We start from the raw sequence: 56,750 nt of genomic DNA, 5'->3' as shown, positions 1-56,750 counted from the left end.
AGCGTTTATTCTCCTCCACCGGCTGACGGTTCACTTCGGTACGGAACAACGCCAGACGGCTCGGATCGTTAAGCGTGGTCTGCCATTCACACTGGTAGGTTTCCACCACGCGGGCCATCTCCTGTTCTAGCTCGTGCGCAATGCCCAGGCTGTCGTTAAGAATCACCTCGCGCAGGTAGTCGATCCCCCCTTCCAGATTGTCCATCCACGTACTGGTACGCTGCAGGCGATCCGCCGTGCGGATGTAGAACATCAGGAAACGGTCGACGGTGCGGATCAGCGTCTCGTCATCCAGATCGCTGGCAAAGAGATCCGCATGGCGCGGTTTCATGCCGCCGTTACCGCAGAGATAAAGGTTCCAGCCTTTGTCGGTCGCAATGACGCCCACGTCCTTGCTCTGAGCCTCCGCACATTCACGGGTACAACCGGACACGGCCATTTTAATTTTGTGCGGCGCGCGTAAGCCTTTATAGCGGTGCTCAAGCGTGACCGCGAGACGCGTGGAATCTTGCACGCCATAGCGGCACCAGGTCGACCCGACGCAGGATTTCACCGTGCGCAGGGATTTACCGTACGCGTGACCGGTCTCAAATCCGGCCTCCACCAGCGCCTGCCAGATCGCCGGCAGCTGGTCGAGCGTGGCGCCAAAGAGGTCGATACGCTGTCCGCCCGTGATTTTGCTGTACAGCTGGTAGCGTTTGGCAATCTGGCCGATAGCTATCAAGCCGTCGGCCGACACTTCCCCTGCAGGCATCCGGGGCACGATGGAGTACGTCCCGTCTTTCTGAATATTGGCAAAATAACGGTCGTTGGTGTCCTGCAGCGGCAGATGTGCCGGTTTCAGCAGGTACTCATTCCAGCAGGAGGCGAGCACTGATCCCACCAGCGGTTTACAGATTTCGCAACCGTGCCCCTGCCCGTAACGGCTGATAAGCTGGTCAAAGGTACGAATATGATTGACGCGCACCAGGTGATAGATTTCCTGACGCGACCACGGGAAGTGTTCGCAGATGTCCTTTTTCACCTCCACGCCCTGCTCTGCAAGCTGGTACTCCATCACCTGTTTCACCAGCGCGCTGCATCCTCCGCAACCGGTCGCGGCTTTGGTGCACTGTTTTATGGCTCCAATATCCGCGGCACCGGCACTTACCGCCTGACAGATATCACCTTTGCTGACGTTATGGCAGGAGCAGATCTGCGCACTGTCAGGCAGTGCCGCCACGCCGAGGGCTTTTGGCGCGCTCCCGGCGAAGGAAGGTAAAATCAGCGTTTCAGGCTCTTTGGGCAACGCTATGCCGTTGAGCATCATCTGCACCAGGGTCGCATATTCGCTGGCATCCCCCACCAGTACGCCGCCCAACAGGGTTTTATTGTCCTCACTGACCACGATCTTTTTATAGATTTGCTGCGGACCATGCGTCCATTGATAGCTTAGCGCGCCGGGCGTTCTTCCATGGGCATCGCCAAACGAGGCCACATCTACCCCCAGCAGCTTCAGTTTGGTGCTCATGTCAGCCCCGGTAAAGGCGCTCGCCTCTCCCGCCAGCGTGGCCGATGCCACCCGCGCCATCTGATAACCCGGGGCGACCAGGCCAAAAATTTTACCCTCCCACAGCGCACATTCGCCGATAGCGAACACGTCTTTATCGGAAGTCTGGCACTGGTTATCAATGCAAATCCCGCCGCGCTCTCCGGTCACCAGGCCACTGCTGCGCCCCAGTGCATCCTGCGGGCGAATACCTGCAGAGAAGACCACGATGTCAGTTTCCAGCTGTTCGCCGTCCGCAAAGCGCATCACCAGCCCGCCGTTCGCAGAGACGATGTCGGTGGTGGCTTTGCTGGTGTGAACGCCCACGCCAAGCGCTTCGATCTTTTTGCGCAGCATGGCCGCGCCGTCGTTGTCGAGTTGTACCGCCATCAGGTGTGGCGCAAACTCCACGACGTGCGTTTCCAGGCCCAGCTGTTTCAGGGCATTCGCGGCTTCCAGTCCCAGCAGGCCACCGCCAATGACCACCCCGCGACGGGATTGCTTTGCCTGCGCGGCGATGTTATCCAGGTCGTCCAGCGTACGGTAAACAAAGCAGCCCGGCAGCGTGCTGCCCGGTACCGGAGGCACAAACGGGTACGAGCCGGTCGCCAGCACCAGTTTGTCCCAGTGGGTTTCATGCCCACTGGCGGTACGCACGACGTGTGCGTCGCGATCGATACTCACAATTTGCTGCGAGAGGCGAAGCTCAATGCCGTGTTCAGCAAAGAAATCACCGTCCACCAGCGAGAGCGATTCTGCGCTTCGTCCGCCAAAATACTCTGACAAATGCACACGATCGTAGGCGGCATAGCGCTCTTCGCCAAAAACGATAATCTGGTACTGCCGGTGCAAATTGCGCTTCACACAGTCTTCGAGAAAATGATGGCCGACCATACCGTGTCCAACCACCACCAGCGTAGGTTTTGTCATAGCGTTTTGTCCTGCAACCTGCGGTTGCGTAGTGAATCGATTGAACAGCCAGTCCGCGTGGGCGGGCGCAGCCGTTGCCAGTAAATCGGTGAATGTTGCCGCGTTGCGGCAATCCCCCATCAGCAGCACGCCAGCAAGCGCACCGCGATGCAGTAACAAACGGCGATAGTGACGGGTCAGCGGATCCCAGGCGCTCCAGACCACATCGTCCGGCAGAACCTCTGCTCGCCCGGCGCTGAACAGCTCCACACCGGGTACTTTGAGGCGCATGCCGCTGTCGGTCAGGGCAAATGGCGTGCTAGCCTCCCCAGCCAGCCGGGCGGCGAGGATATCTGCCTGCGCCAGGCAAGGTGCGACCAGGCCGAACGTCTGGCCGTCGATTTCACAGCACTCACCAATGGCGCTGATCGCCGGGACTGAGGTCTGCATCTGGTGGTTAACCACAATGCCGCGGACACAGTGAATGCCGCTGGCTTTTGCCAGTGCGACATTGGGCTGCACGCCGGTCGCCAGCACCACGCGAGAGGCGTTAATCTTGCGTCCGTTGTGTAACGTCACGGCATCCGCCGCAATGGCGGTCATTCCCGATGACAGTTCGCAGCGAACGCCGCGCTCCGCCAGCGCCTCTTCAAGCAAAACGCCTGCCTGGCGATCGAGCTGCTGTTCCATCAGCCAGGCACCACGATGCACCAGCGTGACGTTGTCACAAGACCGGGCCAGTGCCGCAGCGACCTCGACGCCGAGCACCCCACCGCCCAGCACTACAGCTGGCCCCGGGTTCTCCTGAATCGCGCGGATATCGGCCAGCGTACGAAAGGTGAAGACATGCGGAGCGTCACCGCCAGGAATGGGGGGTACAAAAGGCGTCGACCCGGTGGCAAAGACCAGTTCGTCCCAGGCCAGCGTGGTTGCTGTGGTATGGACCTCGCGTTTCTCAACATCCACGGAGAGGACCTTTTCGCCCCGTCGTACCGTCACACCCCGTGCGTGATACCAGGCGTCATCCTGCAGGCGGATCTGCTGCGCCTGTTTTTCCCCGCCCAGTACCGGCGAGAGCATGATGCGGTTGTAAGCGTATTCCGACTCCTCGCCAAACACGGTGATCGTGAAGCGACCGGGCGCACGCTCGGTCAGCGAGGCAATCAGCCGTGTTGCGGCCATCCCATTACCGATAACGATCAGTCGCATCATCGCCTCCGTTACGCCGCTTTAGGCTGTTTTTCATAGAGGAAATGGAGGATCTGCTGACGCATATGGTGATAGCGGCTATCGTCCGCCAGCTGAACCCGATTGCGCGGGCGAGGCAGGTCAACGTGCAGCACCTCGCCGACGGTGGCCGCCGGGCCGTTAGTCATCATCAGCACCCGGTCAGAAAGCAGCACGGCCTCGTCCACATCGTGGGTGATAAGCACGATGGTGGTGTTCAGCGCCTGCTGGATTTGCATCACCGAGTCCTGCAGATGCGCGCGCGTGAGCGCATCCAGCGCGCCAAACGGTTCATCCATCAGCAGGACCTTAGGCTTCATCGCCAGCGCACGGGCAATGCCAACGCGCTGTTTCATGCCGCCGGAGATTTCCGAAGGCCGTTTATGCAGGGCATGCCCCATCTGGACGCGATCGAGGTTGTGTTCAATCCACTCCTTGCGCTCCGCCTTGCTCATGGTGCGGCGAAAGACCTGATCCACCGCCAGCGCAACGTTGTCGAAGCAGGTGAGCCACGGCAGCAGAGAATGGTTCTGAAACACCACCGCACGCTCTGGTCCTGGCCCGGCGATTTCGCGGTTATCGCAAATCAGCCCACCTTCGGTCGGCAGGGTGATCCCGGCAATCAGGTTGAGCAACGTCGATTTGCCGCACCCGGAGTGGCCAATCAGGCTGACGGTTTCGCCTTCGTGAATATCAAAAGAGACGTTCTGCAGCGCCAGAAACTCGCCGCTGGCGGTAGAAAAACGCTGGCTCACGGCCTGGACCTGAATTAATGGTTTCATCTTCGCTCCTTATTTTTCCTGCCAGCTAAAGCGACGGGCGATCAGCATCAGCCCCTGCTCCAGCAGCAACCCGACCACGCCAATGATGACGATGGCGATGAGAATGTTTTCGACGTTGAGGTTGTTCCACTCATTCCAGATCCAGAAGCCGATCCCCAGCCCACCGGTGAGCATCTCGGCGGCGACAATGACCAGCCAGGCGATGCCAATAGAGAGGCGAACCCCGGTCAGCACCGCGGGCAGCACGGCCGGGAAGAGGATCCGCCGCATGATGGTCCACTCGGAGAGCTGCAGCACGCGGGCAACGTTGAGGTAATCCTGCGGAATACGACGTACCCCTTCGGCGGTGTTAATCACCATTGGCCATATTGAACAGATAAAAATGGTCCAGCTGGAGGCGGGCTCCGCTTTCTGGAACAGCAGCAGGCCGATAGGCAGCCAGGCTAAAGGACTGACCGGGCGTAACAGTGCAATCAACGGGCTGAACATGCGCGAGCAAAAGGTGAAGCGACCGATCAGGAAACCGAGCGGGATCCCCGCGAGCGCCGCCAGACCAAAGCCCACCGCCACGCGCTGCAGCGAAGCGAGCACGTTCCAGCCGATACCCATATCGTTTGGCCCGTCGCGGTAAAACGGGTCAGCGAAGAGCGTTAATGCGGAATCCAGCGTGCTGAGCGGCGTCGGGAACCCTTTGCTGTTGATCGCGGCCAGCTGCCAGAGCAACACCAGTAACCCGAGCCCCAGCAGCGCCGGGATCACGCGCTGCAGAAGGTCATTCATCCGTCGCGTGAACGTCGGTGCGCGGCGGCGAACCTGTACCGGAGGGAGGGTAATCACTTCCCCGCTCGCCGGCGTCTCGTATTTCGATTTCGTGCTGTGCAGATGCTGCATAATCAGGCCCCTTTACGGTGAATAGCGAAGCGGTTGGCGTATCCGTCCGGATCGGTACCGTTCCAGACGGTACCGTCCATCAGGGTGCTGCTGCGATACGGTGATGACGGGGTGGATATGCCTCCCACCGCCGTGGCGGCATCCTGCCAGACCGAGGTCTGGTTAATGCGCTGCGCGATGGCGGCATAATCCGGCGCCGATTTGAGCAAGCCCCAGCGGCGGAACTGGGTTAAAAACCACATCCCGTCGGAGAGGTACGGATAGCTGACGGCACCCTCGTTGAAGAAACGGATCGGATGCGCATCCTGCCAGCGCTGGCCAAGCCCGTTGTCGTACTCTCCCAGCATCCGTCCGGTGAGATACTGCTCTTTGGTGTTCAGCCACGCCCGGCGAGAGAGGATTTGGGCGGTCTCACGTTTGTTGTCTGGTGATGCATCGATCCAGCGTGCGGCTTCCAGTACCGCACTCACCAGCGCCCGCGCGGTGTTCGGGTTTTTCTCCACCCAGTCGCGACGTGTGCCAAGAATTTTTTCCGGATGATCGGCCCAGATCGACTGGGACGTTGCGGCGGTAAACCCGATGCGGTCGTTAATGGCGCGCGCATTCCACGGCTCACCAACGCAAAAGCCGACCATGTTGCCAATCCGCATGTTCATCACCATTTGCGGCGGCGGCACAACCACGGTTCGGACGTCATCGAACGGATTAATGCCCGCGCTGGCCAGCCAGTAGTACAGCCACATCGCATGCGTACCGGTCGGGAAAGTGTGTGCGAAGGTATAAGTACCCGGTGCCTGCTGCCCAATCAGCGTTTTCAGCCCGTCAAGATCGCGAACACCCTTCTCTGCCAGATCGCTGGAGAGCGTGATGGCCTGACCGTTCTGGTTCAGGGTCATCAGGTTTGCCATCTGCTGTGGCTTACCGGCAAGACCCAGCTCCAGCCCGTACAGCAGGCCGTAAAGAATGTGGGCGGCGTCCAGTTCGCCGGCCACCAGCTTATCGCGCACGGCTGCCCAGCTTGCCTCTTTGGTTGGCACCATGGTGATGCCATATTTTTTATCAAACCCCTTCAGCGCCGCGATAACCACCGGCGCGCAGTCGGTTAACGGTATAAACCCGATGCGCACCGTCTCCTGCTCCGGTTTATCCGAGCCTGCCGCCCACGCGGCCTGCATGACACCCGGTAACAACATGGCGCCGCTCGCCAGCATGCTGGCCTGTAAAAACCGCCGTCTCGACAAATCCGCCATGACCACTCCTGAAAAAAAGACAAAAAAAAGCGCCCACCCGTGCCGAAGCACCGCTGGACGCCTTTATCCCGAAGACAGATGCACCGCCGTTGGCGCACCGTCAAAAATGGTTAATCAGATAATGCAAAGGGAATGCCAGGTTTTACTGCCCTGTTTTTCGGGCGTTTACCGGGAAATCTCCACGACCGCGCACCTCAATCAGGCACTAAATGCCCACTCATTGTGCAGCTACTCCTTAGGGGTTACCTGCCACAAGCTCTTCGCGGTGAGCAGCGCGCGGGCGATATCTACCATGCGCTGATTTTTGTCCATCGCCATTTTACGCAGCGCCGTCCATGCCTGTTCCTCACTCATCTTTTGATGGGTCATCAGTACGCTTTTCGCTTTATCGATGGTTTTGCGCTCTTCGAGCGTATCGCGCAGTGACGCGAGCTGACGGGAAAGCTGTTCTATCTCGCGCGCCTGCTGGCGAACCAGGGTTAACAAGGGCTTATCCGGATAAGAGGCCAGCGGATCGTCCTGCTCCTCAGCCGGTAGCGTGTAGTCCTCCTGTCGATGGATACGCTCGTCCACCGCGATCATCAGATCGGCGATAACCATCTCCTCCAGGGTACGCAGATGCTCAAGGCGTGCCGTTTGCAGAGCAAACCAGGCCAGTGCGGTATGGCCATTGTCAGCGGCTGGCTGGCGGGTACAGGCCACGCGCCTCAGTTGCTCCGTCTCACGGTCAGGCTGGCAATTCTGGGAAAAGGTGGTTTGCACATCCGCCGTGCTGTGGGTCATGAAAATCTCGAAGCAGGCCTGCTGTCCGTCAATCCGGTCCACCAGCCGCTGACGGATGCCATCGTCAAAATAGCCCTGCGTGAAGCCAATGGCGCCCAGCGCCCGCTCTTGTCCCGCCAGCTCTTTACCCTGCATCAGGCTATAAAGCGCGACAAAACGGCCTGCGATTTGCGGATCGTCAATGCTGTCATTAAGCTGCGGTACGATACTGAGCAGATGACGCAGGATGCGACAATAGTGATCCATCGCCTGCGGGGCCGTAATGGTTTGCTGAATAACGCCATCACGAAGGGCTGACAGGTTATCCAGACTGAGCAGCGCGGCGGCTATACGTTCGCATACGCCGCTGCCCTGGAACGGGGAGTGATTATCCAGAACGTCATAAAGCGCAGTGAGGTTTTCATTCACCAGCGCCCGGCTCGCTTTGCATTCGGCAGCGTACAGCTTACCCTGTGAGCAGAGCCAGACGTTAGAGGCTCCACGCTCGCACTGCAGCATATGCACCAGCAGGCTGATCGCGTTAACCAGCACGCCAAGCTGTGCCAGCCTGCTCAGTTGCTCCCGGCGCATCGACCTTGCACGCTGGAGCCATTCGGTCGCACCTGGCGAAATGCCAGCCATTAATGTCATGCTTACTCTCCCGGACAGCGAAACCCTGGATAGCTAAGCAATATTCGTGCCTTTAAAAGAACAGGAGTCAACATGCAAAAGATTGTTATCGTCGCCAACGGTGCGGCTTACGGCAGCGAATCCCTTTTTAACAGCCTGCGTCTGGCGATCGCGCTACGTGATAAAGAGAGTGAACTGGAGTTACGGCTCTTTTTAATGTCGGATGCGGTCACCGCCGGGCTGAAGGGACAAAAACCGGCAGAAGGTTACAACATCCAGCAGATGCTGGAGATCCTGACCGCGCAAAACGTTCCGGTCAAACTGTGCAAGACCTGCACCGACGGGCGCGGCATCACCGGATTACCGCTGATTGAAGGTGTGGAAATCGGCACGCTCGTTGAACTGGCCGAGTGGACTCTGCGCGCCGATAAAGTATTAACTTTTTAATAATAAACCCGTAAAAATATTATTTTCTTATGGACGCGGTTTCAGCATCAAGTTTACCTGCAGGGTTGCCGATAGGCATGGAAACAACACAGCAGGTATTTCACTTATGTTCAGATCCATTCGTGCACGCATCATTGCCGCGACGACAGGTTGTCTGGTCGTCGCCCTTCTTCTTAATACTGTCATCAATTTTCAGGTCACACGCCAGGATAACCAGCAGTCACAGCGCGACATCCTGACCAGCACCAGCGCCAGCCATAACATGGCGATTGCGGACTGGGTGAAGAGCAAAATGACGGTTATCGCCTCCGCACAAACCGTTGCGCTCAGCGACGATCCGGTTCCGGTCTTTAAACAGCTTGCCCAGGCGGGTGGGTTCACTAACGTATACGTTGGCTATGCCAGCAAAACGGCGAAATTCTCTGAACCAGCGGGCGTACCGGCGGATTATGACCCCACGATCCGTCCCTGGTATCAGCAGGTCGTAAGCCAGGATAGCCCGGTCGTGACCGCGCCATATGTTGACGCCGGTAGCGGAAAACTGGTGGTGACGTTTGCCGTGCCGGTGAAAGAAAACGGTACCCTGAAAGCCGTGGTGGCTGGCGATGTGGCGATGGACAGCGTGGTAGCTAACGTGCGCGGGATCCACCCAACCCCGGCAAGCAGCGGGCTGCTGCTGAATAACGATGGCACCGTCATTGCCGCCAGCGACCCTGCCCTGACGCTTAAACCGTTCGCCGAAACCCTCAAAGGCATCGACTTTGCGGCGCTGAAAAGCGGAAACCCGGTAAACGGGACCTTCAATGGCGCCGAAAAAACCTTCGTGGCAACCGCCGTGCCGGGTACGAACTGGATGCTGGTTGTTGCCCTGGACACAGGCGATGCCACCTCCGGAATGCGCTCGCTGCTGAAAGCCTCGGCCATCTCGCTGGTGATCCTGGCCTTACTCAGCGGCGCCATTGTTCACTTCCTGATTGCGCGTCTGCTGAAGCGCCTGTCTGACATTCGCGATGCGATGCATAACATTGCGAACGGCACTAACGATCTGTCGCAACGCCTGCCGGACAGCGGCGATGACGAAGTGGCGCAGATAGCGCAGGCGTTTAACGCCTTCAGCGACAAGCTCTCGGTGGTGATGGTACAACTGCGGGATGCCAGCGCATCGGTGAAAAACGCCGCGCGGGAAATTGCGGCAGGTAACCAGGACCTCTCAGGGCGTACCGAGCAGGCCGCCTCCAGCCTTCGCGAAACGGCCAGCGCCGTGGAAGAGATCACCGCGTCGGTAACCCAGTCGAACGAGTCTGCGGCTGAAGCCAATGACCAGGCGAGTAAGGCCTCTGCGGCGGCGGCTCGCGGCGGCGAGGTGGTATCTCAGGCCATCAGCACCATGCAGTCCATTGAAGTGGCTTCCGCGAAGATTGGCGACATCACCAGCGTGATTGACGGGATTGCCTTCCAGACCAATATCCTGGCGCTGAATGCCTCGGTGGAAGCCGCACGCGCCGGAGAGCAAGGCCGTGGGTTTGCCGTGGTGGCCGGCGAGGTGCGTAATCTGGCCAGCCGCAGCGCGCAGGCGGCGAAAGAGATTAAAACGCTTATCGATTCCACCACCAACAGCGTGGCCACCGGCTCCCGCTACGTTCATCTGGCCGGGGAAAGCATGAACGAAATCCGCTCCAGCATCGGTAGCGTGTCGGGCATCATGCGTGAAATCTCCATCGCCACCAGCGAGCAGATGAAAGGCATCCAGGAGATTAACCATGCGGTGACCCATCTGGACAGAATGGTTCAGCAGAACGCCGAACTGGTGGTGCAATCTGCGGCTGCAGCCGGCGCGCTGCAGAGCCAGGCGGGCGACCTTGCTGAAACTGCCGGACATTTCCGCATTTAATGTTAGGGTGGCGCGCGTTCACCGGGCAAAACGCGCGCCAGAGTAAATTTTCAGGAATTTTGTCATTTTTGTTTAATCGTTACGCCATTTTTTGATCAAAGTCAGCATCCTCACCCTCCCCCTTTGGTGTTATGCCATGAGTGAATTGTGAACAATATCACGCTCGGATATGGCAGCAGGGAGAGCGTTGTTTAAGACTACGGGGTAAAAAATGGCACTGGTAAAAACAAGTTTGAAATTGTTTGGCGGGGATACGGTCGTGGTGCGGTGTTCTGAGCGCTGCCGCATTCATTTGATGAGTTCGAAAGCACAACAACACTCGCAGGCGGATATCCTGACCGTGCAGGATGACAAGGCATGGCTTACCGTGCCGTACACCGGCACGTGGGATGTCCTGATTGACAGCCATAGCCAGTCACTGGAGCATTCCGTAAGCTACGTTGCTGCATAAGTCACAAACGCCCGGTCTGCTCACGCAGCCGGGCGCATTCTCAGGCAAAACCGGGACGCAGCGTATTATTCAGCGGGTTCCCTTCCAGCAGCGCTTTCACTTTCACCACCAGCTCATTCAGACAATCGTCCTTCATGCCGAGGCGCGTCAGCTCCTGGTCGAGCGAAAAGAGATACTGCGCGTTGGTGCCCAACGGTCCACTGGCGGCAGCGATCAACGGGGCAATGACCTGCGTGCGGGTATCCGCTTCATACAGCGGATGGCGCGGATCCATAATAAACACCAGCGCGTTAACGGTACGTCCGTCATCGAGTTCCAGCTTGCACCAGCTCGGCATATAGCAGCCGGTGATCATCTCGCGCTTCCACAGCAGCGTCAGTTCGTCTTCCAGCGTTGCATCCGGCAGGCGGTAGGCCACCCCCGTGGTGCGTCCGCCCTCTTTTAGTGCAAGCATGCGTCCAGGCTGACACGCGCTACCTCGACCGGCCGTGAGGCGCAAACAAAATGCGCGATGCCAGCCAGGAAGTGTACCTGTTGCCGATTCGACAAATTCGAGAGCCGGGTTCCACATCAGCGAACCGTAGCCAAAAATCCATACCGGGCCATCATCCGGGCGGCACGCCAGCGTGGCAGCGAGCGACGCCGCACGTTGTTCAGCTGACCAGAGAAGCGATTCCTCAATAGCACCAAATGCCGTCTTACAATCTGCCTTCATTAAGAAATCACGCGTTAACACTTTCCACCTCCGCCACTGCATGCTTCCTTGCGACATCTGTAATCCGCCTTCCCGGCATTGTGTGCTGGTCATTTTGCCAGCAGTTGAGTAACGATAAGCAATTCACGGGCCAGTTGCAATACAACGGAAGTTCAACCGCCTGAAAAGTCAAAACGAAGGCAGCGAATGATTTCACGGCTATTTCTTTTTATGCCATTTATCGTCGTCTCCTTTCTCATATTCATGTTTTACTGCGGCCCAGGCGACTTTGTGCGCGGTCTCTTCACGGCTGGCATCATCACGTCGATCTTCTTTATCTTTGTACTGATCCCAGGCGCTGTTAAAGGCCTCTTTGTAGATATCCTGCGCGTGCGCGGGCAATACGTGTTGCACGCTGTCTGGTAATTCGCGTTTCGTTTTATATGGCATCGCTAACCCCTCTTTTGGTTAAAGAGATAAGTGTGGACGACGATACGGCATGGTGCCAGTCAATTGAGAATTATGCGTAAATGATAATTTTAAAATTATGTTATTAAAGGATTAATTATAGAACACGTTCCATTATCGACACCCCAAAGCAAAAACATGACAAACAGTAAAATTGAGTAAAAAATCAAGAGTATTTAACAGAGATCTGTTAATTTAATGACCGAAAATTCTATCTATAATTACAAGCACCTGCATTGATGGAGAAGCACATGACAGCAGCACACGAGGCGGTAAAGACCCGCCACAAGGAGACATCACTCATTTTCCCGGTCCTGGCACTGGCTGTGCTGCTCTTCTGGGGAAGCAGTCAGTCACTGCCAGTGGTAGTTGGTATCAATATTCTTGCTCTGGTGGGTATCTTAACCAGCGCCTTTAGCGTCGTTCGCCATGCGGACGTATTAGCCCATCGCCTGGGTGAGCCTTACGGCTCGCTAATTCTCAGCCTTTCGGTGGTTATCCTCGAAGTCAGCCTGATTTCCGCGCTGATGGCGACCGGTGACGCCGCACCGACCCTGATGCGTGACACCCTCTACTCCATCATTATGATTGTGACAGGTGGTCTGGTGGGCTTTTCACTGTTACTGGGCGGCCGCAAATTTGCGACCCAGTACATGAATCTGTTCGGCATAAAACAGTATCTGATTGCCCTTTTCCCGCTGGCAATTATTGTGCTGGTCTTCCCGATGGCATTGCCGGGGGCCAACTTCTCAACCGGTCAGGCGCTGCTGGTTGCGCTGATTTCCGCAGCCATGTACGGCGTGTTCCTGCTGATTCAGACCAAAACGCACCAGAGCCTGTTCGTCTATGAACATGAAGATGACGGCGACGACCCGCATCACGGTAAGCCATCGGCTCACAGCAGCGCGTGGCATACGGTTTGGCTGATCGTACATCTGATTGCGGTTATCGCCGTGACCAAAATGAACGCCAACCCGCTGGAGACGCTGTTAACCGAGCTGAATGCTCCGGTCGCGTTTACCGGTTTCCTGGTGGCGCTGCTTATCCTGTCGCCTGAGGGGCTGGGGGCGCTGAGAGCGGTGCTGAACAATCAGGTGCAACGCGCAATGAATCTGTTCTTTGGCTCGGTCCTGGCGACAATCTCACTCACCGTGCCGGTAGTGACGCTGATTGCCTTTATGACCGGTAACAAGCTGCAGTTTGCGCTGGGTGCGCCAGAGATGATTGTGATGGTGGCTTCACTGCTGCTGTGTCAGATATCCTTCTCGACCGGGCGCACCAACGTGCTGAATGGCGCGGCGCACATGGCACTGTTTGTGGCCTATCTGATGACGATATTTGCCTAAGCGTTGTTCGGTGAGACTCTGAGGCCACACCCGACATCTCTTCTATCGGAAGAGGAATAACCCAAAAAAACCCGCCGAAGCGGGTTTTTTTATTAGTGGCTGGTATCCAGCTCGTCGAAACTCTTCACCAGATCGTCAATCGCCTTGATCTGTTTCAGGAACGGCTCCAGTTTAGCCAGCGGCAATGCGGACGGGCCGTCGCACTTCGCGTTGTCCGGGTCCGGGTGTGCTTCAATGAACAGACCGGCCAGGCCAGTCGCCATACCGGCGCGCGCCAGCTCGGTGACCTGCGCACGGCGGCCGCCAGAAGCTGCACCAAACGGGTCGCGGCACTGCAGCGCATGGGTCACATCGAAGATGACCGGAGACTGGTTTGACACGTTCTTCATCACGCTGAAGCCGAGCATATCAACGACCAGGTTGTCATAACCGAAGTTTGCGCCACGGTCACACAGGATCACTTTATCGTTGCCGCCTTCGATAAATTTATCGACGATGTTACCCATCTGGCCAGGGCTCACGAACTGAGGTTTCTTCACGTTGATGACCGCGCCGGTTTTCGCCATCGCTTCCACCAGGTCCGTCTGACGTGCCAGGAACGCCGGCAGCTGGATAACGTCGACAACGTCCGCAACAGGCTGCGCCTGAGAAGCTTCGTGCACGTCGGTGATCACTTTCACGCCAAAGGTCTGTTTCAGTTCCTGGAAAATTTTCATCCCCTCTTCCAGGCCCGGGCCACGGTAAGAGTGAATGGAGGAACGGTTGGCTTTGTCAAAAGAGGCCTTAAACACGTACGGGATACCCAGTTTTTGGGTAACGGTCACGTAGTGCTCGCAGATACGCATCGCGAGATCACGGGATTCCAGCACGTTCATACCGCCAAACAGCACGAACGGCAGGTCGTTTGCCACGTTGATATCACCAATGCTAACCACTTTTTGTTTCATAGGATCGCCTTATTCAGGTGTGAATCGGAATTAAGATTAATGCAGTGTAATTTGTTTGTGCGAGATCGCGTTGATCTGCGCACGAATCATTTCGCTGATCGGGTCTTCCGGGCATTGCTCAACGAAATAATTCAGATCGTTCAGCGCCACATGCTCGCAATCAAGCTGGGCATAAATCAGCCCGCGATCGCGGATTTCGTACGGATCTTCCGGATTAAACTGCAGCAGCACTTCACTGGCACGTAATGCCAGCTCCATCTGACGCTCTTCCATCAGCGCAGATTTCAGCGTATCCAGCAGTTTACGGATCACCTCGGCGTTATCCGCCTCGTCGAGATCTTCATTAAAGAGCTCGGCAACCGGGCTGATATTGCCTTTTAACCAGACGTCCAGCGTATGCTCATCCAGCGTATCGCCGTTAAACGGATTAATGAGCCACATCTCACCGTCCAGCCACTCCGCTCGCAGGATCATCTGCGTCGGGAAAATGACCGGCACCAGTGGAATATCCAGACGATGCGCGACCCACAGCAAAATGGAACCCAGCGCAACCGCGCTGCCCTGACGATTTTTTAAGACCTGATCCAGCCATAGTGCGTCAGACAGACGATACACACCACGCGTGTCGCAGAAACCCCATTCGCCGTAGAAAAGCTCAAGCAGCTTCTCTAATTGCCAGTCCTGCGGGCGCGCCTGATTGATCTCTTCACGCGCCAGGCTGACCAGATTCTCCAGCTCTTCGTAGACATATTGCGACGTAAAATCGTCGCGGATCATCTCCGAAATCAGGATCATGCCATCGCAAAGCGGCACTTTATTAAATTCGAAATCGGCTAAGGACCTCATGACTTACCCCAGTAACGGTATTCTTGTGGTGGCGAGTTTAATGATGATGTACAGCACCACCAGCCCCAGCAGAAAGGCGATAAAACCGGTCTGCTGGCTGCGCGGACGACGACGCCCAAGCGCGATAAAACCCAAAACGATGTAGATGATAACGCCAAACAGCTTTTCAGTCAGCCATGCGCCTTTATCAGTAAATGGCAGATAGCCGGTCTTCCACATTAATCCGGCCCCTGAGAGAAACAGCACCGTGTCAATACAGTGCGGCGCAATACGCACCCAGCGGGCGTCAATCAGCGGATTATTGCTGTAACGCCACCCGTAACGGACGATGAAAAAGCTGATGGTCAGGGCAACGGCTATCAGGTGGGCCGTGATCAGCACGGTAAAGAGACTCATGCCCATTGTCCCAGCGTCAGACGGTCGTTGCCGCCATAGTCGCAACAGGTTTCCACCGCACGATAACCTGCAGCGATGAACACGTCACGCACCGCGTCCCCTTGCGTCCAGCCGTGCTCGACCAGCAGCCAGCCGCCGGGGAGCAAATGCTGTCGTGACGTTGTCACAATATGCATAATATCCGCCAGCCCTTCATTGGCAGCGACCAGAGCCGTCAGCGGTTCGAAACGCACGTCCCCCTGCGTCAGGTGCGGGTCATGCTCGTCGATATAGGGAGGGTTGCTGACAATCATCCCGAACGTGCGGTTATCCAGCGCGCTAAACCAGCTGCTTTGCAGAACGGTGACGTTCGGGAAGCCCAGACGCGCCACGTTACGCTGCGCCAGCGCTACCGCATCGGGCATCACGTCAACCGCCGTCACCTCGCAGTCCGGACGCTCGCTGGCCAGCGCCAGGGCAATTGCGCCAGTGCCGGTTCCAAGATCGAGAATTCGGCAGGCTTGTGCGGGTAAACGCGACAGCGCCTGCTCCACCAGACACTCGGTGTCCGGACGGGGGATCAGGGTCGCTGGGGAGACGTACAACGGCAGTGACCAGAACTCACGCTCCCCGACCAGATGCGCCACCGGCTCACCGGTTTTGCGTCGGGCAAGCAGCGTAGCGAGCTGCGCTTCCTGCTCAGCGCTCAGCTGGGTCTCGCCGAAAGCCAGCAGGTAAGTGCGGGCTTTCCCCGTCACAAACTCAAGCAAAATTTCGGCGTCACGTTTAGGGCTTTCGCTCGCGGAAAGCTCACTGGCGGCCTGCCGTAACCAGTGCTGAAACTCCATTATTCCTGCTCGGACAGTGCTGCCAGCTGGTCGGCCTGGTATTCCTGCACGATAGGCTCAATCAGCATATCCAGCTTTCCTTCCATCACTTCGTCCAGACGGTACAGGGTCAGGTTGATTCGGTGGTCGGTAACACGGCCCTGCGGGAAGTTATAGGTACGGTTACGATCGCTGCGATCGCCGCTGCCCAGCAAGTTACGACGCGTGGAGGCTTCCGCCTGTTGACGTTTTGCCATTTCAGCCGCGTGGATACGCGCGCCCAGCACGGATAAGGCTTTGGCTTTGTTCTTGTGCTGTGAACGTTCGTCCTGGCACTCCACCACGATGCCGGTTGGCAGGTGGGTAATACGAATAGCGGAATCGGTGGTGTTAACGTGCTGACCACCTGCCCCGGAGGAGCGGAAGGTATCGATACGCAGGTCCGCCGGGTTGATGTCCGGCAATTCTGCTTCAGGCAGCTCTGGCATCACCGCAACCGTACAGGCAGAAGTGTGAATTCGCCCCTGAGATTCGGTGGCAGGTACGCGCTGCACGCGATGACCGCCGGATTCAAACTTCAGACGACCGTACACGCCGTCACCGCTGATTTTAGCGATAACCTCTTTGTAGCCGCCATGTTCACCGTCGTTGGCGCTCATGATCTCAACGCGCCAGCGACGCGCTTCGGCGTAGCGGCTGTACATACGGAACAGATCGCCGGCAAACAGTGCCGCTTCGTCACCGCCGGTCCCGGCGCGAACTTCGACAAAGGCGTTACGCTCATCGTCCGGATCTTTTGGCAGCAGAAGCACCTGCAACTGTTGCTCCATCTCTTCAGCACGCGCTTTTGCATCCAGCAACTCTTCCTGCGCCATCTCGCGCATTTCAGGGTCGTCGAGCATCATCTGCGCGGTTTCAATATCTTCCTGGACCTGTCGCCAGTCGGTAAAGCATTTTGATACATCACTCAACTGCGCGTATTCACGCGAGAGCGCGCGAAAACGTTCCTGGTCAGCAATGGTCCCGGCATCGCCGAGCAGCGCCTGTACTTCTTCATGGCGCTCGTGCAGAGCTTCCAGTTTAGCGACGATAGAAGGCTTCATAGGCGTAAATGCACCTTGTAATAGAAAATGGGTATAGGGCGCTATTCCAGCCCGAGGCTGTTGCGCAGAATAGTCAGGCGTTCATCATCCCCGTCACGGGCGGCCTGCTGAAGAGATTTGGTTGGTGCATGGATCAGGCGGTTGGTCAGTTTCCAGGCCAGATCCTGCATAATGGCTTCTGCGTCGCCGCCCTGCTGAAGGGCGGCCAGCGCTTTGGCGGTCAGGTCATCACGCACCTGCTCCGCCTGACCGCGGTACTCGCGGATAGTCTCGCTGACGCTTTGCGCGCGCAGCCAGGCCATAAACTCACTTGTTTCCTGCTCTACAATGGTTTCCGCCTGAACCGCCGCCGCTTTACGCTGGGCAAGGTTATGCGAAATGATGCTTTGCAGGTCGTCCACGCTGTAAAGGTAGGCGTTCGCCAGTTTACCGACTTCCGGTTCGACATCGCGCGGGACGGCAATATCCACCAGCAGCATCGGTTGATTACGGCGGGATTTCAGCGCTCGCTCGACCATCCCTTTACCGATAATCGGCAGCGGGCTGGCGGTAGAGCTGATGATAATATCTGCCTCTTTCAGGCGCTCATCGATGTCGCTCAGCGCAACCACCTCGGCACCCACCTCGTCCGCCAGCACCTGTGCACGTTCGCGGGTACGGTTAGCGATAATCATCTTTTTGACTTTGTGTTCACGCAGATGGCGCGCCACAAGTTCGATGGTTTCGCCCGCCCCGACCAGCATCACAGTGACGGTCGACAGGGATTCAAAGATTTGACGGGCCAGGGTACAGGCCGCGAAAGCAACAGAAACCGCACTGGCACCAATGTCGGTTTCTGTTCGCACACGCTTCGCCACGGAGAATGACTTCTGGAACATACGCTCCAGTTCACTGGCTTTCAGATGCCCTTTTTGCGAATCGGCAAACGCCTTTTTCACCTGACCGAGAATTTGCGGCTCGCCGAGCACCAGCGAGTCCAGGCCGCTTGCCACACGCATCAGATGGCTGACTGCATCGTTATCCTGATGCCAGTACAGGCTATTACGCAGCTCTTCTTCGTTGAGGTTGTGGTAATCACATAACCAGCGGATCAGCGCTTCATGCAGGTTGTCCTGCTCTTCAACGCTTAGGTAGAGTTCAGTACGGTTGCACGTCGAGAGCACCACGCCACCCTGCACCATCGGCTGTGCAAGCAGGCTGTCCAGCGCCAGGTCAAGCGTATCCGGCGAAAACGTGACGCGTTCTCGCAGCGAAACCGGGGCTGTTTTGTGGTTAATACCGAGTGCTAATAGAGTCATGTTGAGCGGGAGTAGTACCAGCGTTAATAAGGTTAGCAGAACGCATCATACAGGATGCGCGAGATCAATAAAAGAGACTGCCCCCTTTCGGAGTAATAGCTTATACAATGCTTTGAGATAATTTGAACGTAGACGGTGGCACCCTTCGACGCTAGCATTAACAGTTATAACTGCAACGTATCTCAAGGATTTGTCCTCATTATGACCCGACTGATTCGCCTGCTGCCCCTGGCGGCACTGGTTCTGACCGCATGTACCGTCACCCAACCTAAAGGCCCGGGCAAAAGCCCTGATTCACCGCAGTGGCGTCAGCACCAGCAGGACGTCCGCAATTTGAGCCAGTACCAGACCCGTGGTGCCTTCGCTTATCTCTCTGATGAACAAAAAGTGTATGCGCGTTTCTTCTGGCAGCAAACCGGACAGGACAACTATCGCCTGCTGCTGTTAAACCCGCTGGGCAGCACCGAACTGGAGCTTATTGCCAAACCGGGTGAAGCGCAGATCACCGACAACAAAGGCCAGCACTATACCGCCACCGACGCCGAAGAGATGATCGGCAAGCTGACCGGAATGCCTATTCCGCTGAACAGCCTGCGCCAGTGGATCCTGGGCCTGCCGGGTGACGCGACCGACTACCAGCTTGACAACCAGTACCGTCTGAGCCAGGTGAACTACACCCAGAACGGCAAAACCTGGAAAGTGGTGTACAGCGCCTATGACAGCAACACCAGGCCTTCCCTGCCATCCAACATGGAACTGACCCAGGGCAGCCAGCGCATCAAGCTGAAAATGGACAACTGGATCGTTAAATGATGACCCACTGGCCTTCTCCGGCAAAACTGAACCTGTTTTTATACATCACCGGACAGCGTGCTGACGGGTACCATACCCTGCAGACGCTGTTTCAGTTTCTTGATTACGGCGACACGATCGCGATTGACCCGCGTCAGGACGGCGAGGTTTGCCTGCTGACGCCGGTTAACGGCGTGGCGCATGAAGATAACCTGATCGTGCGCGCTGCACGTCTGCTGATGAAAACGGCGTCGGACACCGGTCGTCTGTCGGCAGGAAGCGGCGCGGATATCCGTATTGAGAAGCGTCTGCCGATGGGCGGTGGACTGGGCGGTGGCTCATCAAATGCCGCCACCGTGTTGGTTGCCCTGAATCACCTCTGGGGCTGCGGATTATCTCAGGATGAGCTGGCAGCGTTAGGCTTAACGCTGGGGGCGGACGTCCCGGTCTTTGTGCGCGGTCATGCGGCGTTTGCTGAAGGGGTGGGCGAAATACTTTCCCCGGTCGAGCCGCCGGAAAAATGGTACCTGGTGGCCCACCCGGGCGTCAGCATTCCGACCCCGGTCATCTTCAACGATCCTGACCTGCCACGGAATACCCCGGTGCGGTCAATAGAAACGTTATTAAATTGTGAATTCAGCAACGATTGCGAGGTTATCGCAAGAAAACGTTTTCGCGAGGTTGATGCGGTGCTTTCCTGGCTGTTAGAATACGCGCCGTCGCGCCTGACTGGCACAGGGGCCTGTGTCTTTGCTGAATTTGACACCGAATCCGCCGCTCGTCAGGTGCTTGAGCAAGCGCCGGTTTGGCTGCATGGTTTTGTAGCACGTGGGATGAATACCTCCCCCCTACAGCAAGCCATTCTGGCGCAGACTGAGTTTCGGTGACAACGTCACCCTGTTCCAGACGTTGCATCGCGCTCTTTAATACACCGCCTGGATAGCATTTCGCCTGGCCCGCACAGTTTGCGGCGAACGCTATCCACCACTGGACGCATGCCTGAGGTTCTTCTCGTGCCTGATATGAAGCTTTTTGCTGGTAACGCCACCCCGGAACTAGCACAACGTATTGCCAACCGCCTGTACACTTCCCTCGGCGACGCCGCTGTAGGTCGCTTTAGCGACGGCGAAGTCAGCGTACAAATCAATGAAAATGTACGCGGTGGTGATATTTTCATCATCCAGTCCACCTGTGCTCCAACAAATGACAACCTGATGGAACTGGTTGTTATGGTCGACGCCCTGCGTCGCGCTTCAGCAGGCCGTATCACTGCTGTTATTCCTTACTTCGGCTATGCCCGTCAGGACCGTCGTGTCCGTTCCGCGCGTGTGCCAATCACTGCCAAAGTTGTCGCTGATTTCCTCTCCAGCGTTGGCGTTGACCGTGTTCTGACCGTTGACCTGCATGCAGAACAGATCCAGGGCTTCTTCGACGTTCCGGTTGATAACGTATTCGGTAGCCCAATCCTGCTGGAAGACATGCTGCAGCTGAATCTGGATAACCCAATCGTGGTTTCTCCGGACATCGGCGGCGTTGTACGTGCTCGTGCTATCGCTAAGCTGCTGAACGATACCGACATGGCAATCATCGACAAACGCCGTCCACGCGCTAACGTTTCTCAGGTGATGCACATCATCGGTGACGTTGCTGGCCGTGACTGCGTGCTGGTTGACGACATGATCGATACCGGCGGTACGCTGTGTAAAGCAGCAGAAGCGCTGAAAGAGCGTGGTGCCAAGCGCGTATTCGCCTACGCGACTCACCCGATCTTCTCCGGCAATGCAGTAAACAACCTCCGCAACTCCGTGATCGACGAAGTAGTGGTGTGCGATACCATCCCACTGAGTGACGAGATCAAAGCGCTGCCAAACGTGCGCACCTTGACCCTGTCCGGGATGCTGGCCGAAGCGATTCGTCGTATCAGCAACGAAGAATCTATCTCAGCAATGTTCGAACACTAATCGAACACGGCCGAAAAACCCGCTGCGGCGGGTTTTTTTGTCTCTGATATTTATTTGTATGATCAATGCCTCCTTCACCTGCCATTTACATGACAGATGATGCGCACACGGATGAGAGATAATTGTGAAACACGTAACCTCCTCACATGTTCTTCCCTTTCGCGCCCTCATCGACGCTTGCTGGAAAGAGAAATACACCGCTTCACGTTTTATGCGTGACCTTATTGCCGGTATCACCGTCGGGATTATCGCCATTCCGCTCGCCATGGCACTGGCAATTGGCAGCGGCGTAGCACCGCAGTATGGGCTTTACACGGCGGCCGTCGCCGGGATTGTGATTGCGCTAACGGGCGGGTCTCGCTTCAGCGTTTCCGGCCCGACAGCCGCATTTGTGGTGATCCTCTATCCCGTTTCTCAGCAGTTTGGCCTGGCAGGCCTGCTGGTCGCCACCCTGATGTCCGGCGTCTTTTTGATCCTGTTTGGTCTGGCCCGTTTTGGCCGGCTGATTGAATACATTCCCCTTTCCGTGACGCTGGGGTTCACCTCCGGGATTGGCATTACCATCGGGACAATGCAGATCAAGGACTTCCTCGGCCTGCAGATAGCCCACGTCCCTGAACATTACCTGCAAAAAGTCGGGGCGCTGTTTATGGCGCTCCCCACCGCCAACCCGGGCGATGCCGCCATCGGGATTGTTACCCTGGGCACGCTGATTATCTGGCCTCGTTTAGGCATTCGTCTGCCTGGCCACCTGCCCGCCCTGCTGCTGGGCTGTGCGGTGATGGCCATCGTTAATCTCTTTGGTGGCCACGTCGCGACCATTGGATCTCAGTTCCACTATGTTCTGGCTGACGGTTCACAGGGAAGCGGTATTCCTCAACTGTTACCGCAACTGGTACTGCCATGGGATATGCCGGGTTCCAGCTTCACCTTAAGCTGGGACTCCTTGCGCGCCCTTCTGCCCGCGGCCTTCTCAATGGCGATGCTGGGGGCCATTGAATCCCTGCTCTGTGCCGTCGTGCTGGACGGCATGACCGGCACCAAGCATAAAGCCAACAGCGAACTGGTTGGGCAGGGTCTGGGCAACATCATCGCCCCGTTCTTTGGCGGTATTACGGCAACAGCGGCCATCGCCCGCTCTGCGGCAAACGTACGTGCCGGGGCGACGTCGCCGGTATCGGCAGTTATCCACTCGGTGCTGGTGATCCTCGCCCTGCTGGTCCTCGCCCCGCTGCTCTCCTGGCTGCCGCTTTCAGCCATGGCAGCCCTGCTGCTGATGGTGGCGTGGAACATGAGCGAAGCACATAAGGTGGTCAATCTGCTGCGTCGCGCACCGAAAGACGACATCATCGTGATGCTGATGTGTATGTCGCTGACCGTGCTGTTCGATATGGTTATCGCCATCAGCGTCGGGATCGTGCTGGCCTCCCTGCTGTTTATGCGCCGTATTGCGCAGATGACGCGCCTTTCCCCGGTTAACGTAGAGGTACCTGACGATGTGCTGGTGCTGCGTGTGATTGGCCCGTTGTTCTTTGCTGCCGCGGAAGGTCTGTTCAGCGAACTGGAAACCCGTATCGTGGGCAAACGCATTGTGGTGCTGAAATGGGATGCCGTGCCGGTGCTGGATGCGGGTGGTCTGGATGCCTTTCAGCGCTTCGTTTCGCGTCTGCCGGAAGGCTGCGAACTGCGGGTGAGTAATCTCGAATTCCAGCCGCTGCGCACCATGGCGCGCGCTGGCGTGCAGCCGATCCCTGGCCGCCTGGCCTTTTATCCCAACCGTGAAGCCGCGTTAGCGGATCTGTGAATGCCCTGATGCAGAGAAACGTCTCTGCATCATCACGGCTATCGCCTGCTGGAGCCATGCAAGCACGGCAGGCGTCATCCATGTTCCTTTCATCAGATGCGCCTCCTGCTGCATGGCAACGCGAAACTTTTGCTGGGTTTCAGGATTCGTTCCCGCGTATGACTGGAACAATATCCGCCAGTGTTCAGCGAGCATTTGCGCCTCACCGGAAGACGGGTCAAGGTTTTCCCGCTGCGCCTGATGCAATTTCGCTACCAGTGGCGGCCACTCCATCATGCGATCAAAATAGTGCGCGCGGGTAAAGGCCATCTCTTCTGCAGAGAGATACTTTTCCCAGATGGCAAGCTTCGATTCGGCAAACGCCCGCGTAATATAGTCAGTCATTTCCGCCGTAATACCCGTCTGCTCACGCATCTGCGGCTCGACGCTGTGCATCTCGTTCAGCCGGGTGAGAAATTCCGGCTTACCTGCCGTATCCTGCTCCAGGCGTGACATCCAGCGCGTCGCCAGATCCCTGGCACGGGGATCCGAAACGTCGATATTATGCTTCAGCAGGCTATTTGCCTCAGCAACCAGACCTGACCAGATATCCGCAAGTGCCTCCTTCTGTACGGCAAACGGCAACTGCTGTAACTCCTCTTTGCTAAACCAGCGTTCGTACATATTCATTAACTCCAGAGTCTGTAGCCAGGATTCCAGATTGGGTGACGCATCGTTGGTAAGCCCGGTACGCAATTCCACCAGCCTCTCGCGCAGCGTCAGCATGCTGCGCAGTTGCTTATCCAGCAAACTGATTTGCGCATCGAGTAATTCGGTTAACGACAGCGACTCCTGTTTCAGAAAATCCCTGATTTCAGCAAGTTCCAGCCCGGCTTTTGCCAGCACCTGAATCATATGCAGACGTTGCACATCCGCCAGATTATACAACCGGTAACCTGCCGCACTTCTGGCAGAAGGCAGTAACAACCCTGTTTGCTCATAGTGATGCAATGTTCGCACGGTGATCCCGGCACGTTTCGCGAGTTCACCCACCTGAATCAACATAACTGCTCCTTTTACTTTGCCAGTGGCACCACTCTGAAGCCTTACGTTACGTGAGGGTCAACCTTTCATGCAAAAAAAAACGACTCCATGAGGAGCCGTTTCGGTGTTCTTTCGTCGTAGCACGTTAGCTGTGTTTGTGCTGGTCCCTGCGGCAGCGCTTATCGTAATGGCGCACCCACCAGTATTTGTCGCAGACTTCTTCATGTCCACTCACGCGCGCACCGGCAAGCCATAGCACTGCACCAAGGAAGATACTCAATACCGCGCCATGCGCGAAGTATTGCGGAAGGTCAAGCTGCGGCAATTGGTTTAAAATTGAATAACCCACGCCAGCGACCATCACAAACAGTCCCAACCCCATCAGCACATTACCGAGTATCGAAGCGTTTTTGCGTTTCATATGTCACCTCCGGAACTTTGGGTTGTAAGGGGAAAAGCCCCTGATCCTTGTGTGTAAAGTATAGACAACGGCTCTTTTATGAGTTGCGTGAATGATCACATTTACAGATAACTCCCAGACAAAAGTTTACAAATAAGACATTGAACAGCTTGAAATTCTAATTGTTCAGATAAGTAATTATTCATATCTCGCGGTTCGGGCAGCAGAATTTTGTCAAGCGGCGCGTCAGACAGTAAACTACGCGCCAGATCTGGAACCCATTAGGAATTGAATCGTGACGATTAAACTGATTGTCGGCCTCGCGAACCCAGGCGCAGAGTACGCGGCGACCCGCCACAATGCCGGTGCCTGGTACGTTGATCTGCTGGCCGAACGGTTACGTGCTCCCCTGCGTGAAGAACCAAAATTCTACGGGTATACCTCACGTATCAATCTTGCTGGCGCAGATGTCCGTCTGCTGGTGCCCACCACCTTTATGAACCTGAGCGGCAAAGCTGTTGCAGCCATGGCGACGTTTTATCGCATTAACCCGGATGAAATTCTGGTGGCCCACGATGAGCTGGACCTGCCCCCCGGTGTGGCAAAATTCAAACTGGGCGGTGGTCATGGCGGTCACAATGGTCTGAAAGACATTATCAGCAAGCTGGGCAATAATCCCAATTTCCACCGTTTGCGCGTGGGAATCGGCCATCCGGGCGATAAAAACAAAGTTGTCGGTTTCGTACTGGGTAAGCCACCGGTTTCTGAGCAGAAACTGATTGACGAAGCGGTTGACGAAGCGGTGCGCTGCACCGAAATCTGGCTGCAGGATGGCCTAACCAAAGCGACAAACCGCTTACACGCTTTCAAAGCGCAATAATCCGCCCGATACGGCTTTTTTACCGCGCGTGGTGCGGGTTACGTGTATAATAGGCGTAGTTATTTACTTTTCATCAATCGGTTATCGTTAACGGATTGATTATCAAGATATTAAGGTGATTTAGAAATGGGATTCAAATGCGGTATCGTCGGTCTGCCAAACGTGGGCAAATCCACCCTGTTCAACGCGCTCACCAAAGCAGGTATTGAAGCGGCGAACTTCCCGTTCTGTACCATTGAGCCGAACACTGGTGTTGTACCAATGCCCGATCCGCGTCTGGACCAGCTCGCGGAAATCGTGAAGCCGCAGCGCATTCTGCCGACCACCATGGAGTTCGTGGACATCGCGGGCCTGGTGAAAGGTGCATCCAAAGGCGAAGGCCTCGGTAACCAGTTCCTGACCAACATCCGTGAAACGGAAGCAATTGGTCACGTTGTGCGTTGCTTCGAGAACGACAACATCATCCACGTTAACAACAAAGTGGACCCGGCTGACGACATCGAGGTGATCAACACCGAGCTGGCACTGTCTGACCTCGACACCTGTGAACGCGCTATTCACCGCGTGCAGAAGAAAGCCAAAGGTGGCGACAAAGATGCGAAAGCAGAACTGGCTGCGCTGGAAAAATGTCTGCCACAGCTGGAAAACGCGGGCATGCTGCGCGCGCTGAAAAACCTGACGGAAGAAGACAAGGCGGCAATCAAATACCTGAGCTTCCTGACTCTGAAGCCGACTATGTACATCGCCAACGTTAACGAAGACGGTTTCGAGAACAACCCATACCTGGACAAAGTGCGTGAAATCGCGGCGGCTGAAGGTTCAGTGGTTGTAGCGGTTTGCGCTGCCGTTGAATCCGACATCGCAGAGCTGGACGACGCTGACCGTGACGAATTCATGGCCGAGCTGGGTCTGGAAGAGCCGGGCCTGAACCGCGTGATCCGCGCAGGCTATGAGCTGCTGAACCTGCAGACCTACTTCACCGCTGGCGTGAAAGAAGTGCGTGCGTGGACGATTCCTGTGGGTGCGACTGCGCCTCAGGCGGCCGGTAAGATCCACACCGACTTCGAGAAAGGCTTCATTCGTGCGCAGACTATCGCGTTTGAAGACTTTATCACCTACAAGGGTGAGCAAGGCGCGAAAGAAGCAGGCAAGATGCGTGCGGAAGGGAAAGATTACATCGTTAAAGATGGCGACGTGATGAACTTCCTGTTTAACGTTTGATTTATTTTGAATGAAAAAAATCCACGCTTTGGCGTGGATTTTTTTCTTGCGAATCTATCAGTAGATAACTAGTTTTCCCGCAGGCCAAGTTCCTGACCATCCACAAGGCATATGACCAGCTTCATAAACATTAATCAATCCGTTAAAAAAAAACGGCTCTCGTAGTAAAGAACTATACGCATCTTCAAGCAAGTAATTCACAAGATCCCATTTTAAGTTCTCAATCATTGAGCTTTTCTCAGAATCTGGGAAGATTATTTTTGGGATAATATCATTCTCCGCCACTTTCTTAGCCTCTTTGACCAAAGAGTTCCAATATTGATAATTGTTAGTATGTTTCTTTGCGAGATAACCTGTTATTTCATTGCCAGCTTCCAATGTGGCACTTTCCCATTCATCGCTATTCAAGCCTTTTATAAATAAGCTAAGAGACTGAACCTGGATAACCCCAGGGAGGGTCGTCGCCACACCAAGATTAACAAACCAATTAATTTTGGTTAACCTGTCTATTGCTAACGGGGATATTTTCATGATTTAACCTGATTTATTTTTCCTGGGATCCCAGGTACGTTCATACCACCAAGCGCACCATGCTGCATTCGATTTTGAATACTATATCTGACTGCTTCTTTCACCTGATTTGCTGGTAAACCAGCAGCCTCCAGTGGATGCTTCAATGCCTGAGTATAATGGAGATTGGAAGGCATTTCTCGGTATGAAGCTCCGCCTTTCCTAAATTGATTCAAAACTGTTCTAAAGATTTATGAGCTTCATAATGTGGAATACCTGGTTGAGTGAACGCATTACCTTCTAATTTTATCGCTGCTCCACTATTAGTAGGAATAATGTCACGGAATGCAGCATCCTGATTTAAGTGATGTGATTGTCCAGGGCGTAAGTCATTTTTTAAACTTCCATGAGGACCTAAAATCGGACCATCTTCCGTAGACTTGCATTTCAACCCCCACGGATCCACCCACCCCAGCGCATTCGGCGCATACTGGTAAAGGTTTATCCCCCCCGCCAGCCCTATCGGGTCCTGCTGCGTAAACCTACCGCAGTCCGGGTCGTAATACCGGAACAGATTGTAGTGCAGCCCTGTCTCACGGTCCAGGTATTGCCCCTGCATGCGCAGGTTCTGAGAATATCCTGATACCTGCGTCTCGCTTTCCCGCAGCAGCTTGCCCCAGGCGCTGTTCACCCCTTCCCAGACAAACCGGGTGGTGACCGGCTTGCCGGTTGGCTGTCCGCCCAGCATCTGGCGACGCGTTTTGCTGATGCGTCGCCCGAGCGGATCGTAGCGGAAGCTGACCTGCGTCTGCGGTTTGTTGCGGTCCCGCGGCTGGCTGATGACTTCCGTCAGACGGTGCTCACCGTCGTAGCGGTAGTGCCAGCGGGTCTGGCCGTTATCCTTCTCCACGGTACGGCCATGGATGTCATAACGCCAGCAAATGCCGTTCAGCTGTGTCAGGCGGTTGTGCGTGACCTTCTCAGCAGAACCTTCGAGCAGTGAAGGTTCGGTAGTGGTAGTGGTAGCGGTTTGCGCCGCGGTGGAATCCGATACCGCTGAAATGGACGACGCCGATCGTGAAGAGTCCATGGCCGAGCAGGGTCTGGAAGAGCCGGGCCTGAACCGCATGATCCGCGCGGGCTATGAGCTGCTGAACCTGCAAACCTACTTCACCGCTGGTGTAAAAGAAGTGCGTGCGTGGACCATCCCTGTCGGTGCGACTGCGCCTCAGGCAGCCGGTAAGATCCACATCGACTTCGAGAAAGGCTTCATTCGTGCGCAGACTATCGCGTTTGAAGACTTCATCACCTACAAAGGTGAGCAAGGCGCGAAAGAAGCGGGCAAGATGCGTGCGGAAGGGAAAGATTACATCGTTAAAGATGGCGATGTGATGAACTTCCTGTTTAACGTTTGATTTGTTTTGAATGAAAAAAATCCACGCTTTGGCGTGGATTTTTTTCATTCCGGGGTTAAAACACATTTTCCAGGAGTTCTGTTTTCATGCTGGGTTCAAAGGGAATGATTTCAACAGTCGCAAGCTTTAACTTCTGAAAAGGATCCTCGCGTAAGCGCTCTTCAAGAGAGGCAAGACTCTCGCACTTAGCGAGAATGACACCGCCGTTTCTTGGGATCCGTCTACCGGACGCCAGAAAAATCCCCTCTGCATACCCCTTTTTTAGCCACTCAACATGAGCAGGTATCGCTGCGTCGATTTCATCGAGTGGTTTTATATAGGTCAAAATGACAATGTAAACCGTGCTCATCCTTTGCCTCTTAACTCTGTTTTTTTAAACCTCTTGTTGGAACTGCTGATACAGTCCCTGTTTTGCCACCGATTATAGTTATCATTTTTTTAGCGCTTTTGATCTTAATATGCAGGGCCCGATTGAGACAATCGCGTTACGCTTCATATCCCAGGAATAAAACCAATCATGCCAACCATTTTGTTTTGCTGGATAGCTACAGAAAACGACCACTTCCTTTGACAGATTGAATGTTAAGTAATAGAAAGTCGCACCTTCAGGAGGTGCAGATCAAAATAGTTTTTCGCCCTGAGCATCGAAGATGGTCAAAACGGTTGGTAATGGCTTAGACTCGCTTAACGCAAAGACTAACTGGCGTGTTGAGTCGACCATTGCATGGTCTAAAAATGGCATACTAACCACTCTGTTACTTTCACCACTAGCCCAATGAAGCAGGTTATTTTCTTTAAAATAAATGAGATTTTCAATCATTGGTAAACCTCAACTTTTAAAGTTTGATCTTTTTCAAATCACCTTCAAAAAGCCCCACAAGATATACCCGGTATCGTGCTGGTTGCACTTCTTTATACGTTAATACACTAGAAAAATCTTTCAAACACTTTGAACATGTATTTTTCGAAACATCTAATTGGCTATCGTCGTAGCTATATTTCTTATGTTCACTAACAAGCTTCACACCTCTCCTTTTCTTAACCAAAAAGCTTTTTACCTCTTCAGTAAGCGTGTCAAACTCATATGAGTTTACGATAGAGTAGACTATTACCCCGTCACATTCAGGGCATGATATTTCCTTTCCATACTCTATGAAATCATTGTCAATGCCATCGAGGACTAATAACTTCTTTTTAAGTCGATTAGTTATTTTCATTTCCTCTATAACTTTTAACTCCAATAATAAGTAAGATTAAAAGTAAATGGATGATGTTATTAGTCAATAACTTAATTTAGGCAAGCCTTGGTTATTGATTATATTGAATGCCAAACTATATATATACCATGGTTGAATGACTTTGTCTCATACGAGACAGAAATTCGGCCCCATTCATAATCCCATCTAATCATTTCTGTTTTCGTAATATCAGGAACCCCTAAATTCAGAGAAAGGTTTAGCCAATCAGACAAGCTTTTCACTGAGTTATTTAGCATGTTAATATTAGTTCTCGCATCCCAGTCCTTTAGGGATTTATAATATTCACTATCTTTATCGACAAGATGAACCACAAAAGGAAAACCAAAACCTATTGGCCGTATGTTAATTTCAAATTCTTTATCGCAAAAAAACACCGGATCAATAAGATAGTGATAAGGCATGTATTTCTTTACAGCATTAAACGTATTTAGTTTGTGATAAAGTTTACTGTTGCAAAATCCTTCTTCAGTATCAATCTCTAAAGTTAGACCATCGAAAATTAGCTTTCCCGTTTTCGCATTAAAATTTAAGTTTATCATATATCTATAATCTTTCCTGGGGTTAAAAGATGTCTCGATTCCTCTGGGATAAAGAACTGAAGTCCTCCCCCATCTCCATACAACTTATTGGCTGCAGCTCTACCGTAAGCAACATCTATGTCTTCGCTTACATAGAAAGCCCTTAATTTCGTACGTACAGGCCATCGAGGATCTAATTTTACCTGTAACGCTTGATGATAACCCAAAGGATCGCCTCTATATTGATTGACTGTTGGGAATGTCACAGTATATGAGGGTTGTTGATTCCCATTCGGGTAAAGAGCATAAAGAATTGTACCATTTTTCAGCTTCCTATTCTTATAAACATCAATACCGGGATAATCATCATTTCCAGGGCCTTGCCACTTCGTTGCTTCTTTAGATGGATCCTTACATTTACGACTCAACCCCCACGGATCCACCCACCCCAGCGCATTAGGCGCATACTGGTAAAGGTTTATCCCCCCCCGCCAGCCCTATCGGGTCCTGCTGCGTAAATCTTCCGCAGTCCGGGTCATAATACCGGAACAGATTGTAGTGCAGCCCTGTCTCACGGTCCTGGTATTGCCCCTGCATGCGCAGGTTCTGAGAATATCCTGATACCTGCGTCTCGCTTTCCCGCAGCAGCTTGCCCCAGGCGCTGTTCACCCCTTCCCAGCGCACCTGCCCTTCGATATCCGTCATCCGCTCCGGCGTGCCGTTCGGCTGGCAGTGGAACCAGAAAATCTCCGGGGAATCAACGCCATCGACAGGCGCCAGCGGATCGTAACTGTCCTGATCGCTGTAGACACAGGTCAGCGGCACGTCCCCGTGCACTTCCTGCAGCAGACGGAACCCTTCCCAGACAAACCGGGTGGTGACCGGCTTGCCGGTTGGCTGTCCGCCCAGCATCTGGTGTAAAGGAAATGAGAACATCCGCACCTTGTTTTGTATATTTAACTTCATAATTGCCAGGTTCTAAAGTAATAAACTCATCTGACATAGCTTCGGAGTCATCAGGATCAAGGGCGCCGCCCGTAACATTCTCCCCCTCCCCGATGAAAACTTTCCCAGAAGATACGCTTAAGAATTATGCAACTGTATACTCACCAACATCGTATCTAATATTGACATTATAGGTTCCGTCACCACCAAGATTGGAGATAACATATTGCATTTTTATTTCTTCATCTTTTGGTAGACTGCACCAATCTACATCCTCATTAATTCTATGCTTTAATAGCATTAAATCATAAATAACTAATACGGCAGCATCGGTTTCTATAGTTATAAATTATCAAGTAATAAATGAAGGGATTAGGTTAAAAATAGGTATAAGCCCACCTGGTACTCAAAAATCTAACAATATGTTTTTTATAAGCTAATCATCATAACATGCTGCGGTAAAAATAAAAGACCGAAAAACACAAACTACTCACCGACCTGCATATTAGTTAACTATACTTTCTATAGATTTTACAACGCTTTTATAGAATTGAATCGACTCTTCACCGATTAGTATATTCTCAATCGGCGAGTCTACTGCCACGCCATGATGATCATATATTTTATTTCTAACAGGGTTTTTAAAATAATGTTGAGGTAAGACATCCACTTCGCGCATGTCGATAGTTTTAAACGTTACGAAATAACCGTTTTTCCAACATGAATTATCAGTAATAATTGGCGACAGCAGCAAATTATCTTTTGCCAATACAGCATCTTCTTGAAGCGAAAATGTAAAATAGTTATATATATATATAACTATGGCATTCTTGAACGGGCCGACATCTATTTTACCCAAAGAGACCATGCCATAGCCTAACCGACCATCATTTAACTGAAAGTAAAAAACATCGCCTTCTTTAGGCCATTTTTTTTGATTTTCTTTTGCTGGCACTATAGTAAGTCTATCGGCCATTTTCCATTAACCCTATTATTTAAGCCAATTTCCGCCACACATAATAGCATCCGAGTATAACTTTCTTGTCGGACTTATGCTATTGATAGAATTTTAAAAGTGGGGATTATTGTGAATAATTTCTGGTTCTCTGATCCACGCATGACCGCAATTTAACAGTTCTTCAGTAATTCTAACTATTTTGTCGAACATTTCACCAAGTCACCAAGCTGTACAGCACGGATATCTACATCCTTAGTGATCCCTACATAGATAGGTCTGACATCTTTATATCTTAAATACACATGGGTATTATTTCCACTTTTTTCTTTTAATCCACTCAGCAAAAGACATGTTACTCATTGATCGTTTAGGGCATCCGCTTTTGCAAACGGTTAAACCAACAGGATCCACCCACCCCAGCGCATTCGGCGCATACGGGTAAAGGTTTATCGCCCCACCAGCCCTATCGGCCCCTGCTGCGTAAACCGCCCGCTGTCCGGATCGTAATACCGGAACAGATTGTATGCAGCCCGGTCTCACAGTCCAGGTATTGCCCCTGCATGTGCAGGTTCTGAGAAAATCGTGATACCTGCGTCTCAGCTTCCCGCAACTGCTTTCCCCACGCGCTGTTCACCCCTTCCCAGCGCACCTGCACTTCGCTATCCGACGTCCGCTCGGGCATGCCGTTAGGCTGGCAATGGAACCAGAAGATCTCCGGGGTATCTACGCCGTCAATTCGTACCAGCGGATCGTTGCTGTCCTGATCGCTATAGACATAGGTGAGCCGCACATCCCCATGCACCACCTGCAGCAGGGGGAACCCTTCCCAGGCAAACCGGGAAGTGACTAGCTTGCCAGTTGCCATCCAGCATCTGGTATCGCGTTTACGCCAGCGAATGCCATTCAGTTGCGTCTTACAATTATTAACGACCTACTACTTAGCAGAATCTTCGAGCGGGTTATCTGCTGCATGACAGCGGCGCTGGCGACGGGCATTGCCGACAAAGACGTCCCGGCTATACAGTTGGCCCATGCGATCGTACTCGCTGCGGGTGGTCAGAAGCCTTGTGTACGGCTGATCTCACGGTAGAGTACGTCGCGAGTATACTCACCGCTAATCGAGAGCAAGGTGCAAAAGAAGCAGACAAGGTTCTTGCCGAAGAGTAGGATTATATCGTTCAGATGGTGACGCGCTGAACTTCTTGTTTAACGTTTAATTTGTTTTGAACAAAAGAAATGCACGCTTTGGCGTTGATTTTTATTGATATTAAACTAATAGTCCATAAATGAATCAGAAACTCTTATAACATAAATATAGTATTACTTTCTTTAATCATATCCAAGCTTCCTAACGCACCAAGTTCTAAAGAATAAACCTCATCAGTACCTCTACACAAATTCAGAAAATACCCCAGATCGCCATCTTGACCAATCAATAAAAATTCAGGTTCAACCTCTTGAATTTTGTATGTAATATTTCTTTCAAGTAAATCGAAACAATTGAATACATATAACTGTTCACCATTCGCTCTTTTAATCTCATAAGAGTCAGTGTCTCTAACATTCTCAACCATAAATCGCTTATATTCAGCAGGTAAAGATTTGTGCACTAGTTGTTCAATTTTATCCAACTGATCGATTAAATCCTGTTTTACCATATTTGTTTACCGATATAAGAACAAGCCATATTAAAAACAAATGTCATTGCAATTAGACTAGCATTTGTTAGTGAATCAGTAGAAATTAACAATGTGGAAAAGTGTTGTAAATTGCCTACAGATAATTAGTTGTTAATTGTTTTTATAGAATCCATGCAAACTACACCTATCCCAAACTTTTATTAATGCCGATATGTTTCTTCAGCGTTTAGGATTATAACCTTCAAAAATATTTTTTCAAAATAAATTTCGCACCCAATAATGAGCATCAAGTCCAGTGTGGCCATCATTAACTATATCTCTCAAATAAGGATAGCTTCCAATTTCATAAACACTTAATCTATAATGACCTATCTATCGGTGCATACTGGTAAAGGTTTCCCCCCCGCCAGCCCTATCGGGTCCGACTGAGTAAACCGTCCGTAGTCCGGGTCGTAATAACGGAACAGATTGTAGTGCAGTCCTGTCTCACGTTACAGGTATTGCCCCTGCATACGCAGATCCTGGGAATAACATGATATCTGCGTCTCGCCTTTTCGCAGCAACTTGCACCAGGCGTTGTCTCCCCCTCTCCAGCGCACCTGCCCTTCACTATCCATCATTCGCTCCGGCATGCCGTTAGGATGGCAGTAGAACCAGGAAATCTCAGATCAGCAACGCCATCAATACGCGCCAGCGGATCGTAGCTCTCCTGATCGCTGTTGACATAGTTCAACGGCACATTCCCCGCACTTCCTGCAGCAGGCGGACCCCCTCTCAAGCAAACCGGGTGGTGATGGGCTTACCGGTTAGCTTTACGCCAGCGAATACCATTCAGCTGTGTCAGCCAATCTTACTCGCTACGGATGGTCAGCAGCCCTGCGTAAGGCTGGTCTCACGGTGGAGTACGTCGCGAGTATACTAACCGCTAATCGAGAGCAAGGTGCAAAAGAAGCAGACGAGGTTCGTGCGGAAGGGAAAGACTATATTTTTAAAGATGGCATCGTGTTAACCTATTGTTTAAATTGTAAATTTCATAAGTTAACTATCTTATGCCCTCTTGCGCATAGAGAACTTAAGGTATTTTTAGGCCGATCCTGAAAAGCACGCTGTTTTCCATAAACATAAGCATCGTTAAAATATTTATTCGCTTCCTCGAATAATTCCACTCGTAACGGACCGTACCGAGGTCGATAAATGGCGCAGTACCTATATTCGTTCGACGTGTGCGTAATGTGGTCTCACCCCATTTCTTCGCCTTATCATACTCCGCGAGATCGAAGTAAGGGCTGTACAAGCATACAAATATCCAGTTGGCAAGTTCCAATGCACCCTTCAGCTAAGATAGCGCTTTCTGGACTTGTTGTTATTGCTCAAAGCCTCGATGTAGTTCTTGTTATCGTGTAACTCGTTTCCTTTTCAATAGTATTTATTATAGATATTTGCATACTAAAGTCCTTGCCTATGTCAATAATGCATTTATTTTAGAGCAGCAAATAAGCCTTACTAAAAAACCGTATCTAAATTTAACTTAAAATTATAAAGTCAATACAGTACAATCAATCATCTTATAACAAATATTTTTTAATATTAATGACTCTATAATACTCCAATCACCACCACCAAGGCCAGCTCCTATTCTTGGCATTTGTACTGAAAGACGATTCACCAACGCAAAGTCAGACAATTTTGCGAGACAAACATCTAAGAATTCATAGCATACATATTGATTATCATCATTGTTATTTTTCTTGATCCCATCCTGAGCAAACATATTAGCAACAAATATCCTTTTTTGATCATCAACCATAACAAAATCTACCGTGCCTAATTCTGGAACGCCGTTATCTTTAAAATTGTTGTGATAGTTTTCCTTCGAAGCAGGATATTTTTTCGAAAGAGACAAAACAAATCCCTTTCCCCATTTGCCTTTGTTATTTACAATGTGAGCAATGATTGTGGATTTGTTCAAACACTTTACAGCATCTCCGGATAAATACTTTATTCGGTTTTTTTCTTTAAATGAATCGAGTGAATCCATCCAGACACTTTCAAATTCTTCATTTGAAATCTCTTCAGAGTCACTTAAGTCTAAGTCGCTTTTCTTACCATCATAAAGCAGGAAACCTACTTGTTCGTTTTTATCTAACAAAGAGGAAGAAGCATAATACTCACCATCAATAATATTTATTTGACGTGTCGCGACATCTCCTATAAATTCACTAAGAATGCGCCCTTGCCCAGAGATAAAATCAACGTTTCCTTTAAAATATTTTTTCTCCAACTATAATCCCTCCCTCTTTTAACAATTCTTGTAGAATCATCAAAATCTTTTATATACAAGATCAAAAGTGTATTTTCTCGTGATTCAATTACCGTCTAAGCCAATAGCAGCTATTTCTACAAAATGGCTTATTCCTTTTAATTTTCTTGCATTACCATATCTATCAACTTCTAATTGGCCTAGTAACATTTTCACAATTGCATCAATATCTTTGAAGTGTTAGTCCGCCAATCATTTCAGGTATGATATTAATGAAGTATTGTCCATCCTCGAAGCGGACAAGTATATCTCCTGTTGAAGGTCTTATTACACCACTCTTCGTGATATCTTTCATCTCTTCTTCGGCTGTATCATGAATCAATGTGTAAGAAGTCAACCCCACCCAATCGCATTCGGCGCCTACGGGTAAAGGTTTATCCTCCCACTAGCCCTATGTGTCCTGCTGCGTAAACCGCCCGCAGTCCGGGTCGTAATACCGGAACAGATTGTAGTGTAGCCCTGTCTCACGGTCCAGGTATTGCCCCTGCATCCGCAGGTTCTGGGAATATCCTGATACCTGCTTCTCGCTTTCCCGCAGCAGCTTGCCCCAGACGCTGTTCACCCCTTCCCAGCGCACCTGCCCTTCGATATCCGTCATCCGCTCCGGCGTGCCGTTCGGCTGACAGTGGAAACAGAAGATCTCCGGTGCTTCCACGCCGTCAATGCGCGCCAGCGGGTCCTAGCTGTCCTGATCGCTGTAGACACAGGTCAGCGGCACGTCCCCGTGCACTTCCTGCAGCAGACGGAACCCTTCCCAGACAAACCGGGTGCTGACTGGCTTGCCGGTTGGCTGTCCGTCCAGCATCTGGCGTCGCATTTTGCTGATGCGGTGACCGAGTGGATCGTAGCGGAAGCTGACCTGCGTCAGGCTGTTGTGCGTGACCTTCTCAGCAGAATCTTCCAGCGAGTTACCGGCAGCATCCCAGCGCCACTGCTCCTTGCCGGGCAGCGTGCCGTCCTGAACAAGCAAACGCCCGGCGCTGTCGTACTGCCAGCGGTACCAGCTGAACGGGTTATCGTCCCGCTATTCCCGTATCAGGTTATTACGGTAGTCATAATCCCAGCGGCGATACCCGCATCGCGGTGCCGGACGCTGGGCATTGCCGGTAAAGACGTTCCGGCGATGCAGTTGACCAAGACGGTCGTACTCGCTGCGGGTAGTCAGCAGCCCCTGGGTGCGGCTGGTCTCATGGTGAAGTTCGTCGCGGCTAAAATCTGAAACCGACAGCTTATTGAGAGCAGGGTGAACAAGGCGCGAAGAAGCAGGCAAGATGCGTGCGGAAGGCAAAGATTACATCGTTAAAGATGGCGATGTGATGAACTCTTGTTTAACGTTTGATTTCCTTACGGGGTCAAAACACATTTTCCAGGAGTTCTGTCTTCATACTGGGTTCAAAAGGAATGATTTCGGCAGTCGCAAGTTTTAACCTCTGAAAAGGATCCTCGCATAAGCGCTCTTCATGAGAGGCAAGACTCTCACACTTAGGGAGAATGACACCACCGTTTCTTGGGATCCGTCTACCGGACGTCAGCCCCCCCCTCTACGTATCCTTTTTTAAGCCACTCAACATGAGCAGGTATCGCTGCGTCAATCTCTTCGAGTGGTTTTATATAGGTTAAAATAACTATGTAAACCGTGCTCATCCTTTGCCTCTCAGTTAGGTTTTTACGCCGATTGTTGGAACTGTTTATGCAGCTCCTCTTTTGCCACCCGGTATTGTTATAACGTTTATGTGTATTTTAATCTTAATACGCGGGTCCGGATTGGGAAAATACGTTATGCATCATATGAAAAACCAATCATGCCAGCCGTTTTTTTACCGCATAACTACAGACAATGATGACTTCCCTTGGAAGAGTGAATGTTAAGCAATAAAAAAGTCCCTTGGGGAGGTGCAGACAAATATACTTTGTCACACAGTGCATTGAAGTTTGTCAAAACGCCTGGTAACGGCTTTTGTTCATTTAATACAAAGACTAATTAACGTGTTGAATCTAACATTGCATAGTCTAATAATGATATGCCGAAAGTATATTTTTACCGTTTAACGATCACAATGCTTCTATAATCTGTTTCATTTTTTATCCAGAATATTTCATCTTGAGGTAACGTTCCATCACTGCAGAAATCAACAAGTTTACCTAACCATCCATCAGGAACATATTTGTGATAATGCATATTCTCAACATATTCAGAATATAGTCGCTTACTATCAAAGTCTATAAATAAATCCGGCATTAGATCATATATATCCCACCAGGTTGTTTTTTCTGAAAGCCTATTGTAAAACGCCACAGACATATCATCCTTATCGTATAAATAACCCTCTTTAATTAAGTTATCAATGAATATTTGTACGTTTTCTTCATTTACTACTGGTATGTCATATCTTTCTTTATGGATATCCTGTAAGTTAATTTCCACCCCGTTTTTCACAAAATCGTCTACCCATTTAACTCTGTCCAAAACCCACATTTCTTTAAAGGCAACGAACCAGTAAAATCTTCCTTCGTTCTTCACTATTACAAGGAGTTCATCATCTTTATTAACATTCATATAGTAACCTATTTTACATTCCCCGAGCCTGGAATCGCTACTTCTTCAAGCCATTCTGCCCACATTGATGGTAATTCATACGATCTACCTGGCGTTGTCGGATCGACACGCTTAGGAGCTAACCAACCTTGATTTAACGGATTAGTACGATAAACGGCCTGAGGTATTGCACTTTCTTCTATGAAATCCGCCATCCACTTAGGAAGTTGAAAGGAGACAATTTCTGCATTACCACCTCTAATATCAAGGAAATGCTGAGCATGCGAGCTATCTCCAATACTGATATTTAAGGTTCCACTATTTAAGTGGTCCACGCTGAATTTTGGGGTTATTAGCAGAATCTAATTTGATTCTGACCCGACTTGCATTTGGTGGAATTCCCGCTTGAACCCTAAATATAGACTCAGTTGCATTGGGATCCCCTCTCTTGCATAGACCCAGCGGAGCTATTCAACCTAATGGATTAGGAGCATAGCTGTAAAGATTTAACCCGCCATATAGCCCTATCAGATCCTGCTGCGTAAACCGTCCGCAGCCCGGGCCGTAATACCGGAACAGTTTGTAGTGCAGCCCTGTCTCACGATCCAGGTATTGCCCCTGCATCCGCAGGTTCTGGGAATATCCTGATACCTGCGTTTCACTTTCCCGCAGCAGCTTGCCCCAGGCGCTGTTCATCCCTTCCCAGCGCACCTGCCCTTCAATATCCGTCATCCGCTCCGTTGTGCCGTTCGGCTGATAGTGGAACCAGAAGATCTCCGGGGCATCCACGCCATCAATGCGCGCCAGCGGGTCGTAGCTGTCCTGATCGCTTTAGACACAGGTCAGCGGCACGTCCCCGTGCACCTCCTGCAGCAGGCGGACCCCTTCCCAGACAAACCGGGTGGTGACCGGCTTGACGGTTGGCTGTCCGCCCATCATCTGGCGTCGCGTTTTGCTGATGCGGCGACCGAGCGGATCGTAGCGGAAGCTGACCTGCGTCTGCGGTTTGTTGCGGTCCCGCGGCTGGCTAATCACTTCCGTCAGGCGATCTTCACCGTCGTAGCGGTAGTGCCAGCGCGTCTGGCCGTTATCCTTCTCCACAGTGCGGCCGTGGATATCATAGCGCCAGCGAATGCCGTTCAGCTGCGTCAGGCGGTTGTCCGTGACCTTCTCAGCAGAACCTTCCAGCGGGTTACCGGCAGCATCCCAGCGGCACTGCTCCTGGCCAGGCAACGTGCTGTCCTGTACAAGCAAAATATTGAGGGTAAGGGTCAGCAAGGTGCGTAAGGAGGAAGTCCGAATGCCTGTTGAAGGTAAAGATTACATCGTTAAAGATGGCGACGTGGTGAACATCTTGTTAACGTTTGATCTGTTTTGAATGGAAAAAATCCACGCTTTGGCATGGATTTTTTTCATATGGGAGACTCATTGCGCCACCAGAATAATATTTATAGTTGGATTGGTTTGTAGTTTATAATTTTATCAGCAATTTCTTCTGCGCTAAGTTCTTCATAATAAATGTAATTGGCTGCCTGAGGGTCTGCGACACTTCTACAAAGTAGGTCAATGTTGTTCTCAGCTTCCTCTTCTGTACCTTCACTACGTTGGATTTTTTTTATCAGTTCAATAAGCTTTTGTCTTTGCATATTACTCCTTAAAAAGGATAAGCACGGTCTAGTGTGTCAAGGTGATATCTTGGCGTAATAATTACCAGATTATCAATATCATATACACCGCCTCCATGTTGGGCAGGGGTTCTATGGTGTAGTACAAAATATCTATTTTTCACGTTCCATTGCATAGCATGCGCTATTGGAGCTTTCCGCCCCGCATTCTGGTAACATTTGATGAACAACATTGCTTTGAAAGATGCGAATCGAAATATCCCCCTATACAGAAGTTCTCGCTAAAATCATCAAAGGATTTTACTTCCCGGCCTCGTAATTTATCGACAATAGAAGATGGGAATAAACTTGCATCACCATGCTATTTCGCTGAAATAGCGTTAATTGCAGTCAGTTAATACAAACCCTAATAATATGATTTTATATCTGGCAGCCTGACTTTCACCCTCAGCTAAAACTATATGCAAAACATTGCCTGCAAACAAACTGGAATAAACATAAATATCTAAATCGTTATATTTATAGGAGGGGCTTAGATCATCGCTATATGTTTTAATCTTTATCCCAGAGATATTTTTCAAGATTTGTTTTTTTAAATCATCATGTATACCCCAAAGAGGTTTGGCATCTTCATTTTTGAAAACAATCTCGCAATCTAACTTTGGTATGGATATTTTTTCTGAATAATCATAAAAATCATCATCCTTTCCATCATATATTGTTCTCTTGGGTTTAAAATTATAACTTCCCAGACTCATGAAATTTATTTCTCTCTAATTTTTTTATCAGCCAATAGTTGTTTTATTGATTTAGATAGTGCATATTGAGTTCCCCCTCCTGGTTGTTCAAACCAAGGTATCGCGGGTCCTGCATATGCATGTACTGGAGCAACCACTTCGTAGGTTTTATATGGTTTATCTAGCGTATCCAAAGGCAAGACTCGGCTTTCGAAAGATGCTCCAGCAGGATATTCACGCTGGTTTGTAAGAACCATTTCCAATGGAATCTTTGTGACAATAAAACCTATTGCCAATGGTTCAATAAATTAATCCACATTTCTTTTTCTCCAGCGATGACTTTTATATTTTCTCTATTTTCTTTTACATACTGCATGTACGTTTCATAAATACCTCTTATTGTCACAGTTTTTTCAGAGCGAGAAGCTTCAATCAAAGTTATTAGCTTTTCTAAATAACGTGCGGACTCTACTCTTGACTTAAAAAACTCCTTGAAATAATCGAGCACCTCATTGTATGAATCGTAATTCATTATTCCTCCGGAAGAATATCAATTTTGTCGAAAGTAATTTCCCGTTTTTCTGCGTGCATTTGTTCTACGCCCCCTTTCCCATACTGCGGATAAGCATTTGTAAATTGTTCTAATGGTGCACCAACTTCATCCCCAAACATTCTTGGATGCCTCACTTGAGGAGTACCATTTTCATAAAGTTGCAATGTATCAAATGTTCCTCTAATTCTTGCATCACTCCAAGAAACATCCGCTGGTAAAGTCGGATCAACTTTATCAGGACCTTTTATCTGAAACGCATCACGAGCCGCTTTACCCGTATAAAATTTTTCGAATCCAAAATACGTTTCAGGCACTTTTTTAGTTTCGATAAGACCAGGAACCCATTTATCTAAACTGCCATCGTCATTCAAATATCGGACATAACGATAAGCAGTTGAAGGCATTGTAGCGCCTGGACCAGCAGGCCCAACATAGAAATCAGGTTTTGTTTTACCGCTACACTCACGACTCAACCCCCACAGATCCACCCATCCCAGCGCATTCGGCGCATACTGGTAAAGGTTTATCCCCCCCGCCAGCCCTATCGGGTCCTGCTGCGTAAACCTACCGCAGTCCGGGTCATAATACCGAAACAGATTGTTGTCAGTCCTATCTCACGGTCCAGGTATTGCCCCTGCATACGCAAGTTCTGAGAATATCCTGATAGCTGCGTCCCGCTTCCCTGCAGCAGTTTTTCCCAGGCACTATTCGCCCCTTCCCAGCGCATCTGCTCCTGGCCGGGCAGCGTGTCGTCCTGAACAAGCAAACGCCCGGCGCTGTCATACTGCCAGCGGTATCACCTGAACGGGTTATCGTCCCGCTATTCCCGTATCAGGTTATTACGGTAGTCATAATCCCAGCGGCGATACCCGCATCGCGGTGCCGGACGCTGGGCATTGCCGGTAAAGACGTTCCGGCGATGCAGTTGACCAAGACGGTCGTACTCGCTGCGGGTAGTCAGCAGCCCCTGGGTGCGGCTGGTCTCACGGTGAAGTTCGTCGCGGCTAAAATCTGAAACCGACAGCTTATTGAGAGCAGGGTGAACAAGGCGCGAAGAAGCAGGCAAGATGCGTGCGGAAGGCAAAGATTACATCGTTAAAGATGGCGATGTGATGAACTCTTGTTTAACGTTTGATTTTCTTACGGGGTTAAAACACATTTTCCAGGAGTTCTGTCTTCACACTGGCCTCAAAAGGTATGCTTTCAACAGTCGCAAGCTTTATTTTCGACACCCCATCATTAAATAATTGCGAGGTTTTTTACACCAATGCGCATTCAATTCATGATTTTATATTATTCCATTTGCAATAATCCCTCCAGGATTTTTCATCTCTGAAACCAGAACGATAATTACAATAAATTGCACCTAAACAATTCCAATGGTCATATGCCGTATTAATATGGCCCCATGCACCATGAATTGGGAGGTCAACATTAGTTTTTTCTTTGAACCAACACCTTAATTTTTTTGTGACTTTCCCCTCTGGATTTTTTTGCTCCCCATCGATTAATTTATAAGGTGCGAAACTCCAACTACCTATAATAGCATTTTCATCATTAGGTTGAATAAAGTTAACTATCAAATAAATATCACCATGCGTATTTCCTTTTATGTTAAAAATAGCTCTATAAGAGACTGTATCACATCCCTTATCTGGCCAAGGCTCCCAATTTAAATTATCATTATTCATTATTTCTTTTTTGGTTATAAGTGGTGTCAGCATCAGCATTTTATTGAAGAAAAAAGCGCCTGTATCTATAGCAAGATTCATAGTCATATTCCGATATCAAAAGGCTTGCCAATAGGCTCAAGCACAATTTTATAATTTGAAAGGAAAATTGTGTTCCTCCTCCCTGACCAAAAACAACAGGATCTTATGATAATGCTTGTCCCGTTCCAGCAACTGCATCTCGTTTTACACGGTACGCCTGAATTTTGCTACGGAATCCAAATATTCTATGTGGCTGTACCTGCAACCTCTCCCATAGTTTTTGTCTACTACCGCCAGCGGCATCGAGAGTTGCCTTATCAAAATAAAAACCAGATTGTCCAGGAGCACCACCGTAGATGACATCACCTTCTTTTAACATTGTGTCAGACCATAAGTCGCGTCCTTTGTACTCCCCATGACCTTGCCACTGCCTGCCGAAAGCAGCCTGATTATGGTCATTTGCTTTCGTCGGTGCACATCTTGGTTTCAACCCCCACGGATCCCCCCATCCCAGCGCATTCGGCGCATACTGGTAAAGGTCTATCCCCCCGCCAGTCCTATCGGGTCCTGATGCGTAAACCGCCCACAGTCCGGGTCGTAATACCGGAATAGAATGTAGTGCAGACCTGTCTCACGATCCGGGTATTGCCCCGCATACGCAGGTTCTGAGAATATCCTGATAACTGCGTCTCGCTTTCCCGCAACAGCTTGCCCCAGGCGCTGTTCACCCCTCCCCAGCGCACCTGCCCTTCGCTATCCGTCATCCGCTCCGGCGTACCGTTGGGCTGGCAGTGGAACCAGAAGATCTCCGGTGCATCCACGCCATCAATACGCGCCAGCGGATCGTAGCTGTCCTGGTCGCTGTAGACACAGGTCAGCGGCACGTCCCCGTGCACTTCCTGCAGCAGGCGGAACCCTTCCCAGACAAACCGGGTGGTGACAAGCTTACCGGTTGGCTGCCCGCCCAGCATCTGGTGTCGCATTTTACTGATGCGGCGACCGAGCAGATCGTAGCGGAAGCTGACCTGCGTCTGCGGTTTGTTGCGGTTCCTCGGGTTTGGCCGTTATCCTTCTCTACGGTGCGAGCATGGATATTATTATGCCAGCGAATACCATTCAGCTGCGTCAGGCGGTTGTGCGTAACCTTCTCAGCAGAACCTTCAAGCGGTTTACCGGCAGCATCCCAGCGCCACTGCTCCTGCCCGGGTAGCGTGCCGTCCTGAACAAGCAAACGCCCGACGCTTTCGTATTGCCAGCGGTACCAGCTGAACGGGTTATCATCCCGATCTTCCCGTACCAGGTTATTGCGGTAGTCGTAATCCCAGTGGCGGGACTCGCATCGCGGTGCCGGACGCTGGGCATTGCCGGTAAAGGCGTTCCGGCGATGCAGTCGACCAAAATAGTCGTACTCGTTGCGGGTGGTCAGCGCCCCCTGCGTGCAGAATGGAAAAATTGCACTGTTAAAGATGACGACATACTAAACTTCCTGAGTAAAGTTTAAATAGTTTCAGTTGTGTCTTGAGACTCTCTTTACCTTATGGCATTTACTAATAACCAACGCCATATCTTGTTTTTTATTGAAAGATCAACTAAGGTGTATATAGTGAATCCTGGAAGTGAGTAATTCATTTCGCCATAAATCCAATTTTTACAAAATTATTATCTAACTATTCTTTATGCATTTCATTATACATTTCTCTTTTTTAGACTCACTTATAAAAGATGTACGAAGAAGATTATTATTTCATTTGGAAAAAAGGGATTAATCCGAGTTTTTATCTCGTATACCAAATAAGGCAGTCATCTATAATAAATTTAAATATCACTATTGGACAATATGACTTTCGTTCCATGAGTGGATAACTCATATATGTAATGTACGATTTATTACCATCAGAGATTAAGATCCCATTCAATATATATCCCACAATCAAAGGATCTTTCATTTGATTGCACTGTTATCTCTCCCCATTCATAAGTCCATTTTGTTCCATATGGAGGCTTATTTATCTTTCCCATATTGTTTCTGGAAAATTTATTTTGAACCCATTCTGTCAATCGTCTTTCTTCCTCTTCTAGATTTTTTAACGATGCCCTCTTATCCCAATCTTTGAGTGATTGATAAAAATCTCCGTCTTTACTTGTAAGAAAAAGAGATGGATTAAATGAGAAAATTGCTGGTCTGAACTCTACGATAAAGTTCTGCCCTTCCCATTCAATATCATCTTTCGAAAAATAAAATTTACCTATCTTAGTAAATTGCGGATGGGTTTTGTAAAAGTCAGATGAAGTAAATGTTTCAAAAGAACTAAGTTCAATAGGATAATTATCAATTTTAACATTCCCATTTTTTACATTAAATGTCATCTTTTTCATATATCTATAACCTTACCAGGAATTAATTTACCTCTTGCTTCTTCAGGTATGTAAAACTGCATCCCCCCCCTTTCCGAACTGAGGATTCGCCGTTGCACGACCACTAGCAACAAATATATCCTCAGATACATAATATGCCCTAACTTTGGTTCGTACAGGGAAATCTGGGTTAAGTTTCACTTGTGACACCTCATGATATCCTAATGAATCACCTTTATATTGCCTAACTGTAGGATGAGTTACGGTATATGCAGGTAACTGATCACGATTTGGATGCAATGCATAGAGGATCGTTCCTTTTTTAAGCGTTCTGTTCGGTAACTATCAATACCTTTATAATCTTTATTATGAGGTCCTTGCCACTTATCACATCAGCACCATCAACTTCGCGATAAACTTTCCAGTATTCATTACCATGAATATGAGGTTGAGAGGAAATCTGGACGTTATCTTTCAACACATTCGGTAAGTTTATGGAGTCATAGCGCCAGCGAATGCCACAAAGTCGTCAGTGGTTTGTTAGCATAACCTTAAATACCGAACATCAATAAAATTCATATGATACTTTTTGTTAAGAAAATAATCCGTAATCTTTATAGCAGCGTACACTAATGCACTGTATGAGATATACATATTGTTCTATTGACAACATGCGTACCGTAAAGTTATTAACAGTCCATAACCTGGATTTTTAGAATCGAGGGTTCCACATCGGATTCATTATTCAAATCCTAACACCCTCGATTGTAGTCGAACATTAACATTTTAAATCGAATATATTAAATTAAATAATTTCCGATCTTCACCTTCAGGTTCGAATTTATATTCATCACCAACTAACTTCAGTATTTTTTCTTCATCTACAAAGAAACCTCTGTATACTATAGCGGAAATTATCCTTCCAAATATATCTGAAGAAACATGTCTTCTCAATGTTTTAAGATCTGCTAAATTATCTCTAAGAATATAATAAGCGTAATTCATTAGAATGAAGTTGGATATTAATAAATTTTTTGTAGATTGATACTTACCAAAACACTGATCCAAAGCTTTATATATTATTTTTTTAGATCTTTTATATGCATTAATAAAATTACCAGGATCGATAAGATAACAATTTTTATCATTAAACAACAGGTGATTATCTTCGTTATTCGCAACAAACAAAAAATTTAATACCGATGATTGATAGTATTTTATAGCCTTAATATCTTCAAAGTTTTTCTTTTTTTCAAATTGTGCATAAAATTGCTCAAGCAATGATAATACAGTTACATTGCCATGCTGGACAGTATTTATACAGAGCCCGTCATTAGTAATGCATAGCAAATTATAAGAGTCATCATCCATGCCCATTTCAAAACACAAAAACCTTAAAAAAAAGCCTTTTGCTTTTATTGCGTAATCTTCTTTGCTGTTTTTTAAGGAAAGAAGTTGATGTATATAAAATAATATAACAATATCTTTATCTATACGCTGTCGATTATCTATTTGAAACAGATAACCTAATCGAGAAAGAAAAACTTCAAATGCATATTTCCCTTCTTCACTTAGGCCTAGCTTCTTTAATGCACGCTGTAACATAAATTTAGGAAAGCAAGTTTGCCAACGACTCAACTCTGCATACTTCCCATTTTCTTTTTTAAAATAAACGGGAAAAAGATCTGGTTCATCTTTAACATAGACATAATTTCCAAAACTTTCAATCTCTGCTCTCGCATTAGTGAAGTGTTCAATTTTATGTAGATACATTTCAAAAATCATTAAGTAATCCTCTTACCACATTTCTTCCAATTACCTTTAGCATCTTTCTTTTCAATCTGAAATGAAGTGATTTTATCATTAAAACGAGGAAGGATATTTTTACCGATGCCCCCTGCTCCTAGTTTATTTCTCTTTGATAGAACTCCATCTTTTAGCCCGGTTTCTTTGTAATCAACTTTTGATATATCGCTATGTTGATTAAGAAGCTCAACCCCAGAGTCATTTACGGTCATAACGGCACGATACTTTTCATTTCCAGGGTTAAACCCTGGTCGGCTATCATGATTAACCCATATGGCTTTTTCACCACGATTATTAGGAACCAATCCGCCTTTACCATCGCGTTCAGAAGCTGATGCAATCGCTTCATCTTTACTCATATAGCGTATAACTTCCTCTTGTTTTAATCCCAGAGGGTCTATTCGGGTTAAACTATTTGCACCATACTGGTAAAGGTTTATCCCCCCCGCCAGCCCTATCGGGTCCTGCTGCGTAAACCTACCGCAGTCCGGGTCGTAATACCGGAACAGATTGTAGTGCAGCCCTGTCTCACGGTCCAGGTATTGCCCCTGCGTGCGCAGGTTCTGAGAATATCCTGATACCTGCGTCTCGCTTTCCCGCAGCAGCTTGCCCCAGGCGCTGTTCACCCCTTCCCAGCGCACCTGCCCTTCGCTATCCGTCATCCGCTCCGGCGTGCCGTTGGGCTGGCAGTGGAACCAGAAGATCTCCGGGGCTTCCACGCCGTCAATGCGCGCCAGCGGGTCGTAGCTGTCCTGATCGCTGTAGACACAGGTCAGCGGCACGTCCCCGTGCACCTCCTGCAGCAGGCGGACCCCCTCCCAGACGAACCGGGTAGTGACCGGCTTGCCGGTTGACTGCCCGCCCAGCATCTGGCGACGCGTTTTGCTGATGCGGCGACCGAGCGGATCGTAGCGGAAGCTGACCTGCGTCTGCGGTTTGTTGCGGTCCCGCGGCTGGCTGATGACTTCCGTCAGGCGATGTTCACCGTCGTAGCAGTAGTGCCAGCGGGTCTGGCCGTTATCTTTCTCCACGGTGCGGCCGTGGATGTCATAGCGCCAGCGAATGCCGTTCAGCTGCGTCAGGCGGTTGTGCGTGACTTTCTCAGCAGAACCTTCGAGCAATGAAGGTTCTGTAGTGGTAGCGGTTTGCGCCGCGGTTGAATCCGATACCGCTGAAATGGACGACGCCGGCCGTGAAGAGTCCATGGCCGAGCAGGGTCTGGAAGAGCCGGGCCTGAACCGCGTGATCCGCGCGGGCTATGAGCTGCTGAACCTGCAAACCTACTTCACCGCTGGTGTAAAAGAAGTGCGTGCGTGGACCATCCCTGTCGGTGCGACTGCGCCTCAGGCAGCCGGTAAGATCCACACCGACTTCGAGAAAGGCTTCATTCGTGCGCAGACTATCGCGTTTGAAGACTTCATCACCTACAAAGGTGAGCAAGGCGCGAAAGAAGCGGGCAAGATGCGTGCGGAAGGGAAAGATTACATCGTTAAAGATGGCGATGTGATGAACTTCCTGTTTAACGTTTGATTGGTTTTGAATGAAAAAATCCACGCTTAGGCGCGGATTTTTATTCCGAGATAAATTTCCCAGATAGTATTAAATTTAAAAAATACCTTCTTTGAGAGGATGGTATTTTATTCCTCCCCAAGGGTCATCTAGCAAAAACTTAGCAGCAACAGCTTCTTTTGCCGGTACAAGAGTGAAATTATAGTAAATTTCATCGCCTTCACAAATCTCATAAAAGAGTGAATAAACTTTATCGATCACATCTATATTTAAATCGAATTTCTCAGTTGCAGAAGCGATTTGCAGCTTATGTTTATCCGTAATGAAAAATGGTACAACAATACAGCGCTGAGCATTTTCATCCAATTTGAAAGCATTCTCTATTTTGATATTGACGATTGCTCCAAACGCGTCCTCTGGTAATGGATCGAATATAACATAATCCTTGTGAAGAACAGCACCTTGAGAAACATTACCCTTTCCCCATTGACTCAGCTTTTCGTCATAGTCTCGGGATCGTAACACTATTTGACTATGTGAAATCAGTAGATCAACCATTTGTATTTTTTTATCATTCATTACATTACCTCGATTTTTATTATCGTTCTACCTATAATGTGAGATCAGGACATCAAAAATAAAATACCTGTGATATTTTTAAGGTGTTAATGAGTGGCGGTAATACGAAATCTGACAGGGGAAGCACCCTACCCCTGATGCTCAAATATTGGCCAGGATATTATCGACAAGCTCAAACCCTGAAACCCCCATTGTTGTGTAATTAGGGTATTCGGCAACAGATAACCGCCTGATTTCGTCCTCTCCATTATATAAACCACCAGCATAATTAAATATTTTCAATTGTTTTTTTTCTTCTGTAAGATCAGTGTGACCAATAATTTTCCAAACGCCTTTGCTGATATTTTGGTTGCCGGTAAAGATAACTTTCGTCTCTTTACCAAACTTTTCAAAACTTAGCGGTGTTAATGAACCGCCATCAATAAGCTCTTCAGTCTGCTGTATCGATAATATGCAGAACCCTATTGCTTGCTTAAATTTTTTGCTTGAAGCAAAAACAATATGACAAATCGCATATTTCCCATTGCTCAATGGAATGACAAAGATGTCACCCTCTTTGTATTTTACTTTCATAAGCCATTACCTTTCAGTATTGATAACGCATCATTCAATACTTTTCCACCCCAATCACTGCTATGACCCGCAATATCATATGTGCTAGCATTTGGGTTATTAGGACTATACGATCTGATTTTATTGAGGAGATTTGTTAAGGAATTCGTTGAATTAGCTCCACCATTAAGATCCATAATTCTTTGTCCCAAGTATTTAGCTTCAGCTTTGGTTAAATTATTATCAGATATGGTCAGCTGTTCCAAATGAGATTTACCCGGTGTATTCGCATGGCTATTCAAACGCATTGGCGCATCCCCACGTCCTACATAGATAATATTCTTTCCATCGTGTAGCACATACAACCCTTGTCCATTTACAGGATCATAATGTTTGCCTGTCCCCCCAGCCCTACGTGTAGAAGGTAAACCCTTACAAGGTGTTAGACCTAAAGGATCAGTCCAGATTATAGGATTAGGAGCATAGCTGTAAAGATTTAACCCGCCATTTAACCCTGTCGGGTCCTGCTGCGTAAACCGCCCGCAGTCCGGGTCATAATACCGGAACAGAATGTAGTGCAGCCCTGTCTCACGATCCAGGTATTGCCCCTGCATGCGCAGGTTCTGGGAATATCCTGATACCTGCGTCTCGCTTTCACGCACCAGATTATTACGGTAATCGTAATCCCAGCGGCGATGCAGTCGGCCAAGACGGACAGGTGGTCAGCAACCCTTGGGTGCGGCTGATCTCACGGTGAAGTTCGTCGCGGCTAAAATCTGAGACCGACAGCTTATTGAGAGCAGGGTGTACAAGGCGCGAAGAAGCAGGCAAGATGCGTGCGGAAGGGAAAGATTACATTGTTAAAGATGGCGATGTGATGAACTTCTTGTTTAACGTCTGATTTTTTTGAGTAAAAGACCACCTTCTTAGAAGGTGACTTTTGAGAATGCCCCCTGTAAGTGGGGCTACTATCACTTTCCACTAACTACTCTAACGATTCCATCTGCTGTTCATGTGTCTGTTCCGTTTTCTCCTGATGCCGCACATATCGTCTGATTATTTCTTCATTTACACCCACCGTATCTACAAAGTATCCGCGGGACCAAAAATGATTGCCCCATAGCTTCTTCTTTATGTGCGGAAAACGATTGTAGAGCCTGATAGCGCTGCGGCCTTTCAGATGCCCCATCAGAGTGGATATAGAGATTTTCGGTGGGACAATGACAACAAGATGTACATGATCTGGCTGAACATTTAGCTCCAGAACCTCACAATCTTTGATTCCGCAGAGAATGTAGATTGTCCTGTAAAGTTCTTTACCCGGCTTATCTTTCAGGATCCTGAAAGGGTACTTCGGCGTCCAGACTATGTGGTATTTGCAACGCCAATATACATGTGATGAACTCCTGTAAAGCCCCATGTCGGTTTGTCTCCTTTTGCTTGTGGTGAGTAAGCAAAGATATTCCGACATGGGCATTCTTCAGGCTAGAGCCTTACAGGAACAATCACCACCTCCCCAGGAGGTGGTTTAGGGATGACAACAAAAAACTCTGTAGATTCTACAGAGTTTTACAAGGAAATAAATTTTATCGCAAGAGTTACCACATCAAATAAAATAACAACTATCTTCAAGCATTCTTTAAGTTAGATCTTCTTCTTTTACTAATCCGTTAACAAAGTTATCAAATGAATTTGTCAGAAATCTTTGAAGTTTTACGTGATTCTCTTGCATAGTTAAATCCTCATCAAAAGAATCCGTTGCATAATATATAATAGAGTAATTATCCAAATCGATGCAGAAGAAATTCCCCCCCCAATCATTTGCAAAAGGAAGAAGATTTTTAGGAATTACATCTCTCTCCAACATGCTGATATAGCAACCATCTATTAAAGATCTTGGGTCATTATTTGTCTTGCTATTATAAACAAACGGTTTAAAACATGCTACCTCTACTGGCTCAAACTCATCCTCACTATCCCACCAACTTTTCTCAGGAATGCCACCATTAAACTGTAAATAATGTAAAACGAAATCTTCAGGAAGATGGATAGATAATTTATCTTCCACTTTAACAATATCTGCACGTTCAATCTTTTTTTCACAGCTACTGAAACGATTCATACATCTATACCTCATTGGTGACAGTTTGTACGCAATTTTTTCGGAACACGTCCCTTCAACCAACCTTTGGAATGGGAAACGGCAATAGCTTCCTGGGAACCATATTTAACGCCGAAATATTTTTCGAATTGTGAGACGGAACCTTTATGTGGGAATGTAGCTTCATGCGCAGAAGTTTTCACTAATTGCATTGTTGTCCTTCCTGTAGCCGGGTCAAAGTCATCGACATGGTGCCATGTATATCCGGTCGCTTCGCTTTTAGAAATACCAGCCGCCTTGAAAGCCTCGGTGAAATCTCTATCTCGAGTTCCTTGCATTGTAATGGTTACAATATTTTGTTTTGTCCCATTAATTGGGAAAAGATCTGGGCTACCTGTAAAGTCGACGCCCTTTAATGCCAACCCCCACGGATCCACCCACCCCAGCGCATTCGGCGCATACTGGTAAAGGTTTATCCCCCCCGCCAGCCCTATCGGGTCCTGCTGCGTAAACCGCCCGCAGTCCGGGTCATAATACCGGAACAGATTGTAGTGCAGCCCTGTCTCACGGTCCAGGTATTGCCCCTGCATCCGCAGGTTCTGAGAATATCCTGATACTTGCGTCTCGCTTTCCCGCAGCAGCTTGCCCCAGGCGCTGTTCACCCCTTCCCAGCGCACCTGCCCTTCGATATCCGTCATCCGCTCCGGCGTGCCGTTGGGCTGACAGTGGAACCAGAAGATCTCCGGGGCATCTACGCCGTCAATACGCGCCAGCGGGTCGTAGCTGTCCTGGTCGCTGTAGACGTAGGTGAGCGGCACATCCCCGTGCACCTCCTGCAGCAGACGAAACCCTTCCCAGACAAACCGGGTGCTGACCGGCTTGCCGGTTGGCTGCCCGCCCAGCATCTGGCGGCGCGTTTTGCTGATGCGGCGACCGAGCGGATCGTAGCGGAAGCTGACCTGCGTCTGCGGCTTATTGCGGTCCCGGGGCTGGCTGATGACCTCCGTCAGGCGATGTTCGCCGTCGTAGCGGTAGTGCCAGCGGGTTTGTCCGTTATCCTTCTCCACGGTGCGGCCGTGGATGTCATAACGCCAGCGAATGCCGTTCAGCTGCGCCAGGCGGTTGTGTGTGACCTTCTCAGCAGTACCTTCGAGCGGGTTACCGGCAGCATCCCAGCGCCACTGTTCCTGGCCGGGCAGCGTGCCGTCCTGAATCAGCAGACGCCCGGCGCTGTCGTACTGCCAGCGGTACCAGCTGAACGGGTTATCGTCCCGCTCTTCCCGCACCAGGTTATTGCGGTAGTCATAATCCCAGCGGCGGGACCAGCGGCGCGGCGACGGACGTTGGGCATTGCCAGTGAATACATCCCGGCGATGCAGTCGACCAAGACGGTCGTACTCACTACGGGTGGTCAGCAGCCCCTGAGTGCGGCTGGTCTCCCGGTGGAGTTCATCGCGGGTAAAATCGGAGACCGACAGCTTATCGAGAGCAATGCTGAGCAGATGCCCGATGCCGTAGTAAAACTGCTTCAGCTCGCGGCCATCGGGCAGCGTGACGGAGGTGCGGTTGCCGAGAGCATCATACTCCCATGTCAGCTCACCGTGCTCGCCCACTTCACGCGTGACACGCCCCAGGGCGTCATACTCAAAGGCAAGTTCCTGTTCTGCCTCTGCACTCCAGGCGTCAACGGAAAGTGCCGGATGAAGTCCAATACGACTCAGCAAACCTGACGGTGTGTAGTGATAACGGGTCTGCCCTTCCGGCGTGGTGCGGGCAACCAGCTGGCCACTCGCGCTCCAGGCGAAGGCATGGGTGATGGCTTCCGGATGACCGGCGGCAAACGTGCGCGCTATCGTACGCCCGCAGGCGTCATAGCGATACTGTGAGGCCACGCCATCGAGCCCCACCTCTTCCAGCAGCAGCGAGTCGGGCCCCCAGCGGAACTGATAGGCTTCGCCATTTTCATTTTCCAGGGCAATCAGTCGCCCTCGGCTGTCCCAGCGGCGACGGACCTCTTCACCCTGAGTATTACGCGTAGCGGTTAATCGTCCTGCCTCGTCGTATATAAACTCACTTTCTTTGCCATCAGCGCCCGCATGCGTCACCGGCAGACCGCGTTCGTTCCATGCAAGTGACTCTGTCCAGCCTTCCGGTCGATCGAGTTGCACCGGACGCCCTGCGGCATCGTAGCGATAGCGCGTCTCTTCGCCGTCAGCGCCGATCTCAGTCGTTAACCAGCCCAGCGGATGATAGGTATAGCGGGTTATTCGTCCTGAACAGTCTGTGGCACGAATGACCTGCCCGGCCTCGTTGTACTCCTGGTAGCGACTGTTTCCCGCGGCATCAACTTCTTCAACGACCTGACCAAACTCGTCCCGGCGCAGCAGTGTTGTCTGCCCCATCGGGTCTACCACACGCTTCAGCCCGTGATGTTCGTCGTACCAGAAACGGGTCGCACTGCCGTCGGCTTCAATGATGGCTGACGGCAGCGCGCGGTGCTCCAGCCAGGTGGTGGTGCGGGTATTGCCGTCGGCGTCGATTTCCTGCACCCGGTTGCCCATTTCGTCGTAGACAAAGGTGACGGCGTTACCGAGCGGATCGATGCGACGGGTCAGAAGTTCGTTTTCATCCCACTCGTAGCACCAGTTTTCACCGCGCTCGTCAACGTAGCGGACAATCAGATTTTGCGCGTTCCAGTAGTGCTTACGCGTCTGGCCATCATAGTGCTCGACGGTCGTCAGCCCGGCGGCTAAATCATAGTTAAAACGGCAGCCGTCGCCGGTGCTGGTGCGGTTTTCCACCACACGCCAGTGGTCGAATTTTTGCCAGCGGTATTCGCTCTCCAGCCCGCCCGGCAGGCGGTGCCAGACCATCAGGCCGTGGTCGTTATAGCGGTATTCGCGCGTCACTACGCCAGAGGCATCCGTCACGCTCGCCAGCTGGCCGCGCGCATCGTAACCCCACTGCATCAGCGGCCAGGTACGGTTGCCGTCAAAATGGCTGGCAGAGGTGGCGCGCTGTGGGAAACGCTCATCTTCATAGCGCAGGGTGACATCAATCGCCCGTGGCTCATCGTGAAGATTGACCAGCCTGCCGTGTTCATCCCACTCCGTCAGCAGCGCGTTGCCATATTCATCGCTGAGGGAGGCCAGACGCAGGAGGGTGGGATTCGCCCGGGTTGGTTTATACAGACGCCATACCGCGCCGTCATCGTCGGCAATCGCCACGTCGCCGCTCTCATTGCGGCGGATGATGATGCCTTCGCTGATGCTGTAAAACGCGCGATCGACGGGCGGCAGCTCAAAGCTCAGCTCACGGCCGGTTTCGTCGAACCAGATCGCGTTGTTCTCTTCGAGCGTCAGATAGCTGTCAAAGGTTGTCGCCCAACCCAGACCAAACAGCCCTTCACGGGTGGTCAGGCTGTTGTAGCTGCGCTGCCAGCGCAGCGGGAAGCGCCCCGGCAGCGAGAAATCGAGTTCATCGTCATCATTCAGCACCTTCACGCCGGTTGCAGCATGTACCGGGTGCGAGGAGCCAAACACAGCATTAACGGCCATATCGGCCAGCATACCACCGCCGGCTGCCGCCAGCGCACAGGGCATATTTTTCAGGATTTTACCCGGACGCCCGCGCAGCAGGGAGAGCGCAATCATCCCCAGCGCCAGACCCGGCGTTTTACCGCTTTTGATATCGCGGACCGTGAGCGTTTCCCCGCCGATGATCACATTCGGGGAGACATCGTCGGAAACGGTGCCTTCGCAGGTGGTGCGATCTTTTGCACGTACCGCGGGCTGCCCGTTAATGAAGACGCTTTTAGAGCCTTCCGCCAGATACTGCGGCCCGGAGTGCTTTTCGCACGCCACCTTGTCTTCTTCCAGCGGCGAGGTTCCCGCGGCGGCAGAAGCCACGCTCGGCTGCCACATCTCGCTGCCAAACTGTCCAGCGGCGGAAAGCAGCATGCCGGCGTAATCGGCAAAGCTGCCCGGAGACTGTGGTTCAGGTGACGGTGTGTCGGCGGGCGTCAGCGTCCCGGCCGCTCGTGCAGCGGGAATCGCGTTCGTCAGAACGTTATCAGACCCGGTGGTGATTTTGCCCGCTGGCGACGGTGGGAACAGCGCGTTGCCTAAGCCTTCGGCGGCGTTGCTGATATCGTCAGTTATACCTGCCACGTTTGCCAGTACGCCGCCAATGATCCCACTTAACAGACAGCTGGATCCAATAGCCGCCACGCCCGCAGCGGCGGCACCCGCCCCCAGCAGCGGAGCAGCAACGGTTGCCGCCGCGCCCACGGCAGCGCCGATAACGGCATAGGCCGCACCTTCCGCCACAATACTGGTGATATCCGCAAAAATGCTGGAGTGAATGAT

Annotated in this window: 52 protein-coding genes and 16 pseudogenes (2 of these 68 cut by a window edge); 16 read left to right on the top strand and 52 right to left on the bottom strand. The window is 50.6% G+C overall.

Annotation, left to right across the window (positions count from 1 at the left end):
* From nirB to nasR, 5 genes are all read right to left on the bottom strand, one after another.
* Positions 1-3,646 carry the 5' portion of a nitrite reductase large subunit NirB gene (gene nirB / locus BJ887_RS05920; RefSeq protein WP_121339563.1) on the bottom strand. 341 nt of this gene lie to the left of the window's left edge, so 3,646 of the gene's 3,987 nt are visible here — the first part of the coding sequence; it begins with the start codon at positions 3,644-3,646; its stop codon lies beyond the left edge, outside the window.
* Positions 3,647-3,657: 11 nt separating this feature from the next.
* A complete protein-coding gene (locus BJ887_RS05915; protein ID WP_014170481.1) occupies positions 3,658-4,446 on the bottom strand; it encodes an ABC transporter ATP-binding protein in 789 nt (262 codons plus the stop codon).
* A 9-nt stretch (positions 4,447-4,455) separates the two neighbouring features.
* Entirely contained in the window at positions 4,456-5,337 is an 882-nt protein-coding gene (gene ntrB, locus BJ887_RS05910; RefSeq protein ID WP_063858468.1) for a nitrate ABC transporter permease, read from the bottom strand.
* Between the two features lie 2 nt (positions 5,338-5,339).
* Complete coding sequence (locus tag BJ887_RS05905; protein WP_121339561.1) at positions 5,340-6,587, bottom strand: CmpA/NrtA family ABC transporter substrate-binding protein; 1,248 nt, start codon at positions 6,585-6,587, stop codon at positions 5,340-5,342.
* A gap of 228 nt (positions 6,588-6,815) precedes the next feature.
* Entirely contained in the window at positions 6,816-8,000 is a 1,185-nt protein-coding gene (gene nasR, locus BJ887_RS05895) for a nitrate regulatory protein NasR (protein WP_121339559.1), read from the bottom strand.
* A gap of 72 nt (positions 8,001-8,072) precedes the next feature.
* On the opposite strand from nasR, the gene BJ887_RS05890 reads away from it, so the two are divergent.
* The 3 genes from BJ887_RS05890 (at position 8,073) to BJ887_RS05880 (ending at position 10,768) form a co-directional block, all read left to right on the top strand.
* The gene (locus BJ887_RS05890) at positions 8,073-8,426 is read left to right on the top strand and encodes a DsrE/DsrF/TusD sulfur relay family protein (protein ID WP_020882353.1); all 354 of its coding nucleotides are present in this window, start codon (positions 8,073-8,075) and stop codon (positions 8,424-8,426) included.
* Between the two features lie 106 nt (positions 8,427-8,532).
* The gene (locus BJ887_RS05885) at positions 8,533-10,317 is read left to right on the top strand and encodes a methyl-accepting chemotaxis protein (protein ID WP_121339557.1); all 1,785 of its coding nucleotides are present in this window, start codon (positions 8,533-8,535) and stop codon (positions 10,315-10,317) included.
* Between the two features lie 211 nt (positions 10,318-10,528).
* Positions 10,529-10,768: a DUF1883 domain-containing protein gene (locus tag BJ887_RS05880; RefSeq protein ID WP_014170489.1), complete on the top strand. Its 240-nt coding sequence runs from the start codon at positions 10,529-10,531 to the stop codon at positions 10,766-10,768.
* Positions 10,769-10,808: 40 nt separating this feature from the next.
* Here BJ887_RS05880 and BJ887_RS05875 read toward each other — a convergent pair whose 3' ends face one another.
* Positions 10,809-11,504, bottom strand: a complete 696-nt coding sequence (locus BJ887_RS05875) for a gamma-glutamylcyclotransferase (RefSeq protein WP_020882351.1) — start codon at positions 11,502-11,504, stop codon at positions 10,809-10,811.
* 177 nt (positions 11,505-11,681) lie between these two features.
* A complete protein-coding gene (gene chaB, locus BJ887_RS05870; RefSeq protein ID WP_032680829.1) occupies positions 11,682-11,912 on the bottom strand; it encodes a putative cation transport regulator ChaB in 231 nt (76 codons plus the stop codon).
* A gap of 269 nt (positions 11,913-12,181) precedes the next feature.
* On the opposite strand from chaB, the gene chaA reads away from it, so the two are divergent.
* On the top strand, positions 12,182-13,276 hold the full coding sequence (gene chaA / locus BJ887_RS05865; protein WP_121339555.1) for a sodium-potassium/proton antiporter ChaA: 1,095 nt from the start codon (positions 12,182-12,184) through the stop codon (positions 13,274-13,276).
* Positions 13,277-13,368: 92 nt separating this feature from the next.
* On the opposite strand, the gene kdsA is transcribed toward chaA, so the two are convergent.
* From kdsA to hemA, 6 genes are read right to left on the bottom strand one after another with little or no spacing between them, the layout of a single operon-like run.
* Positions 13,369-14,223, bottom strand: a complete 855-nt coding sequence (gene kdsA, locus BJ887_RS05860) for a 3-deoxy-8-phosphooctulonate synthase (protein ID WP_014170494.1) — start codon at positions 14,221-14,223, stop codon at positions 13,369-13,371.
* 36 nt (positions 14,224-14,259) lie between these two features.
* Complete coding sequence (gene sirB1 / locus BJ887_RS05855) at positions 14,260-15,069, bottom strand: invasion regulator SirB1 (RefSeq protein ID WP_014170496.1); 810 nt, start codon at positions 15,067-15,069, stop codon at positions 14,260-14,262.
* Between the two features lie 3 nt (positions 15,070-15,072).
* The gene (gene sirB2, locus BJ887_RS05850; protein ID WP_020882348.1) at positions 15,073-15,465 is read right to left on the bottom strand and encodes an invasion regulator SirB2; all 393 of its coding nucleotides are present in this window, start codon (positions 15,463-15,465) and stop codon (positions 15,073-15,075) included.
* On the bottom strand, positions 15,462-16,292 hold the full coding sequence (gene prmC / locus BJ887_RS05845) for a peptide chain release factor N(5)-glutamine methyltransferase (protein WP_121339553.1): 831 nt from the start codon (positions 16,290-16,292) through the stop codon (positions 15,462-15,464). Before prmC ends, sirB2 begins: the two co-directional genes overlap by 4 nt.
* Positions 16,292-17,374, bottom strand: a complete 1,083-nt coding sequence (gene prfA, locus BJ887_RS05840; RefSeq protein WP_020882346.1) for a peptide chain release factor 1 — start codon at positions 17,372-17,374, stop codon at positions 16,292-16,294. The genes prmC and prfA overlap by 1 nt, the downstream gene beginning before the upstream one ends.
* A 41-nt stretch (positions 17,375-17,415) precedes the next feature.
* Complete coding sequence (gene hemA, locus BJ887_RS05835) at positions 17,416-18,672, bottom strand: glutamyl-tRNA reductase (RefSeq protein WP_014170500.1); 1,257 nt, start codon at positions 18,670-18,672, stop codon at positions 17,416-17,418.
* Between the two features lie 201 nt (positions 18,673-18,873).
* Here hemA and lolB point away from each other — a divergent pair, with 201 nt between their 5' ends.
* From lolB to dauA, 4 genes are all read left to right on the top strand, one after another.
* Entirely contained in the window at positions 18,874-19,485 is a 612-nt protein-coding gene (gene lolB, locus BJ887_RS05830) for a lipoprotein insertase outer membrane protein LolB (protein ID WP_121339551.1), read from the top strand.
* Positions 19,482-20,351: a 4-(cytidine 5'-diphospho)-2-C-methyl-D-erythritol kinase gene (ispE, locus tag BJ887_RS05825; protein ID WP_121339550.1), complete on the top strand. Its 870-nt coding sequence runs from the start codon at positions 19,482-19,484 to the stop codon at positions 20,349-20,351. Before lolB ends, ispE begins: the two co-directional genes overlap by 4 nt.
* A 126-nt stretch (positions 20,352-20,477) precedes the next feature.
* Positions 20,478-21,425 (top strand): ribose-phosphate diphosphokinase, encoded by a 948-nt coding sequence (gene prs / locus BJ887_RS05820; RefSeq protein ID WP_003856663.1) that lies wholly within the window; start codon positions 20,478-20,480, stop codon positions 21,423-21,425.
* Positions 21,426-21,549: 124 nt separating this feature from the next.
* Positions 21,550-23,229, top strand: coding sequence for a C4-dicarboxylic acid transporter DauA (gene dauA / locus BJ887_RS05815; protein ID WP_014170504.1), 1,680 nt, complete (start codon positions 21,550-21,552; stop codon positions 23,227-23,229).
* Here dauA and BJ887_RS05810 read toward each other — a convergent pair.
* Positions 23,215-24,273, bottom strand: a complete 1,059-nt coding sequence (locus BJ887_RS05810) for a MerR family transcriptional regulator (RefSeq protein ID WP_121339548.1) — start codon at positions 24,271-24,273, stop codon at positions 23,215-23,217. The two genes, dauA and BJ887_RS05810, sit on opposite strands and share 15 nt — an antisense overlap.
* 124 nt (positions 24,274-24,397) lie before the next feature.
* Positions 24,398-24,673, bottom strand: coding sequence for a stress-induced protein YchH (gene ychH / locus BJ887_RS05805; RefSeq protein ID WP_014170506.1), 276 nt, complete (start codon positions 24,671-24,673; stop codon positions 24,398-24,400).
* Between the two features lie 274 nt (positions 24,674-24,947).
* Here ychH and pth point away from each other — a divergent pair, with 274 nt between their 5' ends.
* On the top strand, positions 24,948-25,532 hold the full coding sequence (gene pth, locus BJ887_RS05800) for an aminoacyl-tRNA hydrolase (RefSeq protein ID WP_006175913.1): 585 nt from the start codon (positions 24,948-24,950) through the stop codon (positions 25,530-25,532).
* 126 nt (positions 25,533-25,658) lie between these two features.
* Positions 25,659-26,753: a redox-regulated ATPase YchF gene (gene ychF, locus BJ887_RS05795; protein ID WP_014170508.1), complete on the top strand. Its 1,095-nt coding sequence runs from the start codon at positions 25,659-25,661 to the stop codon at positions 26,751-26,753.
* 57 nt (positions 26,754-26,810) lie between these two features.
* Here the strand turns inward: ychF and BJ887_RS05790 are convergent, their stop codons facing one another.
* Together BJ887_RS05790 and BJ887_RS05785 are read right to left on the bottom strand one after the other, a co-directional pair.
* Complete coding sequence (locus BJ887_RS05790) at positions 26,811-27,284, bottom strand: hypothetical protein (protein ID WP_121339546.1); 474 nt, start codon at positions 27,282-27,284, stop codon at positions 26,811-26,813.
* Between the two features lie 421 nt (positions 27,285-27,705).
* Positions 27,706-28,260: pseudogene (locus BJ887_RS05785) on the bottom strand (RHS repeat-associated core domain-containing protein); the annotation flags it as partial.
* Here BJ887_RS05785 and BJ887_RS05780 point away from each other — a divergent pair.
* Positions 28,250-28,678, top strand: a pseudogene (locus BJ887_RS05780) (DUF933 domain-containing protein); the annotation flags it as partial. The pseudogenes BJ887_RS05785 and BJ887_RS05780 sit on opposite strands and share 11 nt — an antisense overlap.
* A gap of 55 nt (positions 28,679-28,733) precedes the next feature.
* Here BJ887_RS05780 and BJ887_RS05775 read toward each other — a convergent pair.
* The 13 genes and pseudogenes from BJ887_RS05775 to BJ887_RS23290 all read right to left on the bottom strand — a co-directional run bounded on the left by BJ887_RS05775 (position 28,734) and on the right by BJ887_RS23290 (position 37,288).
* On the bottom strand, positions 28,734-29,027 hold the full coding sequence (locus tag BJ887_RS05775; protein WP_014170518.1) for a YciI family protein: 294 nt from the start codon (positions 29,025-29,027) through the stop codon (positions 28,734-28,736).
* A gap of 270 nt (positions 29,028-29,297) precedes the next feature.
* Entirely contained in the window at positions 29,298-29,498 is a 201-nt protein-coding gene (locus BJ887_RS23090) for a hypothetical protein (protein WP_020882339.1), read from the bottom strand.
* Between the two features lie 16 nt (positions 29,499-29,514).
* On the bottom strand, positions 29,515-29,895 hold the full coding sequence (locus BJ887_RS05765; protein ID WP_121339542.1) for a hypothetical protein: 381 nt from the start codon (positions 29,893-29,895) through the stop codon (positions 29,515-29,517).
* A 98-nt stretch (positions 29,896-29,993) separates the two neighbouring features.
* Positions 29,994-30,476, bottom strand: a complete 483-nt coding sequence (locus BJ887_RS05760) for a hypothetical protein (protein ID WP_121339540.1) — start codon at positions 30,474-30,476, stop codon at positions 29,994-29,996.
* A pseudogene (locus BJ887_RS23085) lies at positions 30,473-31,376 on the bottom strand (RHS repeat-associated core domain-containing protein); the annotation flags it as partial. The gene BJ887_RS05760 and the pseudogene BJ887_RS23085, both read right to left, overlap by 4 nt.
* Before the next feature lie 31 nt (positions 31,377-31,407).
* Positions 31,408-31,701 (bottom strand): annotated as a pseudogene (locus BJ887_RS05750) (DUF6386 family protein); the annotation flags it as partial.
* A gap of 204 nt (positions 31,702-31,905) precedes the next feature.
* Positions 31,906-32,376: an Imm26 family immunity protein gene (locus tag BJ887_RS05745; RefSeq protein WP_121339538.1), complete on the bottom strand. Its 471-nt coding sequence runs from the start codon at positions 32,374-32,376 to the stop codon at positions 31,906-31,908.
* A 369-nt stretch (positions 32,377-32,745) separates the two neighbouring features.
* Positions 32,746-33,483, bottom strand: a pseudogene (locus BJ887_RS23300) (RHS repeat-associated core domain-containing protein); the annotation flags it as partial.
* A gap of 176 nt (positions 33,484-33,659) precedes the next feature.
* The gene (locus BJ887_RS05735; protein WP_121339536.1) at positions 33,660-34,016 is read right to left on the bottom strand and encodes an SMI1/KNR4 family protein; all 357 of its coding nucleotides are present in this window, start codon (positions 34,014-34,016) and stop codon (positions 33,660-33,662) included.
* Between the two features lie 358 nt (positions 34,017-34,374).
* Positions 34,375-34,805 (bottom strand): annotated as a pseudogene (locus BJ887_RS05730) (RHS repeat-associated core domain-containing protein); the annotation flags it as partial.
* Positions 34,806-35,532: 727 nt separating this feature from the next.
* Positions 35,533-36,279 (bottom strand): macro domain-containing protein, encoded by a 747-nt coding sequence (locus tag BJ887_RS05715; protein WP_121339534.1) that lies wholly within the window; start codon positions 36,277-36,279, stop codon positions 35,533-35,535.
* A gap of 430 nt (positions 36,280-36,709) precedes the next feature.
* The gene (locus tag BJ887_RS23295; RefSeq protein WP_020882325.1) at positions 36,710-36,973 is read right to left on the bottom strand and encodes an RHS repeat domain-containing protein; all 264 of its coding nucleotides are present in this window, start codon (positions 36,971-36,973) and stop codon (positions 36,710-36,712) included.
* 24 nt (positions 36,974-36,997) lie between these two features.
* On the bottom strand, positions 36,998-37,288 hold the full coding sequence (locus BJ887_RS23290; RefSeq protein ID WP_380025009.1) for a hypothetical protein: 291 nt from the start codon (positions 37,286-37,288) through the stop codon (positions 36,998-37,000).
* 269 nt (positions 37,289-37,557) lie between these two features.
* Here BJ887_RS23290 and BJ887_RS23285 point away from each other — a divergent pair.
* Positions 37,558-37,657: pseudogene (locus BJ887_RS23285) on the top strand (DUF933 domain-containing protein); the annotation flags it as partial.
* Positions 37,658-37,670: 13 nt separating this feature from the next.
* Here the strand turns inward: BJ887_RS23285 and BJ887_RS05700 are convergent.
* From BJ887_RS05700 to BJ887_RS05690, 4 genes and pseudogenes are all read right to left on the bottom strand, one after another.
* Positions 37,671-37,962 (bottom strand): annotated as a pseudogene (locus BJ887_RS05700) (YciI family protein).
* Between the two features lie 394 nt (positions 37,963-38,356).
* A complete protein-coding gene (locus tag BJ887_RS05695) occupies positions 38,357-38,875 on the bottom strand; it encodes a hypothetical protein (protein ID WP_049023182.1) in 519 nt (172 codons plus the stop codon).
* A gap of 8 nt (positions 38,876-38,883) precedes the next feature.
* Positions 38,884-39,189 (bottom strand): hypothetical protein, encoded by a 306-nt coding sequence (locus BJ887_RS23075; protein WP_126488231.1) that lies wholly within the window; start codon positions 39,187-39,189, stop codon positions 38,884-38,886.
* A 139-nt stretch (positions 39,190-39,328) separates the two neighbouring features.
* Positions 39,329-40,108: pseudogene (locus BJ887_RS05690) on the bottom strand (RHS repeat domain-containing protein); the annotation flags it as partial.
* A gap of 25 nt (positions 40,109-40,133) precedes the next feature.
* Here BJ887_RS05690 and BJ887_RS23070 point away from each other — a divergent pair.
* Complete coding sequence (locus BJ887_RS23070; protein ID WP_196761980.1) at positions 40,134-40,232, top strand: DUF933 domain-containing protein; 99 nt, start codon at positions 40,134-40,136, stop codon at positions 40,230-40,232.
* Between the two features lie 70 nt (positions 40,233-40,302).
* On the opposite strand, the gene BJ887_RS05680 is transcribed toward BJ887_RS23070, so the two are convergent.
* The 6 genes and pseudogenes from BJ887_RS05680 to BJ887_RS23065 form a co-directional block, all read right to left on the bottom strand.
* Positions 40,303-40,500, bottom strand: coding sequence for a hypothetical protein (locus tag BJ887_RS05680; protein WP_049023489.1), 198 nt, complete (start codon positions 40,498-40,500; stop codon positions 40,303-40,305).
* A gap of 8 nt (positions 40,501-40,508) precedes the next feature.
* Positions 40,509-40,813 (bottom strand): annotated as a pseudogene (locus tag BJ887_RS23280) (colicin); the annotation flags it as partial.
* A 46-nt stretch (positions 40,814-40,859) separates the two neighbouring features.
* Positions 40,860-41,237 carry a hypothetical protein gene (locus tag BJ887_RS05675; protein ID WP_121339529.1) on the bottom strand — a complete coding sequence of 126 codons (378 nt, stop codon included), beginning with the start codon at positions 41,235-41,237 and terminating at the stop codon, positions 40,860-40,862.
* A 5-nt stretch (positions 41,238-41,242) separates the two neighbouring features.
* A complete protein-coding gene (locus tag BJ887_RS05670) occupies positions 41,243-41,473 on the bottom strand; it encodes a TNT domain-containing protein (protein WP_229216807.1) in 231 nt (76 codons plus the stop codon).
* A 29-nt stretch (positions 41,474-41,502) separates the two neighbouring features.
* On the bottom strand, positions 41,503-41,748 hold the full coding sequence (locus tag BJ887_RS05665) for a hypothetical protein (RefSeq protein WP_121339526.1): 246 nt from the start codon (positions 41,746-41,748) through the stop codon (positions 41,503-41,505).
* Positions 41,748-42,173 carry a hypothetical protein gene (locus BJ887_RS23065; protein ID WP_229216829.1) on the bottom strand — a complete coding sequence of 142 codons (426 nt, stop codon included), beginning with the start codon at positions 42,171-42,173 and terminating at the stop codon, positions 41,748-41,750. Before BJ887_RS23065 ends, BJ887_RS05665 begins: the two co-directional genes overlap by 1 nt.
* Before the next feature lie 631 nt (positions 42,174-42,804).
* Here BJ887_RS23065 and BJ887_RS23275 point away from each other — a divergent pair.
* Positions 42,805-42,904 (top strand): annotated as a pseudogene (locus BJ887_RS23275) (DUF933 domain-containing protein); the annotation flags it as partial.
* A gap of 145 nt (positions 42,905-43,049) precedes the next feature.
* Here the strand turns inward: BJ887_RS23275 and BJ887_RS23050 are convergent.
* The 6 genes and pseudogenes from BJ887_RS23050 to BJ887_RS05635 all read right to left on the bottom strand — a co-directional run.
* Positions 43,050-43,541 carry a hypothetical protein gene (locus tag BJ887_RS23050; protein WP_063934448.1) on the bottom strand — a complete coding sequence of 164 codons (492 nt, stop codon included), beginning with the start codon at positions 43,539-43,541 and terminating at the stop codon, positions 43,050-43,052.
* Between the two features lie 103 nt (positions 43,542-43,644).
* A complete protein-coding gene (locus BJ887_RS23045; protein WP_162269160.1) occupies positions 43,645-43,860 on the bottom strand; it encodes a hypothetical protein in 216 nt (71 codons plus the stop codon).
* Positions 43,861-43,965: 105 nt separating this feature from the next.
* A pseudogene (locus tag BJ887_RS05650) lies at positions 43,966-44,919 on the bottom strand (RHS repeat domain-containing protein); the annotation flags it as partial.
* A 455-nt stretch (positions 44,920-45,374) separates the two neighbouring features.
* Positions 45,375-45,857 carry a hypothetical protein gene (locus tag BJ887_RS05645; protein ID WP_063215734.1) on the bottom strand — a complete coding sequence of 161 codons (483 nt, stop codon included), beginning with the start codon at positions 45,855-45,857 and terminating at the stop codon, positions 45,375-45,377.
* A 765-nt stretch (positions 45,858-46,622) separates the two neighbouring features.
* Positions 46,623-47,621: a hypothetical protein gene (locus BJ887_RS05640; protein ID WP_121339524.1), complete on the bottom strand. Its 999-nt coding sequence runs from the start codon at positions 47,619-47,621 to the stop codon at positions 46,623-46,625.
* A pseudogene (locus BJ887_RS05635) lies at positions 47,621-48,760 on the bottom strand (RHS repeat domain-containing protein); the annotation flags it as partial. The pseudogene BJ887_RS05635 and the gene BJ887_RS05640, both read right to left, overlap by 1 nt.
* Between BJ887_RS05635 and BJ887_RS05630 the strand changes: the two are divergent.
* Positions 48,750-49,172 (top strand): annotated as a pseudogene (locus BJ887_RS05630) (DUF933 domain-containing protein); the annotation flags it as partial. The pseudogenes BJ887_RS05635 and BJ887_RS05630 sit on opposite strands and share 11 nt — an antisense overlap.
* 75 nt (positions 49,173-49,247) lie before the next feature.
* On the opposite strand, the gene comJ reads toward BJ887_RS05630, so the two are convergent.
* The 3 genes and pseudogenes from comJ to BJ887_RS05615 form a co-directional block, all read right to left on the bottom strand.
* On the bottom strand, positions 49,248-49,730 hold the full coding sequence (gene comJ / locus BJ887_RS05625) for a competence protein ComJ (protein ID WP_121339520.1): 483 nt from the start codon (positions 49,728-49,730) through the stop codon (positions 49,248-49,250).
* 141 nt (positions 49,731-49,871) lie between these two features.
* On the bottom strand, positions 49,872-50,303 hold the full coding sequence (locus tag BJ887_RS05620) for an immunity 26/phosphotriesterase HocA family protein (protein WP_121339518.1): 432 nt from the start codon (positions 50,301-50,303) through the stop codon (positions 49,872-49,874).
* Positions 50,300-50,947 (bottom strand): annotated as a pseudogene (locus BJ887_RS05615) (RHS repeat-associated core domain-containing protein); the annotation flags it as partial. The gene BJ887_RS05620 and the pseudogene BJ887_RS05615, both read right to left, overlap by 4 nt.
* A gap of 152 nt (positions 50,948-51,099) precedes the next feature.
* Between BJ887_RS05615 and BJ887_RS05610 the strand changes: the two are divergent.
* Positions 51,100-51,183 (top strand): annotated as a pseudogene (locus BJ887_RS05610) (DUF933 domain-containing protein); the annotation flags it as partial.
* Between the two features lie 84 nt (positions 51,184-51,267).
* Here BJ887_RS05610 and tnpA read toward each other — a convergent pair.
* The 3 genes from tnpA to BJ887_RS05595 all read right to left on the bottom strand — a co-directional run.
* Positions 51,268-51,702 (bottom strand): IS200/IS605 family transposase, encoded by a 435-nt coding sequence (gene tnpA, locus BJ887_RS05605; RefSeq protein ID WP_121339517.1) that lies wholly within the window; start codon positions 51,700-51,702, stop codon positions 51,268-51,270.
* Between the two features lie 219 nt (positions 51,703-51,921).
* Complete coding sequence (locus tag BJ887_RS05600) at positions 51,922-52,404, bottom strand: SMI1/KNR4 family protein (protein ID WP_121339515.1); 483 nt, start codon at positions 52,402-52,404, stop codon at positions 51,922-51,924.
* A gap of 11 nt (positions 52,405-52,415) precedes the next feature.
* A protein-coding gene (locus tag BJ887_RS05595) for an RHS repeat-associated core domain-containing protein (protein ID WP_121339513.1) crosses the window boundary here: on the bottom strand, positions 52,416-56,750 show its 3' portion. It continues 36 nt past the right edge of the window; the window shows 4,335 of its 4,371 coding nt (coding positions 37-4,371); its start codon lies off the right edge, out of view — the gene reads right to left on this strand; it ends in the stop codon at positions 52,416-52,418.

The sequence above is a fragment of the Enterobacter sp. WPR_3_1 genome (genome assembly GCF_003635055.1).
Lineage (GTDB): Bacteria > Pseudomonadota > Gammaproteobacteria > Enterobacterales > Enterobacteriaceae > Enterobacter > Enterobacter ludwigii.
This window is presented reverse-complemented; position numbering and strand designations above follow the sequence as displayed.

Coding starts and splice junctions, on each gene's coding strand:
- BJ887_RS05915 (WP_014170481.1), bottom strand. CDS start 4,446: ATGAAACCATTAATTCAGGTCCAGGCCGTGAGCCAGCGTTTTTCTACC.
- ntrB (WP_063858468.1), bottom strand. CDS start 5,337: ATGCAGCATCTGCACAGCACGAAATCGAAATACGAGACGCCGGCGAGC.
- BJ887_RS05905 (WP_121339561.1), bottom strand. CDS start 6,587: ATGGCGGATTTGTCGAGACGGCGGTTTTTACAGGCCAGCATGCTGGCG.
- nasR (WP_121339559.1), bottom strand. CDS start 8,000: ATGACATTAATGGCTGGCATTTCGCCAGGTGCGACCGAATGGCTCCAG.
- BJ887_RS05890 (WP_020882353.1), top strand. CDS start 8,073: ATGCAAAAGATTGTTATCGTCGCCAACGGTGCGGCTTACGGCAGCGAA.
- BJ887_RS05885 (WP_121339557.1), top strand. CDS start 8,533: ATGTTCAGATCCATTCGTGCACGCATCATTGCCGCGACGACAGGTTGT.
- BJ887_RS05880 (WP_014170489.1), top strand. CDS start 10,529: ATGGCACTGGTAAAAACAAGTTTGAAATTGTTTGGCGGGGATACGGTC.
- chaB (WP_032680829.1), bottom strand. CDS start 11,912: ATGCCATATAAAACGAAACGCGAATTACCAGACAGCGTGCAACACGTA.
- chaA (WP_121339555.1), top strand. CDS start 12,182: ATGACAGCAGCACACGAGGCGGTAAAGACCCGCCACAAGGAGACATCA.
- kdsA (WP_014170494.1), bottom strand. CDS start 14,223: ATGAAACAAAAAGTGGTTAGCATTGGTGATATCAACGTGGCAAACGAC.
- sirB1 (WP_014170496.1), bottom strand. CDS start 15,069: ATGAGGTCCTTAGCCGATTTCGAATTTAATAAAGTGCCGCTTTGCGAT.
- sirB2 (WP_020882348.1), bottom strand. CDS start 15,465: ATGAGTCTCTTTACCGTGCTGATCACGGCCCACCTGATAGCCGTTGCC.
- prmC (WP_121339553.1), bottom strand. CDS start 16,292: ATGGAGTTTCAGCACTGGTTACGGCAGGCCGCCAGTGAGCTTTCCGCG.
- prfA (WP_020882346.1), bottom strand. CDS start 17,374: ATGAAGCCTTCTATCGTCGCTAAACTGGAAGCTCTGCACGAGCGCCAT.
- hemA (WP_014170500.1), bottom strand. CDS start 18,672: ATGACTCTATTAGCACTCGGTATTAACCACAAAACAGCCCCGGTTTCG.
- lolB (WP_121339551.1), top strand. CDS start 18,874: ATGACCCGACTGATTCGCCTGCTGCCCCTGGCGGCACTGGTTCTGACC.
- ispE (WP_121339550.1), top strand. CDS start 19,482: ATGATGACCCACTGGCCTTCTCCGGCAAAACTGAACCTGTTTTTATAC.
- BJ887_RS05810 (WP_121339548.1), bottom strand. CDS start 24,273: ATGTTGATTCAGGTGGGTGAACTCGCGAAACGTGCCGGGATCACCGTG.
- ychH (WP_014170506.1), bottom strand. CDS start 24,673: ATGAAACGCAAAAACGCTTCGATACTCGGTAATGTGCTGATGGGGTTG.
- ychF (WP_014170508.1), top strand. CDS start 25,659: ATGGGATTCAAATGCGGTATCGTCGGTCTGCCAAACGTGGGCAAATCC.
- BJ887_RS05790 (WP_121339546.1), bottom strand. CDS start 27,284: ATGAAAATATCCCCGTTAGCAATAGACAGGTTAACCAAAATTAATTGG.
- BJ887_RS05775 (WP_014170518.1), bottom strand. CDS start 29,027: ATGAGCACGGTTTACATTGTCATTTTGACCTATATAAAACCACTCGAT.
- BJ887_RS23090 (WP_020882339.1), bottom strand. CDS start 29,498: ATGATTGAAAATCTCATTTATTTTAAAGAAAATAACCTGCTTCATTGG.
- BJ887_RS05765 (WP_121339542.1), bottom strand. CDS start 29,895: ATGAAAATAACTAATCGACTTAAAAAGAAGTTATTAGTCCTCGATGGC.
- BJ887_RS05760 (WP_121339540.1), bottom strand. CDS start 30,476: ATGATAAACTTAAATTTTAATGCGAAAACGGGAAAGCTAATTTTCGAT.
- BJ887_RS05745 (WP_121339538.1), bottom strand. CDS start 32,376: ATGGCCGATAGACTTACTATAGTGCCAGCAAAAGAAAATCAAAAAAAA.
- BJ887_RS05735 (WP_121339536.1), bottom strand. CDS start 34,016: ATGGTAAAACAGGATTTAATCGATCAGTTGGATAAAATTGAACAACTA.
- BJ887_RS05695 (WP_049023182.1), bottom strand. CDS start 38,875: ATGAATGTTAATAAAGATGATGAACTCCTTGTAATAGTGAAGAACGAA.
- BJ887_RS05680 (WP_049023489.1), bottom strand. CDS start 40,500: ATGCAAAGACAAAAGCTTATTGAACTGATAAAAAAAATCCAACGTAGT.
- BJ887_RS05675 (WP_121339529.1), bottom strand. CDS start 41,237: ATGAGTCTGGGAAGTTATAATTTTAAACCCAAGAGAACAATATATGAT.
- BJ887_RS05670 (WP_229216807.1), bottom strand. CDS start 41,473: ATGGTTCTTACAAACCAGCGTGAATATCCTGCTGGAGCATCTTTCGAA.
- BJ887_RS05665 (WP_121339526.1), bottom strand. CDS start 41,748: ATGAATTACGATTCATACAATGAGGTGCTCGATTATTTCAAGGAGTTT.
- BJ887_RS23065 (WP_229216829.1), bottom strand. CDS start 42,173: ATGCCTTCAACTGCTTATCGTTATGTCCGATATTTGAATGACGATGGC.
- BJ887_RS23050 (WP_063934448.1), bottom strand. CDS start 43,541: ATGAATCTTGCTATAGATACAGGCGCTTTTTTCTTCAATAAAATGCTG.
- BJ887_RS23045 (WP_162269160.1), bottom strand. CDS start 43,860: ATGTTAAAAGAAGGTGATGTCATCTACGGTGGTGCTCCTGGACAATCT.
- BJ887_RS05645 (WP_063215734.1), bottom strand. CDS start 45,857: ATGAAAAAGATGACATTTAATGTAAAAAATGGGAATGTTAAAATTGAT.
- BJ887_RS05640 (WP_121339524.1), bottom strand. CDS start 47,621: ATGATTTTTGAAATGTATCTACATAAAATTGAACACTTCACTAATGCG.
- comJ (WP_121339520.1), bottom strand. CDS start 49,730: ATGAATGATAAAAAAATACAAATGGTTGATCTACTGATTTCACATAGT.
- BJ887_RS05620 (WP_121339518.1), bottom strand. CDS start 50,303: ATGAAAGTAAAATACAAAGAGGGTGACATCTTTGTCATTCCATTGAGC.
- tnpA (WP_121339517.1), bottom strand. CDS start 51,702: ATGGGGCTTTACAGGAGTTCATCACATGTATATTGGCGTTGCAAATAC.
- BJ887_RS05600 (WP_121339515.1), bottom strand. CDS start 52,404: ATGAATCGTTTCAGTAGCTGTGAAAAAAAGATTGAACGTGCAGATATT.